Genomic DNA, 57,446 nt, shown 5'->3' on the forward strand with positions numbered 1-57,446 from the left:
AGTATTGCTGATTGAAGAAATTTCATTGAATAAAATATGGCTTAAAAAATTACTTTCGTCTTTTTTGATAATTACCTGTTGTTTTTACTGGCTTACGAAAATCATTAAAATAATGTTCTTTCACTCTTCGCAAGGCAAAACCATCATCAAATGCCTCAACAGTGTAGTCTCGCTTAAATTTAAAATCATCTAAACTCGCATAACCACCTTTCAGCGTGAGTGTAAAAATATTGTTATCGGCATCAAAAACCCATGAAGTTTCTTCTGTATCAATATCCAAAAAATCTACTCCTGCACAGAATTTCACTTTAGGGTCGCTTTCATAATCATATTCGATTGTTCCACTTTCTGATAAATTCAGAACTAAGTTGTTAATAGTCAACTTCGATTCGTGGTAAGGCGTAAGATAAATATCTCCCCTTTCGATTTTATTTCTGACCAAAATCCAACGTTTTGTTTTGTCGAACAAAGCCTTGTGTAACTCTAAATAATTGACTTTTACAGGCGATGCAATTACCGCTGGTTCGACTACTACTGAAACATTTTCTTTCTCAACACTTGCAATTATCTTGGCATCAGTTGTTGAAGTAGTTTTCACATCAGAATCTACTTTTAAAGCCTCAGTTACATTTGAAGTTGCAAGATTTTTTATAGTATCAGCCAAAACTTTCGGAGCTTCATTTATAACTTTATTTTCAGTTACAACTTTCGGAGTTGCTGCAATCCGCGAAGGTGTTGTTTTCTTGACTTGATTTATAACAACTGGCTTTTTTCTTAAATCTTCATAAAAAACCTGCTTGGTTTTCATCAAAATATAACCATCATGTACTTCATCTATCTTATATTCTCTATGGAACTTAAAATCATCGATTGTAATATAACCAGCTTGAATCGTCAAAGTAAGTATTTTTGTCAACGTATCATACGCCCATGAACTCTCTTTGGTATTGATGTCAAGATATTTGATATTTGGATTTTCGGCGTATTTTGAATTAGTTTCATAATCATAAACGATTTTCCCATTCTCAGCAAATGACAAAACCAAAGTATTCAACTTTACCTTTGCTTTTTTGTAAGAAGTCAAAAAAACTTCATTTTTTTCAATCTTATTGTTGACCAAAATCCAGCGATTAGAGGCATCCAAAAGTGGATCTTGTTGTGCAATAACTTGGAAAAAAGTCAATAAGAAAACAGCAGTGGTAATAAATTTCTTCATTTTGGGTTATTCAAAAATTCGGTTTTGGCGAATTATTCTCAATAGAAATTTTAATGATGGTGAATGTTGAATTATTAATGGTTAATTAAATATTCATCGCACGGGCGACCCCGCATCAAACATCAAACATTAAACATTCTTAATTCTTAGCAGCTCGCTTTGCAGGTAAATACGAAGCCAAAAGTGTAATTATGATAATTGAAACGGCGGTCAGCACAAAATCACTTAATTGCATTTTTACTGGATAAGCATCAATTATTGAGCTTTCCATACCCATTTTTATGATTCCGTAACGCTCTTGCATGAAACAAATTATTCCGCCCAATACAAGTCCAACAATTGCTCCGATAAACGACACTAATGCTCCCTCAGAGTAAAAAATACGTTTTACTAAACCTTCGTCAGCACCCATTGCAAAAAGCGTTTTCAAATCTTGTTGCTTGTCAATGACGAGCATCGTCAGCGAAAAGAAAATATTGAATGAGGCAATACCTATGATAAAAATCAAAGCAATGAAAATAAACAGTTTTTCGATTTTGATTGCTCTAAATAGTGAAGCATTTTGCTCGTCTTGATTTTGTACCAAGAAATTTTCGTCTAAAATACTTTTTACTGATGCTTGAATCTGAGAAATATCGGCATTAGGCTTCGCCTGAATTTCAATGGCACTTCTTTTATCGCCATATTCGGTCAATTGTTTGGCTATTTCAAGCGGAACATATACATAATCATCATGCAATTGTTCCAAAGAATAAACACCCGAAATATTTAGAATTTCACGATTAATATTATCATCAGGATTCAGCGAATACGATTTTCGATTACGTGGATACCAAATTTCAATTGGTTCTATGATATTTTGCAACGAAATATTCAAAGCAGCATAAACATTTCCACCAATAAAAGCATAATCGACACTATCTCTTGTCAACACAAAATTTCCCTCGACCAATGACTTTTTCAATGGACTAAACGCCTGAAAAGTTTCATCAACACCTTTAAGTGTAACAACCATTTGTGAGTTTTCGTACTTTACCAAAGCATTATCTTGAATAACCTCGGTTACGTACCAAACATCTTTGATGGCTTTTATCTTCGTGAGCTTTTCTTTATCTATCAAAAAGCTTTTACCGTTTTTGGGAGAAATCTTAATATCGGCATCGAAAGACTTAAAAATTTTCCTATTTAAATCTTCTAAGCCATTAAAAACCGACAATACAATCACCAAAGCCATTGTTCCGATGCCAATTCCGAGCATCGAAATAATAGAAATGAAATTGATAAAACTCTTTTTCTTCTTTGAATAAAAATATCTTTTGGCGATTAGAAACGAAAGATTCACAAGCTAAATCAATTAGTGGATGTTTATTTTATTCTTCACCTTCAACTGGTGCTGGTGGAATTACAATTCCTGCAAAAAGAGCATCCATTTTTTGTGCATACTCGGCCGTATCATCAATAAAAAATTGCAGATTTGGCACAATTCTTAGTTGATGTCGTACTCGTTCACCCAATAAGTTTCTGATAACTTTAGTGTTTTCTCTAACGATTTGTAAGACACCTTCTCTATCTTTTGCCAATAAAAAACTCAAATAAACCCTCGCAATGGCTAAGTCTGGTGTTGTTTTTACATCCGTAATCGTCACGAAAGCACCATTAAATAACTGTTTCAAGTCTTTTTGAAAAATCTCGCCTAAATCTTTTTGTATCTGTTTTGCTACCTGTCTTTGTCTTTTCGATTCCATCATTTTCTAATTTTGAAGCGATACGTCGCCCGTTCTGAATGTTAGAATGAGTGAATATACGAACCAACTTTGAGAAATTCATCCTATCATTCAATCATTGAGGCATTCAATCATTAATTTTATGCAAATATCCGCAAATTTTCGGGTTAAATAAAGTAAAGTTTCTCACATCCGTTAGTTTTTTCATAACTTTGTGTTGTAAACTAATCTTTCAAGGCCTTGTTAACATTTTTTAGGTTAAACTCACTGTTTCATATTTTTTCACTGCTTTTGCTGGTCGTGATAATCAAATTGCCTTTTCTTGGGCAGAAATTACCGATGCTCCTACCCGAACTTGAATGGATGTTAGTCGGTGAAAAAATCCATGATGGACAATTTTTATACAAAGAAGTTTGGACAAACGTTGGCCCTTTGGCATCATTCGTCTATTGGGCCATTGATGTATCGTTTGGGCGGTCGCAGTTTGTTTATGAGTTTATTGCTATACTTATAACTTATTTTCAGGCACTATATTTTACTTTTGTTTGTAATACTCGCCAAACTTATCTCGAAAAAAACTACGCTCCGGGCCTCATTTATGTGCTTTTGATGAGTCTTTCTTTCGATATGAGTAAACTTTCTCCGATATTACTCTCAACAACGTTTTTGCTTTTTGCATTCAATAAACTCGTCAAACAAATGGAACGCCGAGAAGGGGTTTCTGATGAAGTTTTTGAAGTTGGGCTTTACATTGGTATAGCTTCGCTGTTCCATCAGCCAACGATGGTTTTCATTTTTTGGAGCATCGCCAGCCTTGTATTCTTTACGAATGCCAACCTTCGCCAACACTTTTTGGCAATTTTAGGTTTTGGTTTACCTTTATTCTTGACAGGACTTTATTTTTACTTTTATGATTCTCTCGATGAATTCAAATACAATTGGTTCAATGGTATTTTCAAAATCAAACAATATAGCTTAGAAGATTTCAAAAGTGCTTTTATTGCTATTACAGTTCCTTCAGCACTTGCAGTTTTTGGTTTTCTTCGCCAAACACAAGTTAGTAGATATAACAGCTATCAGCAACGTACGCAGCAAATTATGCTCATTTGGGGAATTGCTTCATTATTAGCCTTGTTTCTTTCTCCCAATGTTGCACCGATGCAATTCATCATTTTTGTGCCGTTTTTTGCATATTTTATCACTGGTTTTTTCTTCCATTTAAAAGGAGCATTTTTGCCTGAATTACTCTTCACAATTCTGTTTCTTTTCATCGTATTCGTTCAATATCAAGGAGTTACACCATTTTTTGGCAAAGGATTTGAACAACTCGCCGATATGAGAGTAAAACCAAAAGAGATTCCAGAAAGGCTGAAAGGGCAAAAAATGTTGGTAATTGGCGAAAGAATTGACGAATATTCGTACGGAGAGTCAGCAACTTGTTATCTTAATTGGGACCTTTCAAAAATTGATTTAGAAAACCCTGATAACTACGAAAGTATCATCAACATATTTGATAATTTCAAGAAAGACCCGCCGACAATTATTATTGATAAACAAAACGTAATACCAAAAATATTTAAGAGAATTCCTGCATTATCATCTGACTATCAAGCAACTAAGATTAACGGAATCTATCAAAGAAAGTTTTAAGAAAATGTAGAGTTAAGAGTGTAGAATGTATAAACTCTACACTCTTAACTTTACACTTCTTAACAAGAAATTTTATCTGCTCGACGGGCGTGACGTCCGCCTTCAAATTCTGTTTTCAAAAATGTCTTCACACATTCAAGTGCTAATTCAACATCAATAAAACGAGCTGGTAAACAAATTACATTGGCATTGTTATGCTGGCGAATCAATTCGGCAACTTCCAAATTCCAAACCAAACCTGCTCTAATTCCTTGGTGGTGATTGGCCGTCATGCACACGCCATTTCCACTTCCACAAATCAAAACTCCAAATTCATACTGACCGCTCTCAACCGAACTTGCCAATTGGTGTGCTGTATCAGGATAATCGACTGCTTCGGGAGTATATGGGCCATAATCAGCCGTTTCATAATTTTGTTCTTGAAGCCAACGAAGGATGACTTTTTTGTACTCAAAACCAGCGTGGTCGCCTGCAATTGCTACTTTCATAGTATTTTATTCCCCTACTCTTGATTGAAAAAATTATTACCAGAATTTCTCTTTTGGGGGATGAATTAACCAAGAAAAATTCATTTTTGGTATTCTAAACTTTTTTTTGCAAATATACGTTTTCATAATCCAATTCTTTTCAAAATATTGAAGAAGAATTGGATTATTCGACTAAATATAAAGTTACCTTCAAAAACTATTTCGTACGACAAACAAAAATTTTTATGGCAGAAAAAGAAATAATATTAAATGAAGAAGAATTAATTCGTGAGGCATTTGTAGAAAAAGGATGGAATGAAATCCAAAGCCAAGATTCATGGCAGATATTAAAAACCGTTGCTGAATTTGTTGATGGTTTCGACCGTTTGGCTAAAATCGGCCCATGTGTAACTATTTATGGCTCTGCACGCACCAAACCCGAACACAAATACTATTTACTATCGGAAGAAATTGCAGCGAAATTAGTCTCAAGAGGCTACGGTGTAATCACTGGCGGTGGTCCAGGTGTAATGGAAGCAGGAAATAAAGGAGCTGCCGAGAATGGTGGAAAATCAGTAGGTTTAAATATCAAATTACCTTTTGAACAAGTACCAAATCGATTTGTTGACCCCGATAAAAGTATCAATTTCGACTACTTTTTTGCAAGAAAAGTATGTTTTATGAAATATTCACAAGGTTTTATTGTGATGCCTGGTGGTTTCGGTACGTTGGATGAATTATTTGAAGCCTTGACATTGATTCAGACTAAAAAAATTGCTCGTTTCCCAATCGTAATGGTAGGTAGCGAATACTGGAAAGGATTACTCGATTGGTTAAACCAAACCATGTGTGAAAGAGAGAAAAACATCAATCCAGAAGATATGAATTTGATTAAGCTGGTTGATACAGCCGAAGATGCAGTAAAAGTAATTGACGAATTCTACGGTAAATATTTATTGAAACCAAACTTCTAAGAATGAAAAGTGTAGAGTTGAGAGTGAAAAGTGAAAATGCAAATAATTCACTCTACACTTTTCACTCTACACTAAAATCAAGCTTCCTCGCCAACGATTTCTTCTAATGCCGCCGATAAGTGCATTGCAATCATCTCAGCTGAACGTCCTTCAATGTGGTGTCTCTCAATAAAGTGAGCTACTTCTCCATCCTTAAAAATCGCAATTGCTGGCGATGATGGAGGGAAAGGAATATAAGTACGCATTTGTTGAACTGCATCGGTATCAACACCAGCAAATACTGTTACAAGTGAATCTGGTTTTGCTTCCGAACGTTGCAAAGCAAGCTTCACACCTGGGCGGCAAGTACCAGCAGCACAACCACATACTGAGTTGATAACAACCAACGAAGTACCTTTTTGATTGGCAATAAAATTATCTACGTCTGACGCAGAAAGTAATTCTTGAAAGCCTGCATTTACTAAATCGGCTTTCATTGGTGCAACTAAATGAGGAGGATACATAAGCTAAACTGCTCCCCGCCCCTAAAGGAGAGCCTTTATTTGATAGTTATAAAATGTCATAGGGGACTATTGACATTTTTTTAATAATTATGATCTTTCAACGCCCTTCATAGCTTAGAACACACAAGTTACATAAATCCAAGTTCAAGTTTTGCTACTTCCGACATCATATCGGTTGCGTAAGGCGGATCGAAAGTCAATTCAACACTTACATCGCTTACTTCTGCTATCTCTCGAATTTTTTGTTCTATCTCCACTGGAATCGACTCTGCCGATGGGCATGATGGCGAAGTCAAAGTCATTAAAACATAAACATTATTTACTGGAAAAATCTTTATGTCATATATCAAACCCAGCTCATAGACATCGACTGGAATCTCGGGGTCATAAACCTGTTTGATGGCTTCAATTACTTTATCTTTTAATTCTTGCTCTGTCATTGTATTTATTTTATATAGAATTAATCATTAGCCTGATAGGCAATACCATAGGCCTTCATTTGTTTCACCATTGAAGCTAATCCATTTGAACGAGTTTGAGCTAAATGACTTGCTAAACCTACTTTATCAATAAAATATAAGTCAGCATTTGCGATTTCTTCGGGCGTATGATTAGTCATAACTTTTACAAGCATACTCACCAAACCTTTTACGATAATTGCCTCACTATCAGCCTCAAAATGAATTTTACCATCTTGTTTGTAGGCATGAAGCCAAACGATTGATTGACAACCTTTAATAATATTGTCTTCGGTTTTAAACTCGTCTGATAGTTTAGGTAGCTTTTTCCCTAAATCAATAATGTACTCGTATTTTCCTTCCCAATCATCAAAGAGTTCAAACTCTTCTATGATTTCATCTTGTATTTCGTTTATTGTCATATTTTTATATAAACTTCAAAAACTCAAAGACTTTGCACTATGCCGTATCCCTACAATAACAACAATAGACTTACTTACAACATATAAAACTCTATATTTACCAACAAATATTTCTCTAAAATTTCTCAAACTTCCAATTTCAGGTACTATCCGACTCATATTTGGAAAAGTTTCTAAAAGCTGAACTTTCTAAAAAAATTCATTTTCCCAAAAATCAGCGTAAGATGGGCTTTCATCATAAAGAGTCGAATAAATATCTAAAAAGTCTTCTTGTGCTTCTGCACTTATCTCGACCGTCGCCATGATTCAAACTCCTTTTTAAATTGGTCAATTGGCATAGTCTTTCTTTCATTAATCTGTTGAATACCTTTATTGTATTTGTCAATGATTAAAAGCCTTTCAATAACATCTTCCCTTTCAAACTCTTCAGGAAGGTCATCAATAGATTCCAACAATTGAGCTTTGGTAATCATAGTTTTTTATATTTAAAGTACCATTTTCTTCACTTTATGTATTCCAGCAACCAGTTTATCAATTTCGGCGGTTGTGTTATAAACAGCAAAAGAGGCTCTTGAAGTTCCGGGAAGTCCTAAACGATTCATTAATGGTTGTGTACAATGGTGTCCAGTACGAATCGCTACACCTTGTTGGTCAAGAATTACGCCTACATCTTGCGGGTGTACGCCATCTAAAACAAATGAAACTACCGAAACTTTCTCTTTTGCTTGACCAACAATTCGTAATCCGCCGATTTCGGATAATTGTTCGGTGGCATATTTTAGCAGTTCGTCTTCGTAAGCCGCAATGTTTTCTTTGCCTAAATCATTGATATAATCTATCGCAAATTTCACAGCCACAACATCAGCAATATTTGGTGTTCCTGCTTCAAATTTATAGGGTAATTCATTGTAAGTCGTTTTCTTGAAAGTCACTTCCTTAATCATTTCCCCACCTCCACGATAAGGCGGCATAGCATTCAAAATAGCTGATTTCCCATAAAGTACACCCATTCCAGTTGGTCCGAAAAGTTTATGAGCTGAAAAAGCGTAAAAATCCGCATCTAATGCTTGTACATCAAGAGTAATATGCGAAGATGCCTGAGCACCATCAATCAAAACCTTCGCTCCTACTTCGTGGGCTTTTTCAATAATGAATTTCACATCATTGATAGTTCCCAAAGCATTGGAAACGTGAACGACCGAAACAAATTTTGTCTTTTCTGAAAGCATTTTTTCGTATTCTTCCAAAATTAAATCGCCGTTATCGTCAATTGGTATTATTCTTAAAATGCAGCCTTTTTCTTCACAAAGCATTTGCCACGGCACAATATTCGAGTGATGCTCTAAGGTTGAAATAATGATTTCATCACCTTCATTCAAAAATTTACGTCCGTAAGTTTGAGCAACTAAATTGATTCCATCGGTTGTGCCGTAAGTAAAAATAATTTCTTCTTTATGTGCTGCATTCAAAAACTTTTGGATGGTTGTACGAGAATCTTCAAAAGCTGAAGTGGCTTTTTCAGCCAAAAAATGAATTCCTCTGTGAATATTTGCATTATAATGGCCATAATAATTGGCTAAAGCATCTAAAACAACCAAAGGTTTTTGAGTTGTAGCAGCATTATCGAAATACACTAAATCACGGCCATTTACTTTTTCGTCAAGGATCGGGAAGTCTTGACGTATTTTATTAATATCTAATACTGACATATTTTCTTTATTTTCAAAAACGAATTTTTCATCGTTTCATTTACACTTTTGTTTCTCATATCAGCGATTTTGGAGAGCGAGTATCGCCCAGTCGCCTCACTTTAAACAACAAGCAAGTAGAGTTTTTAGTTTGGAATAATTCTAAATTAAATCAAAATTTTAAAATGAAATGCTGCTTGGGCTGCTTCTTTCTAAAAAATACAATTCCAACCCAAAATAAATCAATACTAACACTTACTGATTCGTGATTTTGAATTGTCAGCCAAGCTTGTTTCATTTCCTCTGACCAATAGATATCATCAAAAATGAAACAACTTTCGTCATGAGCTTTCTCAAGGCATAGCTCAAAGTAACGAATTGTGGGTTCATAACGATGATTGGCATCAAAGAAAACAAAATCTAACTCTTCTGTTTTCTGTAATTTTTCGGGTAATGTTTCATCAATGTTTCCGACTACAATTTCAAAATTCTTTAAAGCCAGTTTGTTGAAGTTTTCTTGGGCAATTTTTGCAGTTTCTGCACAACCTTCAAAACTTTTCAGTGTAATTTCATTATTAGCTTTACCTAAATAGGCAGTTGTAAGCCCCAATGAAGTACCTAAATCTAAAATGCTTTTGTATTGATAAAACTTAATAATTCTGAAAAACAACTGAGCTAAACTTGGCTTTTTGAGTGACTTTTTGGCAATATCTTCAACCGTTCGTTGAATACTTTTATTTGTTTTTGCCCCAGCACCAAAATCTGTAATATTTACGATACGCTTATCACTTAGAAGCTGTTTTCTTAAAGTTTCAATTACATCATATTCGGTATAATATGATTTGTTCTTTAAAACTTTGGTATAAAACTCAAAAACAAACGGAGAATGTAACGAATGTTCGTCTTTGGCTTTTAGAAGGTATTTTATATAGTCAAGAATCATACTGCAAAAATAGCAAAAAAGCACGACAGAATGCCGTGCTTTTTTGTTGTTCACAAGATAAATCTTGAATTACTGATTATTTTCGATTGATTCTTCCTTTTTGGTTCTACCGAATGAAAGTGTTTCACCTTCACCGCTGTAATCTACAACAATCGTATCACCTTCTTGAACGTCACCTTTCAAAATTTCTTCAGCCAATGGATCTTCCACATACTTCTGAATCGCACGGTTCAATGGCCTTGCTCCGTATTGTTGATCATAGCCTTTCTCTGACAAGAAATCTTTTGCTTTTTCTGTCAAAGCAATCTTATAACCAATGTTTGTAATACGAGCAATCAAACGGCCGAGAGCGATGTCAATAATTTTATGAATATCTTCTCGACTCAATGAGTTGAACACAATTACATCATCCAGACGATTCAAGAACTCTGGCGAGAAAGTTTTTTTCAAAGCATTTTGAATTGTACTTTTCACCATTTCATCTTGATTATCAGTACGAGCTTTGGTAGCAAAACCAATTCCTGTACCGAAATCTTTCAAATCACGAACTCCAATGTTTGAAGTCATAATGATGATTGTGTTACGGAAATCAACTCTACGGCCAAGACTATCAGTCAAAATGCCATCGTCAAGTACTTGTAATAAGATATTATACACATCTGGGTGTGCTTTTTCGATCTCATCAAGCAACACTACTGAGTATGGTTTTCTACGAATTTTCTCCGTCAACTGACCGCCTTCTTCGTAACCAACGTAACCTGGAGGTGCTCCAACTAAACGAGAGATACTGAACTTCTCCATATACTCACTCATATCAATTCTCACTAAAGCATCTTCTTTATCAAAAAGATACGTTGCAAGCGTCTTCGCAAGTTCGGTTTTACCTACACCTGTTGGCCCTAAGAAAATAAACGAACCAATTGGTTTTTTAGGGTCTTTCAAGCCAACACGTGTACGCTGAATTGATTTTACGAGTTTCTCAACGGCTGGGTCTTGCCCAACGATTCTTCCACGAAGTGCATCACCCATGTTCAAGATTTTCTCCCCATCATTCATGTTTACACGCTTCACAGGAATACCTGTCATCATCGCTACAACATCACCTACATTATCTTCTGTTACAGTATATCGCTTCGTTTTAGCTTCTTCTTCCCAAGCCAATTTAGCTTTGTCGAGTTGTTCTAAAAGTTTTTTCTCACGGTCACGTAGTTGAGCAGCCTCTTCATAGCGTTGGCTCTTTACAACCTGATTTTTCTCTTTTTTAATTAATTCAACTTGTTCTTCCAAGAATAAAATATCTTGTGGAACAGAAATATTATTGATGTGTACTCTCGCACCAACTTCGTCAAGTACGTCTATGGCTTTGTCTGGTAAATAGCGGTCGGTAATGTACCTTTCCGATAATTTTACGGCAGCTTCCAAAGCACCTTGTGTGTAACTTACATGGTGGTGATCTTCGTACTTATCTTTAATATTATTCAAGATTTCGATGGTTTCGTCGATTGAAGTTGCTTCAACCATTACCATTTGGAAACGACGAGCCAAAGCCCCATCTTTCTCAATGTATTGACGATACTCATCAAGGGTCGTTGCACCAATACATTGAATGTCGCCACGAGCCAAAGCTGGCTTAAACATATTCGATGCATCGAGTGAGCCACTTGCACCACCGGCACCTACGATTGTATGAATCTCATCAATGAATAAAATCACGTCGGGCGATTTCTCTAATTCATTCATTACAGCTTTCATTCTTTCTTCAAATTGACCACGGTATTTAGTACCAGCCACGAGTGAAGCTAAATCAAGCGTTACGACACGTTTTCCGAATAAAATTCTCGAAACTTTCTTCTGCACAATTCTGAGTGCTAAACCTTCGGCTATGGCTGTTTTACCAACACCTGGTTCACCAATTAAAATTGGGTTGTTTTTCTTACGTCTCGAAAGAATCTGGGCTACACGCTCAATTTCTTTTTCACGTCCTACAATCGGGTCAAGTTTTCCAGCTTCGGCAAATTTGGTTAGATCACGACCGAAATTATCTAAAACAGGAGTCTTAGATTTTTCAGGATTTTTTTGTTCTCCTTTTTGCTGATACCCACCAGTGCCACCGCCGAAAATTCTTTCATCGTCATCGTCAGTTTCTGGACGCTCCATCACAGGTTTCTGACCAGTTAGTTGATACTCAAGCATTTCTTTTGTTTGTTCGTAGTTAAGGTGGAACTTTTGTAAAATCTGTCCACCGAGGTTATCGCCGTCACGCAAAATGGCTAACAGCAAATGCTCAGTACCTATTAATTGTGATTTGAAGATTTTTGCCTCAAGATGGGTAATTTTCAAAACTTTTTCAGACTGGCGAGTAAGCGGAATATTCGCCAAGTTTTTGATATTGTTGGTTGCAGTGCCTTTAGTTGCCTGCTCAATAGTGATGCGTAGTTCGTCAAGTTGTACGCCTGAATCTCTCAATAGATTTAGAGCAATCCCCTCACCATCTCTAATCATTCCCAAAATCAAGTGTTCGGTTCCGATATAATCATGCCCCAGACGTAGTGCTTCTTCACGAGCTAAGGTTATGATTTCTTTGACTTTCTGTGAAAATTTAGGCTCCATTTGTAATGAATGTAGAATGAAGAATGTAGAATGTAAAATTAATTTACAAACAACAATCAGAATATTTTTACAATTAAAACGAATCAAACGAGAATCATATAATGTAGACTTTGGTAAGTAGAATGTTTCAATTCTTAAAAAAACATTCTACATTCTTAATTCTACATTCTTAATTAACATTTACGTTTTGCAATATAACGGATTATTAATAAAGTGTGTTCAAATAGGCTTAGATTTTTTTAAAATTTCTGAGGCTTGATTTCCACGACAAAATAATAAATCAATTACAGAAAGATTAGGAACAAATTCATTGCCAAAATTTTGTTGATATGGACTTGGCTGATAAAATTGACTATGAATTGTTTCGTTTTTGGGATTTATTAGATTTCGAGCATCAAAAACAGTCGAATTGACTTCTTTTTCATAACTTTGGGTCTGACGAATTGTCTTATTTACTCGAAGTAATTTCAGACACATTGTCAGCATTTCAAAGTTCAAATCCCATAAAAAAGAGTATTTTTTGTGATAAATATCTTTGAAATAATCAGAATAAAACTCATAAAATGGAGCTTTTCCGTAAGCAGCACTCATGGTTCGCCAATGATTCACATCCCACCTTTGGCTGTAATCAATCCTAATGTCTTTAATCAATATCTTTTTATTGCCATCAATTACTGGCACAACCAACATCTCAGTTTTGTTTGAACCTAAAATATAACAACGATTTCGGTAAGATTGCTTTACATAGTTTTCATTTGCTTCTATAATTATTTCTGAGAATGATTGAAGGCAAGAAAAAAATTCAATGCTTGGCAAATACTGCAATTCAATCAAAACTGACTGTTTATCAAGTGTTTTCATTTAGCAAAAAAACATATTTTCAAAAAAATATACAATTCATTTCGGTAAAACCGTTAAAATGTATGGATTTTTTCTGAAATTTGTTGATCAAACGCATACACTTTCCCAAAAAGCATGACAAGAATTATTACTTACTTTTATTTATTGCTTGCCTCCATTAACTTACCGATATTGGAAAGCTCGATTTTTGCCAGCACAACAAATACAACAATTGCATTCAATGATATTCCTCTCAACTTATCGGCAAAAGACAAACGGAATAACATTCAGCTACAACCAAAATTCACAGTTGTTTCAGTTACCGATGGTAAAGTTATTCCACTAAAAGAAGTAGATGGACGGTTTACTGTAATGGTAAAGAGCGGTGAATCTTACAAAATAACTGCGATTTTAGACGGCTACCATACCAAAGAAAAAATTCAGAATATTGCCGCTGACCAAGACAAAGAAGGTTTCAATGTAGTACTCGATATGGAACCGCAGCCCTCAGCTTCTTTGATTCTTAAAGCCCTTGATGATGCCACCGGTGATAACGTAGATGCGACGTTTACGATTACCGCTGGAGACAAAACATATACAGGAAAAACTGGTAAAGGTATCCCGTATTTCAGAATTGTAATCACAAAAGCTGATTTATACACAGTTGAGGTAACTACCAATAGCCACAAACCCAAGAGAGAGAGTTTTGCTTTAGAAGTTGGCGATCCAGCCCGTTCTTACAACAAAGAAATTAGACTCGAAAAGCCTACAAGTGGGGTTAAAATTCTTATTATTGGTGATGACACAAAGAAAATTTTAAAAGGTGTGAGTCTGAAAATTACAAACACAACTGATAATCTGCTTTTCTTTGATAATATATTACCTGAAGGAGAGGCTGTTGTTGAGTTCGACCCAGCCAAAAAATATTCTGCTGCTATCGAACAATCTGGCTATACGCCTTTGAAGATAGATCTGAAAGCCACAAATCAGAAAGAATACACCATCACGATGCCCTCTGAAAGTTTCTTTTCATTTGGAGCTTATGATAAACTTTCTGGAAAGCGGCTTCCTGCAACTTTCAAAATTTCTTACAAAGAAAACACCCAAGAAATTAAAGGAACTGTTGATGCTGATATAAAATTCAAACCAACTGAAGGTGGAATTTATACAGTTGAAGTGAGCCACCCGAATTATACTACTAAAAAAGAGCCATTTAATTTAGAAAATCTTAGTGCAGGTAAACTGAGCCACAAAATAATGCTCGAAAGTACTGTTGATGAGTACGTTATTTTAGTGGTTGATGGTGAAGACAAGCAGATGATTCAGGGAGCTGATGTGAAAATTTTTGATGATATAAAACAACCAGTTCCTGTAAAATTGAATGCTAAAACAGGCGAATATAAGATAGTTTTAGAAAAAAACAAAGATTACTTCTTGCAAGTCGAAGCCAATGGCTACATGAAGCAAACAGGTACTCTTCAACGTAGTACAAGCAAATTGATTGGTATCAATTTGCAGAAGGTATTCCAAACTGTTTTCTATTCGGCTATTGATGGTATAACCAAAAAGCCAATCGAAGCAAAATATAAATTGATGCGTTCGGACCAAGACCCATTAATTGGAATGTCTGATGCGAGTAAGCAATATAAAATTGACCTCTTCCCTCAGAAAAACTATGTATTGGAAGTTTCAGCTGATGGTTACAAAACACTTACTGAAAACCCATCATTTACAGCAGGCAAAACAGAAAAAGATGGAACTAAGATTGTTGAGTTACAAAAAGATGCCTACACTTTTACATTTAAGGTTGTTGATGCACAAAAGAAACAAACTCTCAATAATGCCAAATTATCAATTTTAAATTTGAGTACAAGCCAACCCGTTGGCACATCTAACGATAAGAATGGTTTTACAGTAAATTTACCGATAACAGGAACTTATTCCGTAACGGTTGAGGCGGAGGGTTATGAAAAATCTTCTCAGAATATTGATGCTAAAGCTTTGGCATCAAATAGCCAATTTGAACAAGAAATTCCTCTCTTTAAAAATGCTCTTGACAAAATTAAGTTGATGGTTCAAGATGAAGACAAAGGTGGAAATGTAGCTAATGCTAATCTCAGGGTTTTCAATGCCAATAATGAACCAATATCAATTGTTGCAAATCCACTTTCTGCCGAATGGCTGGCAGAACTCAAAAATGAGGAATCTTACAGCGTAGAAATCAAGGCCGATGGTTATATACCTTATAAAGGTAGTTTACCAAAAAATCCTTCTAACAAAACGGTTAAATTAAAAATTAAGAAAGTACCGACCGAAGAAATTTCTTTCGCACCAATTGATGCCTTGACTAAAAAAGGAATCGTTTCTGAATTTAAAATTACAACTGGCGGCGAAGTAGTGAATGGTACTCTCGCACAAGGTGGAACGAGAATGAAAGTGACTTTGGCTCAAGATAAAAGCTATGAAATTGAAGTTTCGCCAAATGGCTACAAAACATATAAAGATGTAGTGAATTTTGCTTCAGCGGTGAATGGACTCATAACCATTTCCTTGAAAAAAGAAGCTTACGGCTTCAATTTCAAGGCCCTTGATTCAAAAAACAAGCAACCAATTCCAAATGTTAAACTGAAATTGACTGACGATGCCAATCAAACTGTTACAGCAAAATTTGCTATCGAAACACAGGATTTTCAGGCAAATTTACTTCCCGACAAAAAATATACTGTTGAAGTTGAAGCCCCAGGCTACGAAGTCTATGCTGAAACTGTCGATGTAACAACTTTGGCAACTACTTCTGACTTTAAGCGAGATATGTTTATGGTGAAGAAAGAAATCGAAAAGAAAGTTGAACCTAAGCCAGAACCTAAAAAAGAAGAGACTAAGGCTGTTGAGAAAAAGCCAGAGCCAGTTAAACCACCAGAAAAGAAAGTCGAGGTGGCTGTTACAACTCCCGAAAAACCAATAGAGAAAAAACCAGAACCTGCTCCAAAAAAAGCAGAAAAAGTTTATGTTGATAATGCAACAGTTATAACAGACGAAGACTTTAACGTAAAAGTTGAAATATTTGAGAATCTTGGTGTTGGTAAACGCTTTCGTTTGAGCAATTTGTACTTCGAGCAAAGTAGTTCCCAAATTAAAGCACAATCTTTCCCGCAGCTTGATAAATTAGTAAATACAATGAAGCTAAACCCCAAAGTAAAACTCGAGATTGTAGGTTATACAGATAATAACGGAGACCCACGTTTGAATCTTTCTTTATCGCATTTTAGAGCAACAGTTGTCTCTAATTATCTATTTAATAAAGGTGTGGCAGCCAATAGAATAAAAGCAATAGGAAAAGGACAAGAAGACCCAATTGCACCAAATGATACTGAGGATAATAGGACAAAAAATCGCAGAGTAGAATTTGTGATTACAGAAAACTAAGAAATAAAAATAGCATATAAACAACGACCCACGAAATCTATTCTTGGGTCGTTGCTCTTTTTATACGATCGTTGATAGCTCTCCCTAAACCTTTTTCGGGAAGTAATTCGGTATAAATTTTATCAAAACCACGAGCATCAAGCAAACGCATATACGCAAAAAGATTTTTGGCAGCTTCACTTAAATCTCCCGATGGGGAAAGTAAAAGTTGATTTTCAATAGGAATATTTGCATTAAATTTATCAAGCCCCAAATAACCCACGTCAGTCGAAGAATCAATTGATATCGGTACGCCGCCCGATTTATAATTAATAATTGATAATTGAGTCCGTGGTGCATAATGGCTTTTAAGCATTCCAGGGGCTTTCGGGTTTGAAGACGAATGTTCTTCAATTCTAACTTTTCCTACAACTGCTTCAATTTCTTCAATTGCCAGACCACCTTTGCGAAGAACTACGATTTCATCATCAAAAAAACCAATAATCGAAGATTCAATTCCGACCTTACATTCTCCGCCATCTAAAATATACTTTATTTTATCACCGAGCTGATTATCAACATGTTGTGCAGAAGTTGGAGAAATATAACCAAAAGGATTGGCACTCGGAGCGGCCAACGGAAAATCAAGTTTTTGTAATAAATCTAAGGCCAAAGGATGACTCGGAATTCTGACCGCAACCGTTTCAAGTCCAGACGTCACTAAATCAGAAATGACTTCTTTTTTTGGTAAAAGCAAAGTCAAAGGCCCTGGCATAAAGTGTTTAGCCAATAGTTGTGCTTGTTCGGGTATTTCTTTTACAAACTCACGAACTCGCTCAATACTTGATGTATGCACAATCAGTGGGTCGAAAGTTGGGCGATTTTTTACCGTAAAAATCTTAGTAATTGCTTCCGAATTATAGGCATTTCCTGCTAAACCATAAACCGTTTCGGTAGGTAAGCCAATCACCTCACCTCCCTTCAAAACTTCAATTGCTTGTTCTATATCTTTTCCTATAATTGCCATTAAACTAATGCTTTTTCAAAATAAACAATATCTGGTTCGGGATTAAAATTATAGGCTTGAGTTTCTCCAAAACCCAAAGAAGCATATAAATAATTGGCAGATTCTAAACGTCTTAAAGTGTCCAACTTCATTGTTAAATACCCTTTAGCTTTTGCTTCCTCCATCAATCTGTTTGCCAACATTTTCCCCAGCCCCAAACCTTGAAATTGAGTTTTTACAAATAAGCGTTTCATTTCACAAACACCATTTTCAAGTTTCCAAAGTGCAATACAACCTGCTGGCTGGCCATTTACTTTGGCTAAGAAAATTGAGCCTTCTGGCTCAGCATATTTTGCTGGTAACTTTGCCAATTCATTTTCAAAGTCTTGAAAATCAAGATTTATTTGCAAAAAATCAACGTATTCTCGGAATAGTTGCTTAACATCCTCTAAATCTTGTTTGCTACTTATTTTTTCTATTTCAATCTTTCTCATTTTTTAGAATTTATACCCAACCTCCACCAAAGTTAGACCTTCGGGCGGCACTGCTCTACCCGCATTATTTCTATTTTTGGAAATAATTATTTGCTCAAAAGCTACTAAACTTAATCTTTCAGCACCGATTTCAATCATTGTTCCAACAATTGCCCGTACCATTCCTCTCAAAAACCTATCAGCTTTTATATGAAACAATAATGTTTGACCTTGTTGTTCCCAGTAAGCAAATTCAATCTTACAATTAAAAGTTTGAACATCTGTCTTTACCTTGCTAAAGCACTGAAAATCAACATATTTCTGCATTAGTTCTCCTGCTTTATTCATCAAGTCAAGGTCGAGTTTAGACTTATAAAAATAAGAAGTTTCGTATCCGAAAGGGCTTTTTTCTTGCTGAATTCTGTAAATATATTTGCGATGAGTAGCATCAAATCGAGAATGAAATTCATCGGAAACCAATTTTATTTGATGAATAGCAATATCTTTTGTCAGAATTCCATTCAAACTATTTACAAGCTTTTCAGGTGCTTCAATCAATTTATCAAAGTCAAAATGTGCAAACTGCTGTGCGGCATGAACTCCTGCATCGGTTCGACTACTGCCTGTAATTTCAATTTTTTCTTTCAGCACCATTGAAAGGGCTTTTTCAATACATTCTTGCACGCTTGTGGCGTTGGGTTGAATCTGCCAACCATGAAAAGCTGTGCCTCTATATGAACATTCAATTATGTAACGCATGTTGCAAATTTACGATTTACGAATGACGATTTACGAATTTGAAAAGAAAAAATCATAGTGAAAACCATAAATTTTAATTTCAATAATTCAAAAATGCACAACTAACTGACTATCAAAAGGATAACTAAAAAGTATGTCATCTAAATCAACAATTATTCGTAAATCGTCATTCATAAATCGTAAATTCAAGTAAAATCTTATCCACATCGTGGAACATTTTACCCACAGCGTGGAACATTTAATTGTTTATTAACATTAAAAGTCTGATATTTGAGCCAGTAATTTTCTCTAACCACAAGAAATGGGAAAAATAATAGCAATTGCCAATCAAAAAGGTGGTGTAGGCAAAACCACAACCACAATTAACCTTGCAGCAAGTTTGGCTGCCCTCGAATTCCGTACGCTCATTATTGATGCAGACCCTCAGGCTAACGCCACTTCAGGATTGGGTTTTAATCCGAAGGAGGTTGAAAACAGTATTTATGAATGTATGGTTGATGATATTCGCCCACGTGATATTATCATCGAAACCGATTTTCCGAACCTCGATTTACTGCCATCACACATCGACTTGGTGGGTGCTGAAATTGAGATGATTAACCTTCCTAAACGTGAAGAGAAAATGAAAGAATCGCTCATGGATGTAAAAGACATGTACGATTTTATCATTATCGACTGCTCGCCATCGCTGGGTTTAATCGTTATCAACAGTCTGACGGCCGCCGATTCGGTTATAGTACCAGTGCAATGCGAATACTTTGCATTAGAAGGACTCGGTAAGTTGCTGAATACCATTAAGATTATTCAACAACGCCTCAACCCTGCTCTAACAATCGAAGGGATTTTGCTGACGATGTATGATTTAAGGGTACGTTTATCGAACCAAGTGGTGCATGAAGTAACAACTCACTTCAGAAATATGGTTTTCCAAACCCTTATTCCACGAAATATTCGACTTTCAGAATCACCAAGTTATGGTGTTCCAGCACTTGCTCAAGATGCCGATAGCAAAGGTGCAATTAGTTATCTGAATCTCGCTCGTGAAATTTTGGTTAAAAACGGAAAGCTTGGGGTGGATAACTAAACAAATTTCAATCAACAATTAGCAAATGAATAAAAACAGTGATGTTTCTTTATTCATCAATTAAGATATTATGGAGCCTAAGGTAGCAAACACAAAGAAGAGCATGACTGGACTCGGAAGGGGTCTTGGAGCATTGCTGTCTGATTCGGGTTCGGAAAAAGGGGCTGAAAAAAGTTTTGAAACCCCCGTACCACGCCGAATGGAAGCCATGAGTTCGATGCACGAAATCATGATTGAATCGGTAGAAACTAATCCATTTCAACCACGTACACACTTCGACCAAGAAGCATTGCAAGAATTGGCCGAGTCAATAAAAGTTTTGGGTATTATTCAACCCATTACGGTTAAAGAATCAAGCCCAGGAAAATATACACTTATTTCGGGAGAAAGACGTTTGCAGGCTTCGAAACTTGCAGGATTTAGCAAAATCCCTGCCTATATTCGTACTGCCAACGACCAACAAATGCTCGAAATGGCACTCATTGAAAACATTCAACGTGAAAACCTGAATGCCATCGAGATTGCCCTAAGTTATCACCGTTTGTTGAGCGAATTTCAACTAAAACAAGAAGAACTTGGTGATAGAGTCGGAAAAAACCGTACAACTGTAAATAATTATTTGAGGTTATTGAAACTGCCAGATGTTATTCAAGCAGCAGTCAGAGATAGTGAGATTTCGATGGGGCATGCACGTGCGTTGATAAATATCGATAATCACGAAACTCAGATTAAGCTTTTCAACAAGATTGTTCAGGAAAACTGGTCAGTAAGAAAAGTAGAAGATGAAGTTCGTAGATTAACTTTGATAATTCCAGAAGAAGGGAAAGCAACTCGTCAAGTAACGATTAAGCAAGAAATATCTTCATTACAATTTAGATTACAAGGATATTTCGGAACAAAAGTTTTGGTAAAAGCGGATGATAAACACAAAGGAGAAATTAAGATTCCGTTTACTTCAAAAGAAGAACTCGACAAAATCCTTAATGCAATTAAAGTTAACGATTGATTCGTTAAGGAATGTTAAATACTTGATTTTCTGATACTTACATCACCTTGTGAGCGTTAATAAAATCAAAAAATAAAACATAATGATACGGATTTTAATCGTCCTTTCTTTTATTTCGAGCACTACTCTTGCACAAAAACTTGATACAACTAAAGTATTGAGTACAACAAAAGCAGTGGTTGATAGTACTAAGAAATTGAGTTTTCTGAAAAGCGTACTCAAAACAGATTCTTCAAACAAGAGGAGTATTCCACGAACTGTGTTGTTACGCTCGTTGGTTCTCCCGGGTTGGGGACAAGCCACAAACAAGCAATATTGGGTAATTCCGATTGTATATGCAGCAGCAGCGGGCGGAGTTTATACCATTTGGTGGAATAACGATAAATATAAATTCTATAAAAGTTATTTATCTCAACTTGTTGTTGATAAAAAAACTGAGGTGTTTATTCCTGTCAATGGTGAGCTTCGAGGGCCGTTTGTTCAAACACAAATCGAACCAGCCGTAAAAGCCTACCGCCGTCAACGTGACCTTTCTTGGATAGGTCTTGCAGTAGGTTGGACTTTACAAGCCATCCAAGCCAATGTTTCGGCACACCTTAAAGGTTTCGATATGACTGAAGATATTTCGTTAAAACTTGAACCAGCTTTAGAATCTTCATCATTCGGAGCATCCGCTGGTGTAAAACTTAGATTAAACTTTTAATAAATCAAATAAATTACAAGCTGGAAGTATGCGAATTGCACTTTTAGGGTATGGAAAAATGGGTAAAGTAATCGAACAGATTGCTTTACAGCGTGGTCATGAAATTTCTGCAAAAATTGATGTGAGTAATCGTACTGAGATTTTAGCCCTTAGCCGTGAAAACACTGATGTTGTGATTGAATTTAGTTCGCCCGAATCGGCCTACGGAAATCTAAAATATTGCATGGAGTTCGGAATTCCGACTGTGTGCGGAACAACAGGTTGGCTTCAACACAAATCTGAAATCGAAAAGCTTTGCATCGAAAATAAAGCAGCATTTTTTTATGCTTCAAATTATAGTATTGGCGTAAACCTTTTCTTTGAGCTAAATAAAACTTTGGCTCGCTTGATGAACCCTCATAAAGAATTTAAAGTTTCAACCAATGAGATTCATCACACCGAAAAAAAAGATGCTCCAAGCGGAACAGCCATCACGCTGGCTGAAGGAATCATTGATAACCTTTCGGAGAAAAGCTCTTGGGTAAATAACCAAATTGCGGCAGAAAATGAAGTACCGATTTGGTCGTCGAGAGAGGGAAAAGTACCTGGAACGCATACTGTAAAATATATTTCTGACGTTGACCAGATAGAAATTACCCACATTGCTCATAGTCGCAATGGTTTTGCACTTGGTGCGGTCATTGCCGCCGAATGGCTCAACAATAAAGAAGGTGTTTTCGGAATGAAAGATTTGATGGGTTTTTGAGAAATTAAATAAAAATATACTTAATTTAAGAATAATCGCTAAAAACGGACCGCCCAAATGGCTAACCGCCAATAGCACAATTTAATAATCAATGGCAGAAATAGAAACTAACGGCACAAAACCAATAAAGAAAAAATCAGCCATCAGAGAATGGTGGGACTCGGTGTTATTTGCAGTAGTAGCAGCAACACTAATTAGATGGATGTTTTTAGAAGCATATACAATTCCAACGGCTTCGATGGAAAAAAGTTTATTAATCAACGATTTCTTATTCGTTAGTAAACTTCATTATGGTTCACGTACTCCGAAAACTATTTTACAAGTGCCACTTACGCACCAAAAAATTTGGTTTACTGATATTCCTTCCTATTCTACACTTATTCAACTTCCACAATTCCGTTTACCAGGTTTTACGAGTGTAAAAAACAATGATGTAGTAGTTTTTAATTACCCTGGTTGCCCAGAAAGACCTGATGAATTTGGTGGATTCGATAAATACCCTGTCGATTTACGTACCAACTATATCAAACGTTGTGTAGGAATTGCAGGCGATGTTTTGGAAGTACGTAATGGTCAGGTATTCATCAACGGAAAAATGTCGGACAATCCTGAAAAAATGCAGATGGAATATGCCATCGAAACCAATACGCAGGTAAACGAAAAGATTTTCAAGAAATACGAAATCACTGAGTTTGAGCAAGATATGCGAATGACTGATAAAACTATTTATTACGTCACGGCATCAGCAAAAGCAGTGAATGATATGAAAAACTTGGATTTTGTGAAAAGTGTAACACCGATGATTATGCCAAAAAGTGACTCGGCTGATATGCGTTTCCCCACTTTCCCACACAATCCAAAACTTTTCCCATTCAATAGAGATAATTTTGGCCCGATTACAATTCCTAAAAAAGGAATGACAGTTACACTTGATGAGAAAAACATTGCTCTTTATAAAGGAGTTATCACTACTTTTGATGGCAATGAAAACGCCAAGTATGCTGATGGAAAAATCACTCTCGATGGAAAAGTTATCACATCATATACTTTCAAACAAGACTATTTCTTTATGATGGGAGATAATCGTCACGGTTCGGACGATTCCCGTTTCTGGGGATTTGTACCTGAAGACCACATCGTAGGAAAAGCAGTATTCATTTGGATGTCAATCGACAGCGAAGGCAGTTTCTTAAACAAAATTCGTTGGAGCAGATTATTCTCAATTATTAGATGATAATGAATTGTTAATGGTGAATGTTTAATTATTGAAACTTAGATTTCTTTCCTTAAACATTCACCAAATAGCATTAATTATTAAAAACTCACCATTCAATCTCTGCCACTCCCCTACTTCTCAAATAATTATTAGTTTGGCTAAAGTGTTTGTTTCCAAACCAACCTCCAAAATTTGCCGACATTGGTGATGGGTGTTTAGATTTCAACACAAAATGCTTTTTTGTATCAATAATCTTACCTTTATCTTGGGCGTATTTTCCCCAAAGTAGAAATACTACACCTTCCTTTTCATCATTAATACACCTGATTACAGCGTCTGTAAATTGCTCCCATCCTTTGTTTTGGTGTGAACCAGCACTGGAAGCTTGCACTGTAAGTGTCGAATTAAGGAGTAGGACTCCCTGTTCAGCCCAACGTTCGAGGTTTCCACTTTTTGGAAATGGCACACCCAAATCTTCGTTAAGTTCTTTAAAAATATTGATCAACGATGGTGGAAAAGTTACCCCATCATTGACTGAAAAACTCAAGCCATTGGCTTGTCGTGGGCCATGATAAGGGTCTTGTCCCAAAATAACTACCCTTGTTTTATCAAACGGGCATTTATCAAAGGCATTAAAAATTAATCCACCAGGCGGATAACACACCGTTGAGCGGTAGGCATCCTTTACAAAATTTATCAGATTCTCAAAATAAGCTTTCTCAAACTCATTTTTTAATCTAATTTTCCAACTTTCTTCGATTTTTACATCCATACACTAAAAAAAATAAGTTGATTTAAATATTTTCAGTAATTTTACTTCGTTAAATTATTATAACTATCGCTTTTTGTATCCGTTCAGGAAGTTTTATGCAAATTAATATAATAAAAGTAGATAAAACCTTAAATTGCGGAACAAATCCCTCGATTATTAAAATAACCTATACCAATACACTATGACAACAACTGCTGTAACTGCTGGTGTTAGAGTAACCGTAAAAACTGAATATCAGCCTTCATATTCAAACCCACTTCAAGAACACTTTGTTTTTACTTATCGAATTTGCATCGAAAATAATAGTGAAAACACAGTCCAATTGCTACGCCGTCAATGGTTTATTTTTGACACAAACGCCACTGTCAGAGAAGTAGAAGGCGAAGGGGTAATTGGGATTCAACCTGTATTAGAACCAGGTGAAACGCACGAATATGTTTCGGGCTGTAATCTAAAAACTACTATTGGCAAAATGGTAGGCACTTACCTAATGGAACGTCTCATTGATGGTAAGCAATTTCATGTAGAAATACCTGAGTTTAATTTAATTGTACCTTACCGACTAAATTAATTAAAAAGATACATTTATCTTCCAAGCATGGCTTATGTCATGCTTTTTTTGTGTCAATTCGTAAAAAAAGTATAGTTTTTCAAAAGTATATTCAATTCTAAGTTATTTTTGCGGAAACGATTAATTTTCAAAACACTCTTATTTATAATTAACAACAAATCATGCAATACAGAATAGAAAAAGATACGATGGGCGAGGTACAAGTACCTGCTGATGTATATTGGGGAGCTCAAACTCAACGCTCAATCGAAAACTTTAAAATTGCTCAAGATATTAATAAGATGCCTAAAGAAATCATCAAGGCATTTGCATATTTGAAACACGGAGCGGCTCTGGCCAACCACGAATTAGGTGTTTTACCAAAAGAAAAAGCTGATTTGATTGGAACAGTTTGCAACGAAATTTTAGCAGGAAAACTGGATGACCAATTTCCTTTAGTTGTATGGCAGACAGGTTCAGGTACACAGTCAAACATGAATTGCAATGAAGTAATTGCCTACCGTGGCCACGTTTTACAAGGCGGAGATTTAGGCGACAAACAAAAGTTTCTCCACCCAAATGATGATGTAAATAAGTCGCAATCATCAAATGACACCTTCCCGACAGCTATGCATATTGCGGCATATAAAATGCTGATTGAAGTGACAATCCCAGGTATCGAAAAATTACGTGATACTTTGGCAGCAAAATCGGCTGAGTTTATGAATGTTGTGAAAATTGGTCGCACACATTTCATGGATGCAACACCTTTGACGGTTGGTCAAGAATTTTCGGGTTATGTTTCACAGCTAAATCATGGTTTAAAAGCCATCAAAAATACCTTAGAACACCTTTCTGAACTTGCACTTGGTGGAACAGCCGTGGGAACTGGAATAAATACACCCGCAGGTTACTCAGAATCAGTTGCCAAACACATTGCCGACCTGACAGGTCTTCCATTCATTACAGCTGAAAATAAATTTGAGGCACTGGCAGCTCACGATGCCATCGTTGAAGCTCACGGAGCATTGAAAACCGTAGCTGCAAGCTTGATGAAAATTGCCAACGATATTCGTATGCTTTCATCGGGCCCACGTGCTGGTATCGGCGAATTATTTATTCCAGATAATGAGCCAGGTTCTTCAATTATGCCAGGAAAAGTGAACCCAACGCAGTGTGAAGCCCTCACAATGATTGCCGCTCAGGTAATGGGAAATGACGTAGCTATCAACTTCGGTGGTGCCTTAGGTCATTTTGAGTTAAATGTATTCAAACCAGTAATGATTTTCAATTTCTTACATTCAGCACGTTTAATTGGCGAGGGTTGTGTGTCATTCAACGATAAATGTGCAGTTGGTTTAGCTCCAATTGAAGAAAATATCAAGAAGCACGTAAATAATTCTTTGATGCTTGTAACCGCCCTCAATACTAAAATCGGGTATTATAAAGCAGCAGAAATTGCTCAAACTGCCCATAAAAATGGTTCAACTTTGAAAGAAACAGCCATTAGTTTAGGTTATCTGACAGCCGAAGAATTTGATGCTTGGGTAAAACCAGAAGATATGGTTGGAAGTTTGAAATAATTTTATTGATGCTCGAGTTACGATGTTCTATGCTGGGTAAAACCTCAATTCTAACATCATAACTCGAACATCTAACATCAAAAAAATGAACGAAACTATCACTTGGCAAGATTTTGAGAAAGTAGAACTCCGTGCTGGAACAATCATCGAAGTCAATGATTTTCCAAAAGCACGAAAACCTGCTTATAAGCTATTGATAGATTTCGGAATTAAAATCGGAATCAAACGTTCTTCAGCTCAAATCACCAAACTTTACACAAAAGAACAATTACTTGGTAAACAAGTAATTTGTGTCACAAACTTTCCTCCACGCCAAATCGCTGATTTTATATCGGAAGTACTTACAACTGGCTTTATTTTAGAAGATGGTGAGGTAGTTTTATCCGAACCACAACAAAAAGTACCCAATGGAAGCCTTTTAGCATAAAATCTTGAACTTTTTCTTGCAAATTTTGTTTCTAAATTTATACATTTGTATGTAATTCAATCAAATCAATGAAAAAGGCTCTATTCCGCATATTTAATGTGTTGATGGCAGTAATTGTACTACTAAGTAGTACAGGCTTTGGCTTGGTTGAACATTCTTGCACCGTAAGAGGAAAACAAACTTCTTTACATAAAAGCAACGGAGTTTGCTGCAATAAAACTTCGCAAAAAGATACCTCTCCTCAAAAAACTACCGTAAAAAAATCTAAGTGCTGCACTGAAGAAGAAAAGTACGAAAATGTAGATTATTCTTCATCTGCCTCGCAAAACGTAGCCAAATTTGTTCAAAATGGTTTAGATTGGGTAAAAACAGCTGTTAATTCTTTTTTTAAATCAATCGTAGAAGAAATTTTAGATAATGTTTCTTCTAAAAATAATTCTTCTGCCCCTCCGTCAGATGGTCGAACCATCTTGATTTTCATTCAATCTTTCTTGATTTGATAAAGTATTCTTGACGAAACACCTAAGCTAATTTAGCTTCAATTTCTCATTGAATATTTTATATAATGAAACTACTCATCAAAAATATGGTGTGCAGCCGTTGTGTACGGGTTGTACGTGAAGACATCGAAAAAATTGGCATCAAGGTTGCCAAAACAGATTTGGGTTATGTCGAGTTGGTAGAAACAGTGACCCAGATTCAACTAAAAGCTATCGAAATCACCTTAAATAATTCAGGTTTTGAATTGATAACTGACGAACGCTTGGCTATCATTGAAGAAATAAAGCTCCTGATTATCAATGAGATACATTCAGATTTCTCATTAAAGGTTTCTTCTGAAAACTTTTCAGATTTTTTGGTAAAAAAACTCAACTACGATTATTCGTATTTAAGTAGTAGCTTCTCTACATTTGAAAAGACTACCATTGAAAAGTATATTATTTCTCAGAAGATTGAGCGAACAAAAGAGTTACTCTTCAATGGAAATTTGAATCTTTCGGAAATTGCATGGAAACTTGGTTATAGCAGTGTAGCTCATTTGTCGAACCAATTTAAGCAGATTGTGGGCATCACCCCTACCGAGTTTAAAAATAGCAAATTGAAAAAACGGAACTCGATTGATACACTACAAAATCATGTAAATCTTGTCTGAAATTTTGTAACATTTAACTCAGCCGACGCTTGTACCTTTGTCTTAGAAATCAAGAGTTAAATAAAATCAAGAAATAAAATGACACATACATTTCAAGTAACAGGCATGACTTGCGAAGCCTGCGAATATAAAATTCAACATCTATTTTCGGGAGTTGAGGGAGTAAAATCGGTAACTGTTGACAGAACAAACAATGCTGCAACGGTCGAAATGGACAAACATATTCCACTTAGTAATTTCCAAGAAGTTATTAAACCTTATTCAAAATATTCGGTAACTGAAAAGACAGTAACACCCACATTTATTGAAGAAGAAGCTCCAAAAACGTGGTTTGAGACTTATCGCCCACTTTTATTAATATTTTCGTTTATCACGGGGGTTTCAATCATAAAGGCTTTTCATAGCGATATTTTTGAAATCACACACTTCAGTTGGATGCACTTCATGAATAATTTTATGGCGGGCTTTTTCATAGTTTTTTCCTTTTTCAAGTTTTTAAATCTAAAAGCATTTGCTGAAAGTTATGCTATGTATGATTTATTAGCCATGAAAATACCGACTTATGGATTCATTTATCCATTCATTGAACTTGGTCTTGGCTTGGCTTATCTGACTTCATTTCAGCCGCAATTAACTAATTGGGCAACTGTAATAATTATGGGTTTTAGTTCTATTGGGGTTATTCAAAGTGTTGTCGATAAACGCAAAATCAGATGTGCTTGCTTGGGAACAGTATTTAACTTACCGATGAGTACAGTCACAATTATAGAAGATTTATTAATGGTCGGAATGGCAATTTTGATGCTTATTATTTAATGATATTCTCTTAAAACTCAGTTTTGTATCTCAAAAAATCATCAAAAAACTATAAAAACTTAGTCAAAGTGAAAAAAATATTTCTTTATACACTCGTTTTTTTATCAATGCTGGCTTGTTCAAGCGAGGATACACAACCATTGCTAAATATTACGTCTCCCTCTGCCTTCGTAATCAATGGCGAAAGTTCAACAATCTCGGTAGTTGACTTAGCGAGCGATGCTACCAATACAATAAAATTGAACAAGACATCAAATGGGCATTCATCGCATAGCACAAATGATGAAATTCACTTTCCGCATCACATTTATCTTTCGCCCGATGGCACAAAATTAAGTATTGGTGTGCCTGGGGTTGATTTGACCGAAGGCCACACAGGAACACATGAAACCAAAGGAAAAATTTTGATTGTGGATGCTATAACTGGGCAGGTTATTTCAAATACAGAATTAAATAAACCCAATCATAATTCAATTTTTTCACCCGATGGCAAAGAATTATGGACCACTTCGATGGAGCATGATGGAAAAGCATTAGTTTTTGATGCTCAAACCATGATTCTTAAAAATTCGATTGCGGTTGGAAGCGAACCAGCAGAGGTAACTTTTTCAGCCAATGGAAAATATGCTTTCACCGCAAATGGAGAAAGTAACGATGTTTCGGTGATTGATATTCAAACAAAAAAAGTTTTAAAAACAATTACCGTTGGTGCAGAACCCGTTGGTGCATGGACTGGGGTTGATGGAAATATGTATGTCGATAATGAAATGGGGCAAAGTGTAAGCATCATTAATGTTGATAAACTTGAAGTGACAGAAACCATAAACTTAGGTTTTACACCAGGCTATGTGGCTTATAATCAGGCATTAAACGAAATGTGGGTAAGCAATGCAGGACAAAGTTTTGTTTATTATTTTGTCAGAGAAAATAACATCTGGAAAAAACATGGTAGTATTCAGACAGGTTTAGACGCTCATGCAATTGCCTTTTCGAAAGATTGGAAAACAGCTTATGTGACGAATCAAAAAAATCTGACGGTATCAATTGTAGATGTTGTCAATCACAAAAAAATCAAAGACATTTCGGTTGGACAAAAACCCAATGGCATTGTCTTAAAATATTGAAAACATGAATTATTTTCTCAAATATAATTTTATCATTATCATACTCTTCCTGAGTATCGTTAATAGCTCTGCTCAAAATGTGAGTGGTATAGTACTGGATAAAAATAATGGAAAAGAAGAGCCAATTATTGGAGCAACCGTCAACTGGCTCGGTACAAAAATAGCAACCTCGACCGATGTTGAAGGAAAATTTACGATTGCTCGTTCAAAAGCTAAAAAACTGATAATCAGCTTCGTAGGATATAAACCTGATACACTCGACATTAGCAACGAAACCGATTTAAGGGTTTATTTACAATCTGAGAATCAATTACAAGAAGTGGTTGTACGAAGCAGCTCTACCTCGATGGATAGACTCTCGCCGATTCATACAGAAATCCTAACGTCAAAAGCCTTAGCTAAAGCCGCTTGTTGTAATCTTTCTGAAAGTTTCGAGACAAACGCCTCGGTTTCAGTCAGTTATGCAGATGCCGTAACAGGTGCAAAACAAATTCAACTTTTGGGTTTGGCAGGTACCTATGTTCAAACGAATGTTGAAAATATTCCTTCACTCAGAGGTTTAGCAACAACATTCGGCCTAAATTATATTCCAGGTACTTGGATTCAGTCGATTGATATTGGTAAAGGTGCAGGTTCGGTCGTAAATGGTTATGAATCAATGACTGGACAAATAAATGTAGAATTACAAAAGCCCGATTTGGCCGAGAAGGTTTACTTAAATACTTATGTCAATAGTTTAGGTCGTGGCGAAATCAATCTAAATTTAGCTCATATTTTTAAACCTAAAGCAGAAAATAAGCCAAAATGGTCGGTAGCATTACTGACACACGGCTCAACGATGCAAACTAAGATTGATAAAAACAATGATAATTTTTATGATTTGCCCAAATATACGCAAGCTAATTTTATTAATCGTTGGAAATATGAATCAGATAAAATCGTGGCTCAGTTTGGCGTAAAATACTTGCATGATACTCGTTTGGGTGGACAAATCACTAAAAATCCGTTGTCTCTGGACAATTTGATTTACCGATTTTCAAATACAACTAACCGAGCAGAATTCTTTTCAAAAACGGCAAAGCTCTATCAATCAAAACCCTATCGAGGTTTAGGATTGATTTTAAATGGAATTGTACATGATTCAAAATCTCAATTTGGGTTTCGACCATACAACGGAAAACAACAAACCCTCTACGGAAATCTGATTTATCAAGATATTTTTGGCAACACCAATCATTCTTACAAAACAGGTTTGAGCTTTTTGTATGATAATTATGACGAAAAATTTGCCGATTTACCATATAAAAGAGAAGAAATTGTAAAAGGTGGCTTTTTTGAATACACCTACAAAAACCTTGATAAATTAACAGCCGTTGCTGGTACTCGACTCGACTTTCACAATTTATACGGTACAATTTTTACTCCTCGCTTACATTTTCTTTATAATGCAACTGAAAATACAGCACTAAGACTCTCGGCTGGAAAAGGTTTTCGTACTGCCAATCCATTTGCTGAATATTTTGGTAATTTAGTTAGTTCTCGAACCATTCGTATTCTTGAAAACATTCAACCAGAGGTTTCGTGGAATTATGGTGTAAGTTTGACAAAAACTTTTGGTAAGTCAAACCTGATTATTGATTTATTTCATACCAATTTCCAAAATCAGTTAATTGGCGACACCGAACATCCAAATTTCTTGTATTTCTATAACTCGCAAGGCAAAAACTTTGCAAATTCAGCACAAATCGAGCTAAATCTCGTGCCGGCTCCTCGTCTTGAATTTAAAGTTGCTTACCGTTATTCGGATGTTTGGCAGACTTTGGGAAAAGCATTTGAGCAGAAAATTACGGTTCAGAAAATGTTTATTCCAAGAGATAGAATATTGTTTAATATTGGCTATGCCCTCCCTTACGATAAATGGAAATTTGATGCAACTTTACAGTATAATGGCAAACGACGAATTCCTAATTTATCGACCGAGTACCTACATACAAGTTATGAAACCATGCCAATTCAGTTTGCACCAGCGTTCATAAATCTGAATGCACAAGTAAGTCGTTCGTTCAGAAGATGGGATGTATATGTTGGTGGTGAAAACTTAACTAATTTTACTCAAAAATCACCAATCATTACACCCGAAAATCCATTCGGTAGCAGATTTGATGCTGGAAGTGCATGGGGGCCAGTTGTTGGTCGTATAATCTATTTTGGCACCCGTTATAAATTAGGTGGTCGAATTTAGTTTTTAGTAAAATACTTTTAAAATATACATTTAAACTCGGTAAATTCGTTTTATATATAAGAAAAAATATAATATAATGCAATTAAAAAAACGAATTTACACATTTAAAATACTGATTATCAATGGTTTATTTTTCATTCTATTTTTATCATCATGTAAAGAGAAGAAAGGAATAGAAACCGAACCAATAGTTACAGATTATCCAAAGGGGTATGTTGTAAACGGAGCAAGCAACAATGTTTCAATCATTGATTTGAATGAATTAAGTGTAAAAAATATCATTCAAATGACCGAACTTGGGCGTTTTCCACACCATATAAATCTTTCGACCGATGGGAAAAAATTGGCAGTTGCTTTACCCGAATTTGACTTTTTACTTGGCCATGCAGCATTGCATAATGCAACTGATAAAAAAGGTGGTGTGGCCGTTCTTGATGCTCAAAATGGAAATACTTTGTTGAAAATAGCAGTTCCAAGTGTCAATTTCAATGCAGTTTTTAGTCCTGATGGGAGTGAAATCTGGACAGCAAGCTCGACACATACAGGCGAAATGTTTGTTTATGATGCCAATAATGGAATGCTAAAAAGTCAAGTTACGCTTGGTGCTGATCCCTCAGAAGTCGTTTTTTCAAAAGATGGGCAGTATGTTTTTGTGGCATTGGGTGAAAGCAGTTTTGTTTATGTTTTGAATGCTAAAACAAGATTAATTACCAAAACAATAAAAGTTGACGCTTTTCCGACCAATGTTTGGGCTGGAAGTGATGACAAAATTTATGTAGAAAACAAAGTTGCCCATACCATAAATATCATAGATGCCAAAACTTTAACTGTCGTTGATTATTTAGATGTTGCTTTTACACCTGGACAAATCGCTTATAATCAAAGCCTTAACGAACTTTGGATTTGTCAAGCAGGTGAAAATAAAGTAGCATATTTTGAAAGAAAAAATAATCTTTGGAGTTTGAAAGGGAGCATCGTAACTGGTAATGATGCTCACGCCATAACTTTTACAAAAGATATGAAACGAGCATTTGTGGTCAATCAAAAAGGAAATACTGTTTCGGTGATTGATGCTGTAAATCATACGAAAACAAAGGATATTTCAGTAGGTAGCCAACCTAACGGAATCGTATTAAAAGAATAATTTAATCAATAATAAAACGTAATCAAACAATGAAAAAACTCATTTCAATTTTAACTATTTTACTGACTATCAGTACATTAACTTTTGCAATAGAGCCACCAAAAACTGCTGAAGTAAAAATCAAAACATCAGCAAAATGTGGTATGTGCAAAAAGCGTATCGAGCGTGACTTGGGCGTTTCAAAAGGAATTGTTAATTCTAACTTAAACTTAGATGATAAAGTTGTAACGATTACTTACAATACAAAAAAGACAAATCCAGAAAAAATCAAGCAAGTAATTTCAAAAATTGGTTACGATGCCGACGAAATCATTGCCGACCAAAAATCGCATGATGCTTTACCAAGTTGTTGCCAGAAAACAGCTGCTGCTCACAAAGATTGATTGCAACAAAAAAGGTGTTATTCTGAGAATAACACCTTTTTTATATACTTCAAACGAAAGATTAATTTTCGTTCAATACTTTCTCAACTAATTCGGCTGCTTCTTTCAACACAATTGCTGAATATACTTTCAAACCTGACTCGTTGATGATGGCAGCACCTTCAGCAGCGTTTGTTCCTTGCAAACGAACGATAATTGGCACTGGAATTTCGCCGATAGCTTTGTAAGCCTCAACAACACCAGTAGCAACACGGTCGCAACGAACGATACCACCAAAAATATTAATCAAAATCGCCTTAACGTTCGGGTCTTTCAAGATAATTCTGAAACCAGCTTCAACAGTTTTAGCATTTGCTCCACCGCCTACGTCAAGGAAGTTTGCAGGCTCACCACCAGCGAGCTTGATGATGTCCATAGTAGCCATTGCTAAACCAGCACCATTTACCATACAACCAACGTTACCATCAAGTTTTACGTAATTTAGGTCATTGTTTGATGCTTCAACTTCTAATGGATCCTCTTCTTCTACATCACGCATTGCTGCTAAATCTGGGTGACGGTAAAGAGCATTATCATCTATATTTACTTTAGCATCAACGGCCAAAATTTTATTATCAGATGTTTTCAACACAGGGTTGATTTCAAACATTGAAGAATCAGATTCAACATAAGCCTGATACAAAGAAGTTACAAACTTCACCATTTCTTTGTTTGCAGTACCTGTAAGACCTAATTTATCAGCAATTTTACGAGCTTGGAAAGCCTGTAAACCAACACGTGGGTCAATCCACTCTTTGAAAATTTTCTCAGGTGTATGCTCAGCCACCTCTTCGATATCCATACCACCTTCAGTCGAAGCCATGATTACATTGCAGCCTTTTGCTCTATCAAGCAAAATACCCATATAATATTCTTTCGGCTCGCTTTCGCCTGGATAATAAGCATCTTCAGCAACCAAAACTTTGTTTACTTTCTTGCCTTCTGCTCCAGTTTGGATTGTTACTAATACATTTCCAAGCAAATTTGTTGAGATTCTTGTTACATCATCAGCAGATTTTGCTAATTGAACACCTCTTTGCTCAATGCCTACGATACTTCCTTTTCCACGTCCGCCCGCATGTATTTGTGATTTCACAACGGCAAACTTAGAGTTAGTCATTTCGGCAATTTGCTGATAGGCAGCTACGGCCTGCTCAGGTGTTTCGGCTACGATACCACGCTGGATTCGTACACCATAACGGCTTAGTATTTCTTTACCTTGATACTCGTGAACGTTCATGTAAAGTAGGATTTTTTTTAGTTTTAAATTTTTTGCTAAATTAGTGAACAATTATGAATTATCAATTATCAATTATCAATTTATTGCTAATTTGGTGTAAGATTAAAAATTATCATAAATTATCAGCAAAAAAGGCTTATTTTTAGTCATTATTTTATTATTAAAGTTTTATAACAAATTTAATAAGAGTGATTCTGGAGAATCACCCCAATGAAAAATGCTAACAGCTAAAAGTATAAAAAAAAACTACGGAAACTTACAGGTTTTAAAAGGAATCGACTTAGAAATAAATCAAGGTGAAATTATTTCGATAGTTGGAGCATCAGGAGCAGGAAAAACTACACTTCTTCAAATTCTCGGCACGCTCGATAAAGCCGATTCTGGCGAAGTCTTACTCAACGGAGTTGATTATAGTTTATTGAAAGACAAGGAGTTAGCAAAATTTAGGAATGAAAAAATTAGTTTTATTTTTCAATTTCATAACCTTATGCCCGAATTTACGGCCATAGAAAATGTGTGTTTACCAGCTTGGATTGGTGGAAAAGATAAGACAGAAACCACTAAAAGGGCGGAAGAATTACTCCAACTTTTGGGTTTGAAAGAACGAGCAAAGCATTTTCCTTCGGAACTTTCGGGTGGAGAACAGCAACGAGTAGCCGTTGCGAGGGCATTGATTAATTCTCCAGCGGTAGTTTTTGCCGATGAACCAAGTGGAAATCTCGACTCAAAAAATGCAGAAGAATTACATCAATTGTTTTTTGAGTTGAGGAAACAATTCAATCAAACATTTGTTATTATTACTCATAACGTACATTTGGCAAATATGGCCGACCGAAAATTGGTTATGCAAGATGGCGTGATAATTAGTGACTTGTAACTGGTTACTGGAAATTGGTATAGATTCTCAGTAACAAAAAACCAATATCTAAACTAAAAATGTCTGACTCAATAAGAACTAAAAAACAAACACTTTATCTTGTTTTGTGCGGGATTTTCTTGACCAATGCCGTTGTAGCTGAAGTAATTGGGGCAAAGATTTTTTCGGTTGAAGCTACTCTCGGAATTGACCCATTACAAATTCCGTTATTTGGGCAGAAGTTCAATTTTAATATGTCGGCTGGGGTTCTAAACTGGCCATTTGTCTTCATTACCTCAGATATTATCAATGAATATTTTGGTAAATCTGGCGTAAAGAAAATTTCTTACCTAACCGCCATTTTGATTGCTTATGCTTTTATCATTATTTATATTTCGACGATAGTTTCGCCCGCTGATTTTTGGGTAAATCACAATAATAAAGATAAAGCTGGAAATTTTCTAAATATTGATGATGCTTACGGAATCATCTTCCGCCAAGGCCTTGGTATCATTTTGGGGTCAATTACAGCCTTTTTAGTTGGACAAATCTTGGATGCAACGGTTTTTCATTGGCTCAGAAAATATACCAATAATAAAATGATTTGGTTGCGTGCCACAGGTTCAACGCTTATTTCTCAGTTGATTGATAGCTTTGTAGTGGTTTTTATTGCCTTTTATGTTTTTGGAAACTGGACGATTACGGAAGTTCTTACTACTGGAACGAATAATTACATTTATAAGTTTGTAGTCGCAATTTTGCTAACTCCAATAATTTATTTGGCTCATAATATTATTGATAAATATTTGGGAAAAGAACATGCCCATCAGATTATTGATGAAGCAACATTTACACCTATGTAAAGCCCCTCCCTGCCCTCCCCAATAGGGAGGGTATATTTTTAATCTTTTGTAGGAATCTCAATCTTGCTGACTTGACAGTTTCCTGCACAACTGGCACAGCCCGAAGACTTTGAGGAAAATTGTTTACGTACGGTATTAACTAAATAAGCTACTGCACCAGCGAAAATGAGTCCGATAATAATGTTTTCTATCATTTTAGTGCTTGAATAATGTGTTGGTAATGATGCTCCGAATGCCAAGCATACAAGGCGATAACTTCCTGCATATCAAACGATTTCTTGTACCCTCCATGGTAATAAGTTTTATTTAATCCTTTCTTATCAAGGCTTTTGAAAAGTACCACCATACGCTTGTGTAAACCTTCGATAATTTGTAAAGATGGCTTAATTGGCAAAGAGTGATCAGGTAATAATGCCCAAGCAGCTTCGTCATAACCTTTGATTGGTGGATTTTCTTCGGTCAATGCAAAACGTACACGAGTAAACATATTGATATGGCTGTCAGCAATATGATGCACGACTTGACGAATCGTCCATCCTTCAGGACGGTAAGGTGTATCTAATTGAGCATCAGATAGTTTTGATGTCAAAGCCTTTAATCGTTGAGGTAATTTCTCTAAAACCTTTATATGTGAACGAGTATCTGATTTGGTGTATTTTTTACCATATTCAAAATCTCCGATTGGATATTTTAGCGATATTTCGCTTGATGCTTCAATATTCATTATCTAAGGAAAATTTTTATAAATTTCTTTACGAGCTAAGAAACGGCTAAGGATTACTGTCTCATTTTCAAAATAGAACCCCAATTCGATAATCTTTGATGCCTTTTGTACGAATCCGATAAACATTTTTAAAGCCTACCATTTTCTTTACACCTGTAATTTCATTTACACTACTGGCTCTTTTAATATCTTCAATAATATCTAATATGGCAGGTTTTAATAAATCGGGGACTTTTTTTAACATCACGTTCAAAACTTGCTTTATATGCATACTTCATTGACGCAACCAGTTTTCAAAGTCTAATTTTTCTTCCCTGTTTAATATAGGACTTTCTTTTTCATCTTCCATCAACTTAAACAAAGCCAAGTCTTCTTTTTGCTGAGTTGTATAAGTTTTGGCTGGAATATTTACCAATTTCAAGAAACTCGAAATCGCTTTCAACTGGTCTTTATTCTCTGGTGTGATTACAAAAGTGGTCATTTAATTATAAAGAAATAATATTTGAAAGTGAAACAACTATATTGCCCAATAACGTTGAATTTCGGCCAGTAGTTCCGTATGAACTGCCGAACCTACCACTACATCTCCACCAAAAAGATGATTATCTCCACCCGAAAAATCGGTGGCAAAACCTCCAGCTTCTGTTACAAGTAAAATTCCTGCTGCCATATCCCACGAGTTGAGATTATACTCATAAAAACCATCAAAATATCCGCACGCGGTGTAAGCCAAATCAATTGCTGCCGAACCCATACGGCGTAAACCGTGCGTTTTCTGCATCAAAGATTCCAAAATAAGCAAGTATTTATCTTGATTTTCAAATTTATAATAAGGAAATCCAGTTGCGAGTAGGCTTTCTCCTAAATGTTTAATTGGCGAGACTTGAATTTTTTCGCCGTTTCTAAAAGCACCACCACCTTTAGTCGCTGAAAAGACTTCTTTTGTGCAGACATTATACACTACTCCTACTAAAACATCTTTTCCACGAGCAAGAGCCAAACTTACTGAGTAATTTGGCAAACCATGAATAAAATTGGCTGTTCCATCGAGCGGGTCGATAATCCAATTTAAACCTTCGAGGTCAGATGAATCGGCTGTACCTTCTTCTGTGATAAATCCTGCCTCAGGGAGAATCTCACGCAGACGACTAACGATTATTTTTTCGGTTTCTTTATCAACATACGAAACTACGTTGTTTACGTCTTTATACTCGACCGAATTTCTATTAAACTTAGCTGATTCTTGAGCAATAAACGCTCCTGCTTCTTTGGCTACTTCTACTGTTTGTTGGCAAATTTCTTGTAAATTCATATTTTAAGATTGGAGATTCGAGATTGTAGATTCGAGATTAGAATTAGCATAAATATGTTTTCTCAAATCCCATATCTCCAATCTCGTGTCTATTTCAAAGTCCTTGAATATTTTTTCCTTTTGGATATTTTACGTTGTATTTCAGTAAAATCTCTTTGTTTTCGAGTGGTTGGAGAATCAATTTCCAAGTGAGTTTTCCAGTTTCACGGTTGAAATCAGCACCGATGGCATCTTCCAATTCAACTTCGATTCTGCTATCTTGTGAAATTGGCACTTGGTCTTCCATCACGATTGAAATTGGTTCATTTTTCGTGTTTCTAAGCGTAATTCGATAGCCAAATGTTTCACGGATATTTGAACCTACATTTTTTCTTGATTTAAACTCCTCAATTGTCTCACGCTTAGAGATAATCTTTTTGTCTCTTCCCATCGAAATTAACAAAGAATCTTTGGCTTCTCCACCTGCAATATCAGTTGTGCCTACGAAAGTTCCTTCAAAATACACATTGGCTGTTCCTGGCAGTAAATTATACTTTTCCCAATCAGTAATAATCGCCGTTAAGAAAGCATCTTTATCGAATTTAGGAACTGTATAATATTTGTAAGTAGAGCGTAATGAATGATTTTGAATATCAACCATTTCTGCATTTCCGCCAGAGTTGATGTTGTAAGGAATTGAAATATCAAAGTTTACCGCTAAGGTTGATTGAACTGTGTTGACAAATGAAGCGGTAGTTGAAACATCTGCCATTGCTACTGGTGCAGCAGCCATTTCCATCGCTTGGGGAGCTTCTCCTTTCATCATGCGTGCATTTTTTGTCTGAATTACGACTGGCTCATAAATATTCACATATTGAGCATATAATTCGGGTTTAGTGCCACCTTCAGCTGGATTTGCTGTTGAAAGTGTTAGTTTCACATTTTTCCAGTCGATACCTGTACTTTGGTAAACATTTGCACGATAAGCCAAATCAATATTGCTTTTTACGTCTTTTGCACGAATGTCATACACTGGCGACCAACCTGCATTATTTGCAATGTAAGTAAGATTCAACTCAACTGCTGAATATGCTTTTGTTTGCAATGTCAATTCAATTTCGCCCGCTGGTTGATTTACGTTTGTGCCTTGCGAAGTAAGTTGTTGCTGAAAACGATTGATTTTATCTTGTAAATCTCTCGACTGACGAACTAATTGCATTTGACGAGTGCCGATTTCTGTGAGTTTAGTTCTGAAAAAATCCATCATTTCTTTCAAATCTTCGGGGGTTGCTCCGTCTTTCTCATTTTTAATGTTTGAGTTCGCCATAAGCATATTTCGCTCATTATCAGCCACTTTCACTAAAACATCGACAACTTCTAACTCACTTTTGGCCATTTTCAATGAGTCTTCCAGCACACTACGTTTTTTATTACCGAGATAATTTTGTTTGAATTTCACACCCATAATCACCACATCACCTTTGCCGCCAATCTGAATACTATTTGGGTCGGCAGTTGTGGCTACATTGCCGATTATCATTTTGGTTGTGCCAGCCTGTACAGTAGTTTTTACACGAGCATCAATTTGAGCACGATTTAAGAAAACTGTGATGTGTTGATTCTCGGCATCAACTTTTATTTGACCTTGTGAGAAAATCGGAAAATGAAAACCAAATAGTAATGCTCCAAGCCCCAGTGTGGAATTTAGAATGGATGTTTTTGAAAAAAATAAGGTTAGTAATGATTTCAAATAGATTTTCATAATAAGAGTATGTTTGTTTCTGTAAAAACGTCAAGGTATCTGTTTATTGTGTGAACAGTTTGTTAATCTATCAAACCGAAAGGCAATTTTAAGAAAAATTCTTTGCTTTAGCTGTAAAACCTTTATTATTTTGCTTGAAATTATTGTAGAGCAACTTTTCAAGTAGCTTTATATACACCATTTTTATACTACTATTTATTTGGCGAACTGGAAGCGGCTGATGCTCGGTTCGCACCACATTTATATGATTAAAGAAAAAAATCTTAGACGTTTTACAGAAAATATCTTTTTGAGTATTGGTTGCCCAAAAAAAGATGCGAAACTCGCAGCTGATGTTTTGATTTCAGCCGATTTACGTGGTGTTGATTCGCACGGAACCGCTCGCTTGGTTGGCTATGTTCGTTTGTATGATAATGGACGATTAAACCCAAATCCTGAAATTAAAATCGTTCACGAAACGCCTTCTACGGCCGTAATTGATGGTGATAAGGGTTTAGGATTAGTTGTTGCCCCTTATGCTATGAAAGTAGCTATAAAAAAAGCAAAACGCTACGGTTCGGGCTGGATTTCGGTGCAAAACTCCAATCATTTTGGTATAGCGGGGTATCACTCAATGTTGGCTTTGCCACACGATATGATTGGTTGGGCAATGACCAACGCAGCACCTTTGGTAGTTCCGACTTTTGCTGTTGAAAAAATGCTTGGTACAAATCCGATTGCGGTTTCTGTTCCTGCTGGAAATCAACCACCTTTTGTTGCCGATTTTGCTTCTACGGCAGTTGCTTATGGAAAAATGGAAATTTTACAACGAAAAGGTTTATCGGCTCCAATCGGTTGGGTACAAGATGCCAACGGAAATCCGACTGATGATGCCAATGCCGTAAAAAATGGCGGAGGCCTGCTCCCACTTGGTGGTGACCGTGAACATGGTAGCCATAAAGGTTATGGACTGGGGGCAATTGTCGATATTTTTTCGGGAGTTTTGTCGGGAGCAAATTTTGGGCCGTGGGTTCCTCCTTTTGCAACTGCGGGATTTCATGGAGTTGCGGCCGAACAAGTTGGCAAAGGAACGGGGCATTTCTTAGGTGCGATGCGAATTGATGGTTTCCGACCAAAAGAAGAGTTTAAGGCCAGTATGGATACTTGGATTGAGCGTTTCAGAAATGCAAAACATATTGAAAATCAACCAGTTTTGATTCCTGGAGACCCAGAACGTGAACTTGAAAAAGAACGCCGAGCAAACGGAATTCCGCTCAATGATAAAGTGATTGAAGATTTACAAGAACTTGGAAATAGATTTGGGGTTAAGTTTTAACCCTTAGGGACGTCCAAATTGGACGTCCCTACGAAATATCAACTTCTACAAATTTTATTTTCTGACCGTAGGTCACATATTGTTACTTTCTCAAAATTCATATTAGCTAATCTCACCATTTCTCATACCCCTCCACTGGCTTGAATTTCGATTTTGGCTCGTAATAATTCCAAAGCAAAGCACTTACTTTTCGTAATAATTCATAACCTTCATTATCTCTCGTCCACGATTCATCTTTCTGTTTTTTTGTAATGATACAATAAACGTATTCGGCGTGTGGTGCGTGAACTAAAACTACTTCCGAACGTGAACGATTGACCGCTCCATTTTTCGTACCAACTTTTACATTTTCGGGTAATTGTGAAAGTCCTTCTCCATCCCAAAACTGACGCCCAAGATTTCGATACATTCTGTCGGAGGCGTCGGCAGTAAAAACTTTTCTCTGACGAAGCATTGTTATCAACTCGGCCATTTCTCGTGGTGTGGTTTGACCCCAACCATATTCTGGTCGATACGCCTCACGCCCAGCGGTTCGTGAATTCACTCGGGTATTTTTTAAGCCCAATGAGTCCATTATTGCATTTATTCGTGTTCCTCCTGCCATTGCTTGAAGCCATAAACTCCCAGTATTATCGCTTACTGTACACATTAGCATCATTACTTTATTGAGTTCTATTTTAGCTCCATCTTTTAGTGACCCAACAATTCCATCATCATAATGAAGCGAATCTTTGTAAATAAGCTCTTGGTCATATTTCAATTCTCCTTTTAGAATTTTATCGAAAGTACCGACCATAATAGGTATTTTGACCATGCTCGCCGTTGGAAAGATAGTATCGGCATTGATGGCTGCAAACTTGTTGGTTTTCAAGTTTTTTACATAAACTCCCACAACGCCATTAAAACCTGCGAGCGTTTCTTGCAGTTTATTTTGCAACACCTTATCTTCTTTAGGGCTTTGAGCAAATATTGATAAATTTAGACTCAGTAAAACAAAGAAAGTTAGTTTCTTTTTCACGGTTTGAATGGTTTAATGATGAAGTAATAGCAAAAATATAATTTTATCCTTCAAAAGCAAAAAGCCATGCAATGAGCATGGCTTTTGAGTACTATAAATCTATTGTTGAAGTATAATTTTGCTAAAATTATCTTGGACGACCACCACCACCAGCTGGTTGTTGAGTAGTTACACCATCTCCTTCACCAGCTTTTGCATCATCATTACTTACTTTCTTCTTACTACGGAACATATTTCCTCCGCTGAAATCCATTTTACCAAACATATAATTGATTGAGAAACGAATACCACGATTGTAAACATTACGTATGTTAGTCGTTTTGAAAGTAGGGTCGCTTGACTCGCTCGAAATTTTAAGTGCTTTCGTAAACGGATTGTCCAGACCAATATTGAAACTTCCTTTTTTGTTTTTGAAGTCTTTTTTCACACCTAAATTATAGAAACGGAATGCCCCTTGATAACCTTGTAATTGAATCTGACGACTACCCATGAAACCAAATGCTTGAGCTCCCCAACCTTTAGTAAAAGTATATGAAGCATTGAAGTTAACATTAGCATTCCAACCCTCATTTGAAATTTCTACAACTGTATTTTTATAAGTATTTGTTGCAGCATCCAGAATTGGAATTAATATCGAACCATTCAATAAGTTATTGGTAATGTTTGTACCACCACCCAAACGGAGATTCTTAGTTGGTTGTAAATTCACGAAAATACTACCACCATAGAAATTAGTTTTTCCGATATTATCAAAAGTTGAGGTTACGATACCTTGTTCATTTACCGACCTTACACTTGTGATATTATTGTCGGTAAATCTTCTAAATAATGAAACATTGATTGAATTTGCTTTGAAATAAGTACTATAATTCAATTCAAAACTATGGCTTAATTCAGGTTTTAATAATGGGTTACCATACGAAATATTCAGAGGGTCAGCGTAGTTTACGAATGGATTCAAGAATTCAAGTGATGGACGTTGAATACGCTGTGTATAACTTGCTCTTACTTTATGATTTTTTGGAAAATCTTTAGAAACCGACAAACTTGGAATAACATTCTCGTAAGCAGGAATCGTAATTTTGCTATCTGAAGTCTGGAATTTAGCAGTAATCTGCGTATTTTCATAACGAACCCCAGCTTTAATACCCCATTTTTTAGGTAAAGCAATCGTAAAAGTCGAATAAGCTGCTGCTACATCTTGGTCATAACTAAAATTATTGGTTCTATTAGCTTGAATGATGTAAGCACTCGTTGAAGCATCCCAGTTAAAGAAATCAAACTCACTCGTTACATCACGGATGATGTATTTCGCTCCAACTTCAAAGATATTTTTCTTAAATGGATAGGTGTAATCCATTTGAAAAGTTGTCTCGCCATTGATACCATCATTATTACTTTTGTTGAATGGTACACTATTACGGGAGTTTATAAATTCTGTTACTCTCACATTACGGCCATGTTGAGCTAAAAAAGCCAACTCGTGTCCTTGCTCTTTGAAAGTCTTCGTGTAGTTAAAGTCAACATCAATGCTTTGATTGTTACGAATATTTTTCGATTCTTGAGCAAATTGTTGCAAAATTGTACCCGATACAGTATTTAACAAACTTGTTTGTAAACCAGTTGTATTAAAACCTCCACTACCATATCTTGCACTCAAACTCATTGAATTTTTAGCATTGATATCATAATCAAGCGTGAGTTGAGAATTGGCAAACAAACGTCTCACATCATTTTCATCACTTTGTTTGAAAACAGTTTCAACACCTCTGACCGACGAAACACGATTGGTAGAACCATCACTTGGTGTGTTGTATGAGCTGTTTCCACCAAAATTCAATGCTACACCAACCTTCTTTTTGCGTAAGTTTACATTACCAAAAGCATTCGCTCCACGCCAGCCAGCACCAGCATTCACAAAACCTGTCAAACCTTGAAGGTTGTTTTTCTTTGTAATGATATTGATGATACCAGCCGTACCTTCAGCATCATATTTGGCTGATGGTGAAGTAATTACCTCAACTTGTTTAATCATATCAGCAGGAATTTGCTTGATTGCATCGGCCACATTAGTAGCTAAAATACTCGAAGGCTTGTTATTAATCAACACCTTGATATTACCACTTCCACGCATTTGCACGTTTCCGTCCATATCAACCGTAAGCATTGGAACTTTACGTAAAACGTCTTCGGCAGTTCCACCTTTACTCGTGATATCTTTGTCTGCATTATAAACCAAACGGTCAACTTTATCTTCAATTAAAGATGCCTGACCTGTAACCGTTACCTCAGCCAAAACTTTTGTATCGGTTGACATCAACATATTTCCAACATTGACTTCTTCTTTGTTTGCCTTGATTTCAACTTTAGCTAAAACCGCATTTTTGTAGCCAATAAATGAACCCACAACTTTATAAGTCCCTTTTGCTAAGTTTTTGACAGTAAATGCACCATTCATATCGGTCATTGCACCATCAACTACTTTATTGTTTTTGTCATAAACAGCTACCGATGCAAACTCTACGGCCTTATTAGTTGTAGAATCAATCAATTTACCAGAGATTTTAGCAGAACCTCTTGGAATTTCTTCTTGTGGAATTTGTGGTTGCTGCTGATTCATTCCAGGAAAACCGCCTCCACCCATACGCATACCACCACCTCCGCCACCACCTGGAAATTGGGCAAAAGTAACACAAGCACTTCCAATAATTAATAATAAAAGTAAATTCAGTTTTTTCATTAGTTGATTTTTTAAAATAGTATTTATAACAGCACAATTTAAAATTCTTCAAATCTTGAATAAGTACAAAATTAATGCTTATTTACCCTTGAAAAACTAAATTTAGTACCAAATGATTTAGATAATTTACAATCGGTTGAAAAGAGTAGACGAATGGCTCTTAATAATAGACATGAAAAATGCAAAATTGTGATGAGTGGCAGTGAGAAGTGAAAAAAATACAAAAAATGAGAAAAATGAAAATAAGCTACTTTTCAATTTGGTATTTTCTTCGAGTGGAATTAATTAAGAATTTCTTTTGTGAAGTAAAACTTTCAGCGTGCATTTGAGCAAATAAATATTTCCATTCATCAAATCTTTGAGCTTCAGATTTTTTGAATTTTTCGGCATCAATTTTTTTGGTAATCAAATATTCTTCAAAAGTCATTCTTTTTCGATTAAGGAAAAGTTTATTTGCAAAACTATCGACTATTTCTCAATTTTATAACAAATATTCAACTTTTTTCAATTTCTCGACCTGTAAAAATGCTCAAAAAATATTTCCTTTATTATATTATCCTCCTTGGAAGTTTTGGCTGTCAAAACAAAGCCGTAGTTTTTGAGGAGTCAAAACTAAAAGGCGTTTGCTTCGTTGCACCGCCGAGAGAAATCGAAGCCACTGAATTTGAAAATGTAAAAAATGTTCATGCCGAATGGGTGGCTCTTACGCCTTATGGCTTTACTCGTGATGGTAGTCCAGAATTTAGATATAACAAATCTTCAGACGGACATTGGTGGGGCGAGTCTCCGAAAGGTGTGAGTGAATGTGTGCGAATGGCCCACGAAAAAGGCTTAAAAGTGATGCTAAAACCCCACGCTTGGATACAAAGTAATTCGGGAAGTACTTTTACTGGCGATTTAGATTTCAAAACTGAGGCCGAATGGCAGACTTTTGAAAGATCTTTTGGCGAATACCTACTGGATTTTGCCAAAGTTGCCGATTCGACCAAAGTAGAAATCTATTGCATTGCTACCGAATTTAAGAATTTTGTTGAAAAACGACCTGATTTTTGGCATAAAATCATCAAGGACATTCGAGGTGTTTATAAAGGAAAACTGACCTACGCCGAAAACTGGGATTGCTACGATAAAGTACCTTTTTGGACAGAACTCGATTTTGTGGGTGTAGATGGTTATTTCCCATTGGCAGACGAAAAATCTCCTTCATTGGAAAATATCAAAAAAGGTTGGGACAAACACCGCACAGACCTCGAAAAATTCAGTAGAAAAATCCAAAAACCTATACTTTTCACAGAAATTGGCTATCAAAGTACCGATTTTACTACACAAAGACCGTGGGAGTCATACTCAAAACACCCCGATAATGATGCACTCCAAGCCGATGCTTATAAGGCTTTTTTTGAAGAAGTGTGGAAGGAAAGTTGGTTAGCAGGATGTTTTATATGGAAATGGTTTCCTGATATGAAACGAGAAAATGAAGAGGGTAAAAAACATAAATTCAGAGATAAATATACCCCACAAGGTAAGGTTGGCGAAATCGTTTTGAAAGAATATTTTAAGAATAATTAGTTGAAAATCACCCATTTATGAATTATATGAAACCCATTATTTATGCCTCATTGATTGCAATTTTAAGTGCATGTCAATCAAAAAAAGAAACAAACGAAACTCAAGTTAAAGCAAATGCAGATACTGTTGCAACGGCTTCTGCTCAAACTCAAAAAACTACTGATGAAATTCTAACCTTTGGATTTAGTAATGAAAATGGGACAAAGATTTTAGCATTTGAAGAAGATATTATTGGAAAAAACATCAATAAAAGCATTGATTATCAAGGAAATGTAAGCGATGTAACTTTCGAAGCAAGCCAAAAAGGCAATGAAAGTGGCGTCAATCTTGTTCCAACAAATTTTAAGAATTGTGCTGGACAGGTGATGTCTTTAACAAATAATAACAAAGTAAGCACAGACCTAAGTGTTGTGCTTTTCAATGACGCTTTTTTAAATACTCATCAACCTATTCTTGTTAAATCTCTACCTACCCCAAAAGCAATCGATGCTGCAAATAAAGTAAAAATAGAAGCTGAGCGTAAGCGAAAAATAAAAGAAGCTTGGAAAATTGCTGATGTAGGTGCAGAAAGTGCATTTATTGTTATTTTTGAGAAAAAGCAAGATAGTGTGCTGGCCAGTTTAGTAATTGGAGGTAAATCTTATATTTTTAAAGATTATCCAGCCAAATATGATGAAGGCTCAACTTGGCGAGTAGATGATGGCGGAGAATTTCCGAACGATGCTATTAAAATTTTGGCGGTATTCCGTAATAAATCAGGTGAATTAGAAATCATAACAGAATGGGCTGGTGCAGAAGGAGCAAACATTGAATATGCAAAAGCTAACAAAAATACATTTGAAACCATAAGAGAAGCCTCAAGATATTGGGGGGCATTATAAAACCATGAAAAAAATAAGCGTCATTTTTAGTTTTTTACTTAGTTTCAGTAGTTTTTCACAACAAATAGCAACCAAAAGTATTGAACCATCTATTCTCCGAAAAATTGTATCAGACGAGGCAATCGTAGATAAAGCACTACAATTTGAAGATAAAAATGGTAAAAATTATTTAGTAGCCACCACTCTACAAAACAGGTCAGACGAATGGGAAACAAAGGCAATTCTGGTGCAGCATTACATCGAAAAAAGTAACAAAGAGCTTGTTTTGCTTAGACAAATTACCGACAAGGAAGACCATTGTGAATTTGATAATGATTTGCAATTTCTGACTGAATCTCTTAGAATTACTGATTTAGACAAGAATAAATATGCGGAAATTACTTTCATGTATAAACTTGGCTGTCGAAGCGATGTTAGCCCTATCACATTAAAATTAATGGTCATTGAAAATGGCAACAAAGCTGCCATCAGAGGTAACACAATTCCGAGAGGCATGGGCACTTTACACGAAAAATATCCCGATGGCTCATTTAATAAACTCTCCAAACCCATTCAAGACCAAGCCAATAAACTATGGGACAAATTTGCTCCTGAGTTTTGATTCAAATATGAAAAGTCAGCGAGTATAAAACGTCGGCAAGCAGTTCCACTGCGGGTTTAAACATTGCCGACGTTTTTTCATTTTTTTTGACTAATTTTGCACTCGTTTTAAAAATTAAGATTCAAAAATGTCATTTACTGAAGAGTTACACAAACGCCGTACATTCGCCATCATTGCCCACCCCGATGCAGGAAAAACCACTTTGACCGAAAAACTACTACTTTTTGGTGGTGCAATTCAGACTGCGGGTGCTGTAAAATCAAATAAAATCAAGAAGTCAACGACCTCTGACTTTATGGAAATCGAAAAGCAACGTGGTATTTCGGTGGCAACCTCGGTAATGACTTTTGAATACCGAGCCTTAAAAATCAATATCCTTGATACACCTGGTCACAAAGATTTTGCGGAAGATACTTACCGCACGCTTACGGCTGTGGATAGCGTAATTTTGGTAATTGACTGCGTAAAAGGTGTAGAAGAGCAAACCGAAAGGTTAATGGAGGTTTGCCGAATGCGTAAAACTCCTGTTATCATTTTCGTAAATAAAATGGACCGTGAAGGACAAAATCCATTTGATTTATTAGATGAACTGGAGCAGAAATTGAGTTTACGAGTTCGTCCAATCACTTGGCCAGTAAATGGTGGTTCAAATTTCAAAGGAGTATATCATTTGCTCGAAAAGAAAATGAATCACTTCGCCATCAATAAAACCCGCTTAGAAGATGATATTGATGTAATTGAGTTAGAATCTGAGGTTTTAGACCAAAAAGTTGGAGCAAAAGATGCCGCTCAATTGCGTGAAGATGTTGAATTGATTGATGGAATCTACGATACTTTCGATAAAGAAGCCTATCTCAATGGCGATTTAGCACCAGTATTTTTCGGAAGTGCCGTAAGTAATTTCGGTGTTATGGAATTATTGAATACATTCTGTGATGTTTCGCCATTGCCAGTGCATCGCATGACCGATAAACGCATGGTCGAGCCAGATGAAAATAAATTTAGTGGTTTTGTATTCAAAATACACGCAAATATCGACCCACGCCACCGTGATAGAATTGCTTTTTTAAGAATTTGTAGCGGAGAATTTAACCGAGGAAAATTCTACAAACACGTAAGATTGAACAAAGAGATGCGTTTTGCAAGTCCATTTGCATTTTTGGCTGATAGAAAAGATGTTGTAGAAGATGCCTACCCTGGCGATGTAATCGGTTTATACGATACTGGAACTTTTAAAATCGGAGATACCTTGACTGAAGGTGAAGAATTACAATTTACTGGAATTCCGAGTTTTTCGCCAGAGATTTTCAAAGAGGTTATCAACAAAGACCCTATGAAATCGAAGCAATTGGAGAAAGGTGTACAACAATTAACCGATGAAGGTGTGGCTCAATTATTTACGATTCAACCTGGTAACAGAAAAATTATCGGAACAGTTGGAGAACTTCAATTTGAGGTAATTCAGCACCGTTTATTGAATGAATATTCGGCAAGTTGTGTGTTTGAACATCGCCCCTACTCAAAAGCTTGTTGGATAACCTGTGAAGATAAAGTCAAATTAGCAGAATTTATTCGTCTGAAAAGCAATTTTATTGCCTACGATAAAGACCAAAACCCTGTATTTTTGGCAGAAACTGATTGGATTCTTCGCATGAACATTCAAAATAATCCCGATATTCAGTTTCATACTACTTCGGAATTTAAAACTGCATTGCAGTATTAATGCCTTTATTTCTACCTTAAAATTAATGAGTCACACCTATTTTGATTAGCTGTGACTCATTTGTTTTTAACCGATTAAAATCGCCGGCAAAAGGAACAAAGGAAATTATATCTATAAAACCCGATTAAAATCGGGTTTCGTTGTATTAATACTTCACTTTTATTCCGTGATAAATTTCTTGTTCTTGATAATCTTTTCGGAGTGGATGCCCTTCCCAATCGGCTGGCAATAAAATTCTTCTCAAATCGGGATGTCCGATAAAATCAATTCCTACTAAATCAAATGCTTCCCTTTCGTGCCAATCGGCAGTTTTCCAAATTGGCGTGAGTGAGTAAACTTTTGGTAAGGGTTCACCCTCCTGATTCCGAGGTACTTCAACTTTCAGCACAAAATTATGCTCATAGGGAATTGAAGTTAAATGATAAACAACTTCAACAGTTCCTATCGTCGGGCCATTATCGATTCCTGTAATACAAGCCAAAAAATCAAAATAAAGTTTGGGCTGAACGTGCAGAAACTGACACACTTCGAGTAAGCGTTCGTTGGGTATTGTTATACTATGCTGAAGTGAAATTATATCTTCTTTCAAAATAACTTCATCACCAAACATATTGATTATCAATTCTTTAATCTCACTAAAGCTCATTTCGATTTCTTAAAAAATGTTAATTTAAACAAAAATAGCAGTTTTTGTTCAGAGTATGCTTAAACTATTGTCTTATTATTCACTCTAATCTGCATAAGTGTTCATTATTAAAACAAATTTATTACAATGAAAAAAGGAATTTTGGTAACGCTATTAATCGCAGGAATTGGTTTCTCTACAATTGCACAAGATGCAAAACCAGCTCATAAAGAAAGACCTCAACATGAAAAGAGAGGACAAAGACAAGGCGGAAGATTCACTGCCGAAGAGCGTGCAGAAGTCTATGCAAAACGTATGCAGAAAAATCTAAACCTTTCGGATGAACAATACAAAAAGGTTTTAGCGATCAATATTGAGCAAGCAAAAAAACAAGAAGAGTTACGTGCCGCACACAAAGCTGAAATGCAGGCTACTCGTGAAAAAATGAAAGCAAATCACCAAGATTTGAACAAAAAATACGAGTCGGTGCTTACACCTGAGCAATTAAAGAAATTTAAAGAAGAGCAAGAAAAACGCAAAGCCGAAATGCAAGAAGGAAGAAAAGAAAGAAGAGGTAGAAGATAATTTTCAATTTTTTCCGTAGGAACGTCCAAATTGGACGTTCCTACAAAATGACATATCAATTTTGTTGAGCCAATAAATAAAGTACGGCCATTCTTACTGCAACACCGTTTTCTACTTGGTCGAGAATGATTGAATGATGCGAATCGGCGGCATCAGATGTTAGTTCAACACCTCTATTGATTGGGCCAGGGTGCATCAATACAATTTCTTTATTCAAACCATCAAGCATCTTTTTGTTGATACCAAAATACAAAGAATATTCTCTTAACGAAGGAAAATACTTGATTTGCTGGCGTTCGAGCTGGATACGAAGCACATTTGCCACATCGCACCATTGAAGGGCATTCTGAACATTATGCTCAACTTTTACGCCAATTTCTCTGATATATTTTGGCAGAAGTGTATTTGGTCCACAAACCATTACTTCTGCACCGAGTTTCTGTAAACAAAAAATATTAGATAAAGCTACTCGTGAGTGAAGAATATCGCCAATGATTGCAATTTTCTTTCCTGCCAAATCTCCGATTTTTTCTTGCATCGAAAATGCATCGAGTAAAGCTTGAGTTGGGTGTTCGTGCGTACCGTCTCCAGCATTTACTATATTGGCTTTGATGTGTTTCGATAAATAATGTGGAGCTCCTGGGCTGCTGTGTCGCATCACGACCATATCCACTTTCATGGCCAAAATATTATTGACTGTATCAAGTAGAGTCTCTCCTTTTTTCACCGAACTACCTGATGCTGAGAAGTTTACAACATCAGCCGAGAGGCGTTTTTCGGCTAATTCAAAGGAAAGTCGGGTACGAGTAGAATTTTCAAAAAAAACATTGGCAATCGTTACATCACGCAGAGAAGGAACTTTTTTAATCGGTCGGTTGATAACGTCTTTAAATTCTTTAGCTGTTTCTAAAATCAGATTAATGTCGTTGGCCGTAAGGTCTTTTATTCCGAGTAGATGCTTTGTACTAATTGATTGCATTGTGTATTTGAAAAAGATTTTACAAAGGTAAAAAGAGTTCTGAGTTCTGAGTTCTGAATTATGAGTTTTTTTCAATTTTTAGCTTACTCATATATCAACTCTAAATTCAATGTTCTACACTTAACACTTTTTTTATGTCCGTCCAAAAACTTGGGTAAGATTTCACTACTACGTTTGGTTCTTCGATTGTCACATCTGTCAGCATTGCCAACGGTGCAAACGCCATCGCCATACGGTGGTCATCGTAAGTTGCGATGGTTAATGGTAAATTATTAATGGTTAATGGAAGCGTACTTTTTACACTATAAATAGTATTTTTTTCAACTTCAATCAAATCTCCACCAAATTTCTTTAGTTCGTTTTGAAGAGCCAAAACTCGGTCAGTTTCTTTAATTTTCAGACTTTCGATACCCGTAAATGTGGCTTCAATTCCCTTAGCAGCACAAGTGACGGCCACTGTTTGAGCAAGGTCAGGGCAGTTTGTAAAATCCCAATTTAAGGTCTTTTCAGCAGGAATTTTGGTCAATAAAACACCATCGGCTGTAAATGTACTTTTTACACCCAAATGGCTCATAATATTCACAATATCACTATCTCCTTGTAATGAATTTTCTTTCAAACCAAGCAATTCTACTTGCGTATTTTCAAACTCAGAAAGTGCTACAATACTATACCAATAACTCGCTCCTGACCAATCAGATTCAACTTTATAAGTAGTTGACTGATAAGAACTTGGCAATACTTTAAGCGTTTTTGCCTCCCAATTTGCTTCATAATTTACACCAAAAGCTTTCATTTGCTCAAGTGTCATTTTGATATATGGAATTGAGCCTAAATCGCCAGTCAGATTAATAGTTAATCCTTGCGGTAACGTTGGAGCAATCATTAACAAAGCTGAAATATATTGGCTACTCACATCGCCACGAATAGTTACTTCGCTCGATTTTTGTTTGGCAAAACCTTTAATCTGCAATGGCGGATACCCTTCTTTATTCAGATACTCAATTTCTGCTCCAAGCGTACGAAGTGCATCAACCAAAATGCCGATTGGACGCTCACACATACGTGGCGTGCCAGTCATTATTTTATTTTGATTAGTTGCTGTAAAATATGCTGTCAAGAATCGCATCGTTGTTCCTGCATCAATTACATCAGCCGTTTGGTCAGTTGATTTCAACAAACGAATCATTGTTTGAGTATCTCGTGCCGTAGAAAGATTCAATAAATTTTCGCTATTATCTTTTGCCAAGGCATTGATGATTAACGCTCGATTGCTTTCTGATTTTGAAGAAGCTAAGGCTATTTTTACGTCGAATGGGTTGGTGCTTTTACGGAGGAGTATCTTATCCATTAATTTACTTTGGTTCTGTATTCGGTCGCAAAGATAAAAATAAACTCTTAAAATGTAGGGCAAAAAAATGGTTTTAAATTAAAACCCACTTTTTAAAATAGTAAATTTTATTTTTTATCTTTACTATCAGAAATTTTAAAGTAGTGTATTCCGTAAAACTAACTTTATAGAACTTCAACATGAAAACATTAATTTTAATTCTTCTCTCTGCCTGTGCTTTCGCTCAAATTGGCTCAAAAGTGCAAAGTTCCAAACCACAATTAACTGGTAAATGGAGCAATAATGAATTTGGTTTTACAATGGTCTTAGAACTCAACACCGATGGTAGCGGTAATTTCGACGGTGAAAAGATTACTTACACGAGTTCTGCATCCACTCTATCTGTTAAGCAAGATGGCGAAACTACTGTTTATAAATATCTACTCCAAAACAATAAACTCATACTCTCAGGCGGTGATTTAGACGCACCGATAACATTTTCAAAAGGAACAAGTTCAACAACCTTAACTCCTTCAAATCCAACAAATTCTAATGCAAACACCACACAAACAAATGGAAATACTCCAGCTAATTTGTTAGGTGTATGGTCAGTAAATGGAGAAACTGTCACTTTCAAAAACGATAAAACTGGAATTTATAACGGAAACCCATTTCGGTATTCGGTTTCGGGAAATACCCTTACAACATCAGATAATACAGGCACAACGATTTTCAATTTTTCAGTCAATGGTAATTATCTGACACTTATTGGCGGAGGAGTGAATGTAGTTATGCAGCGAGGCAGTACAACTAACTCTCAATCAAGCACTTATGGTACTAACACAGGTGGAGGAATCGACCAAAGTATTGTGGGTAAATGGTGTTGGGTAAATGCTTCATCAACCTATTCGAGTAGTAGTAGCAGTAGTAGATGTATCGTTATTAATGGTAATGGAAGCTACGAATATTATGCCGAAGGCTCAATAAGTGGCTACGGTGGCGGTGGTTATGGTGGTTCGTCGAGCCAAAGTGCAGACCGAGGAACTTGGCGTTTAGAGGGTAATCGAATTCACGTACAGTCGCAGGCGGAAGGTTATAAAGTCTATTCGTTTGAAAAACGGAATCATCCTAAAAACGGTGACCCAATGATTGTGATTGATGGTGATACTTATGTTTCATATTATCAAAAAGCACCATGGAGATGAGCCTACCAGCCTACACAAAGAAACCAAAAACATTTTGGGAGAAGAATTTTGCCAATGTCTTTTTAATGGTTGGTTTGACATTTATTGGCATTACTTTGTTCATCTTCATCAGCCAATCGCTATTTTTTGCAAAAAGTAAAGAAACAACAGGAAAAGTAATAAGGTTTGAAACTTCAAATTACAGAAGTTTAGCATATCCAACCATTGAATATTTCACTCCTGATAATGTCAGGCACGAATATCAGCACACAGAAGGAACAAAACCATCAATTTATCGCCGAGGAGAAGTGATAAAAATATATTATAATCCAGCTAATCCAACAGATGTCAGCTTAGGTTATAGTTTTATCGCAATGGGGATTTTATTATTTTTTGGTGTAATATTCCTGACTCTTGGCTTAGGATTTAAAAGCAAAACAAAAGCCTTATGAAAAATAACGACCCAGTCAAATATGTAGTAATTGTATTTCTCTCAATAGGAATCCTATTTAGTGCATTAGCTCTATTTTTTTACAAAAAACAAAGCGATTTTGTAGAAACCGCCATAAAAACTACAGGTAAAGTAGTAGATTTACAAATAAGCAGGAAAGGCAGTAAAGCACCAATTGTTGAATATTTTGACAAGAATCAACAGCAACATTTTTACTACCATAATGTCTATTCAAGGCCTTCGAGCTATTCGGTCGGCGATGAAGTTGAAATTTATTATTCTCCGATAAATGCTGAAGATGCACGTCTGAGTCAAGACTATTTCTTGATACTCATTTTTGGATTTTTAGGTGTAATTTTCATTGTCGTTTCGTTGGTTTGCATCAAAGTATTTTGGTGGCCATCAAAATGACTGAAAAACTCGCAGTCGATAGTTTTCAGTAATTCTTCTACTCCGAAACTGGTTAGAAACAACTGTAAATAGCGGTTGGGCGACTGTCAATGCTGCCGCTATTGGCCATTTATTATTTTGCAATGGAGAAACACCCCAGGCAACCCATTCAAAAACTAAATAGCCGAAAGGCGAAAATGATTGCCAACCAAAACCAACTTTTCGTTTGGGTCTCTTATAAATTCGAGTTACTTCATTCAGTTTTATTTCTACGTATTCGTAGCGACTGGTAGTTTCGTTGAGTGCCGTAACCACAAACGACGAATCTTTTACTTCGTAAATATCATCGGCAAATACAAAACCGTCTTTGGTTTTGAAACTCAGTAAATCGCCCACAAAATAGCGATTTCGCTGGTTTGTTCGTAGATTTTCAACCACCAAAAATTTTTCTTTATTGAACAACGCAAGAGCTTTATTTCGGTCTTTTTTATAAAGTAATTCCTCTACCGATTCGGCTTGTCGATGGTGAAAGTCTTGGGCAAAAATTGTTGAACAAACAACTAAAAATAGAACCAGCGTGCAGTATTTTTGTAGCATATTTATCTTTATTCTTTAACCGATACACCACCCGAAACAATCAATTTCATTACTTCGGCACTTGGCATATCAAGCATTTGTACATTTTCTTTTGGTACGAGCATCAATTCTCCCGAAAAAGCATAGCTATGCGGAAAATAGACCGCTACCATATTACTAACGCCCAAATTCGATAAATCATTTTGTGTGATGAAACCTATTTTATGCACACCCGCTTCTTTGTTAATCAAAACGATGGCTGCTTGTGTAAATTTTCGTTTGTCGCCCACAAAAGCCGAAATCAGATCTTTGAAAGCAAAGTAAAAAATACGCACCAAAGGTAAATGACCGATAGCATTTTCGATGAGATTTTGAATTGTTTGTGGCAAAAGCACCGAAAAAGTGAAACCCGTTATCATCGTTCCAAGTATAACAATCAGCGAACCAAGACCAGGAATAATGAGGTCACGGTTGGGATCTTCAGTTGGGATACGAATCCTGATGATATTATCGACAAAATCGAATGCACCTAAAAGGATAAAAATTGTAAAACCAATTGGTGCAACAAATAGTAGTCCTCTTACAAAGTATGAAAGTAATCGACTAAGTATAGTTCTT

Annotated in this window: 61 protein-coding genes and 1 pseudogene (2 of these 62 running past the window's edge); 29 read left to right on the forward strand and 33 right to left on the reverse strand. The window is 36.0% G+C overall.

Annotation, left to right across the window (positions count from 1 at the left end; all coding sequences use genetic code 11):
- The 4 genes from ABR854_RS17860 to rbfA all read right to left on the reverse strand — a co-directional run.
- A protein-coding gene (locus ABR854_RS17860) for a M1 family aminopeptidase (RefSeq protein ID WP_350267085.1) crosses the window boundary here: on the reverse strand, positions 1-26 show its start. 2,473 nt of this gene lie to the left of the window's left edge; the window shows 26 of its 2,499 coding nt (coding positions 1-26); the start codon lies at positions 24-26; its stop codon lies beyond the left edge, outside the window.
- Positions 27-49: 23 nt separating this feature from the next.
- On the reverse strand, positions 50-1,216 hold the full coding sequence (locus tag ABR854_RS17865) for a hypothetical protein (protein ID WP_350267087.1): 1,167 nt from the start codon (positions 1,214-1,216) through the stop codon (positions 50-52).
- Positions 1,217-1,355: 139 nt separating this feature from the next.
- A complete protein-coding gene (locus ABR854_RS17870; RefSeq protein ID WP_350267089.1) occupies positions 1,356-2,558 on the reverse strand; it encodes an ABC transporter permease in 1,203 nt (400 codons plus the stop codon).
- Between the two features lie 28 nt (positions 2,559-2,586).
- Positions 2,587-2,961 (reverse strand): 30S ribosome-binding factor RbfA, encoded by a 375-nt coding sequence (gene rbfA, locus ABR854_RS17875; RefSeq protein WP_305952575.1) that lies wholly within the window; start codon positions 2,959-2,961, stop codon positions 2,587-2,589.
- A gap of 279 nt (positions 2,962-3,240) precedes the next feature.
- Here rbfA and ABR854_RS17880 point away from each other — a divergent pair, with 279 nt between their 5' ends.
- On the forward strand, positions 3,241-4,590 hold the full coding sequence (locus ABR854_RS17880) for a hypothetical protein (protein WP_350267091.1): 1,350 nt from the start codon (positions 3,241-3,243) through the stop codon (positions 4,588-4,590).
- Positions 4,591-4,649: 59 nt separating this feature from the next.
- Here ABR854_RS17880 and rpiB read toward each other — a convergent pair whose 3' ends face one another.
- Positions 4,650-5,078 carry a ribose 5-phosphate isomerase B gene (gene rpiB, locus ABR854_RS17885; RefSeq protein ID WP_305952532.1) on the reverse strand — a complete coding sequence of 143 codons (429 nt, stop codon included), beginning with the start codon at positions 5,076-5,078 and terminating at the stop codon, positions 4,650-4,652.
- Positions 5,079-5,302: 224 nt separating this feature from the next.
- On the opposite strand from rpiB, the gene ABR854_RS17890 reads away from it, so the two are divergent.
- Positions 5,303-6,031, forward strand: a complete 729-nt coding sequence (locus ABR854_RS17890; protein ID WP_305952533.1) for an LOG family protein — start codon at positions 5,303-5,305, stop codon at positions 6,029-6,031.
- Between the two features lie 77 nt (positions 6,032-6,108).
- Here ABR854_RS17890 and ABR854_RS17895 read toward each other — a convergent pair whose 3' ends face one another.
- The 9 genes and pseudogenes from ABR854_RS17895 to ABR854_RS17935 form a co-directional block, all read right to left on the reverse strand.
- Positions 6,109-6,534: a BrxA/BrxB family bacilliredoxin gene (locus ABR854_RS17895; RefSeq protein WP_305952534.1), complete on the reverse strand. Its 426-nt coding sequence runs from the start codon at positions 6,532-6,534 to the stop codon at positions 6,109-6,111.
- A gap of 128 nt (positions 6,535-6,662) precedes the next feature.
- Complete coding sequence (locus ABR854_RS17900; protein WP_305952535.1) at positions 6,663-6,974, reverse strand: iron-sulfur cluster assembly protein; 312 nt, start codon at positions 6,972-6,974, stop codon at positions 6,663-6,665.
- 20 nt (positions 6,975-6,994) lie between these two features.
- Positions 6,995-7,414 carry a SufE family protein gene (locus ABR854_RS17905; RefSeq protein ID WP_350267095.1) on the reverse strand — a complete coding sequence of 140 codons (420 nt, stop codon included), beginning with the start codon at positions 7,412-7,414 and terminating at the stop codon, positions 6,995-6,997.
- A gap of 15 nt (positions 7,415-7,429) precedes the next feature.
- Positions 7,430-7,588, reverse strand: a pseudogene (locus tag ABR854_RS17910) (type II toxin-antitoxin system RelE/ParE family toxin); the annotation flags it as partial.
- 110 nt (positions 7,589-7,698) lie between these two features.
- Positions 7,699-7,887, reverse strand: coding sequence for a hypothetical protein (locus ABR854_RS17915; RefSeq protein ID WP_350267097.1), 189 nt, complete (start codon positions 7,885-7,887; stop codon positions 7,699-7,701).
- Between the two features lie 12 nt (positions 7,888-7,899).
- Positions 7,900-9,123 (reverse strand): SufS family cysteine desulfurase, encoded by a 1,224-nt coding sequence (locus tag ABR854_RS17920; protein ID WP_350267099.1) that lies wholly within the window; start codon positions 9,121-9,123, stop codon positions 7,900-7,902.
- Positions 9,124-9,274: 151 nt separating this feature from the next.
- On the reverse strand, positions 9,275-10,045 hold the full coding sequence (locus ABR854_RS17925; protein WP_350267101.1) for an O-methyltransferase: 771 nt from the start codon (positions 10,043-10,045) through the stop codon (positions 9,275-9,277).
- Between the two features lie 69 nt (positions 10,046-10,114).
- Positions 10,115-12,655 carry an ATP-dependent Clp protease ATP-binding subunit gene (locus ABR854_RS17930; RefSeq protein WP_350267103.1) on the reverse strand — a complete coding sequence of 847 codons (2,541 nt, stop codon included), beginning with the start codon at positions 12,653-12,655 and terminating at the stop codon, positions 10,115-10,117.
- 219 nt (positions 12,656-12,874) lie between these two features.
- Positions 12,875-13,516: a WbqC family protein gene (locus tag ABR854_RS17935; RefSeq protein ID WP_350267105.1), complete on the reverse strand. Its 642-nt coding sequence runs from the start codon at positions 13,514-13,516 to the stop codon at positions 12,875-12,877.
- Positions 13,517-13,630: 114 nt separating this feature from the next.
- Here ABR854_RS17935 and ABR854_RS17940 point away from each other — a divergent pair, with 114 nt between their 5' ends.
- On the forward strand, positions 13,631-16,921 hold the full coding sequence (locus ABR854_RS17940; RefSeq protein WP_350267107.1) for an OmpA family protein: 3,291 nt from the start codon (positions 13,631-13,633) through the stop codon (positions 16,919-16,921).
- Positions 16,922-16,958: 37 nt separating this feature from the next.
- Here the strand turns inward: ABR854_RS17940 and ABR854_RS17945 are convergent, their stop codons facing one another.
- The 3 genes from ABR854_RS17945 to truA are packed head-to-tail and all read right to left on the reverse strand — an operon-like array spanning position 16,959 to position 19,138.
- Entirely contained in the window at positions 16,959-17,927 is a 969-nt protein-coding gene (locus tag ABR854_RS17945; protein ID WP_350267110.1) for an L-threonylcarbamoyladenylate synthase, read from the reverse strand.
- Positions 17,927-18,400 carry a GNAT family N-acetyltransferase gene (locus ABR854_RS17950; protein WP_350267112.1) on the reverse strand — a complete coding sequence of 158 codons (474 nt, stop codon included), beginning with the start codon at positions 18,398-18,400 and terminating at the stop codon, positions 17,927-17,929. The genes ABR854_RS17945 and ABR854_RS17950 overlap by 1 nt, the downstream gene beginning before the upstream one ends.
- A gap of 3 nt (positions 18,401-18,403) precedes the next feature.
- Positions 18,404-19,138 carry a tRNA pseudouridine(38-40) synthase TruA gene (gene truA, locus ABR854_RS17955; RefSeq protein WP_350267114.1) on the reverse strand — a complete coding sequence of 245 codons (735 nt, stop codon included), beginning with the start codon at positions 19,136-19,138 and terminating at the stop codon, positions 18,404-18,406.
- Between the two features lie 301 nt (positions 19,139-19,439).
- Here truA and ABR854_RS17960 point away from each other — a divergent pair, with 301 nt between their 5' ends.
- The 5 genes from ABR854_RS17960 (at position 19,440) to lepB (ending at position 23,910) form a co-directional block, all read left to right on the forward strand.
- Complete coding sequence (locus ABR854_RS17960) at positions 19,440-20,222, forward strand: ParA family protein (protein ID WP_305952547.1); 783 nt, start codon at positions 19,440-19,442, stop codon at positions 20,220-20,222.
- 70 nt (positions 20,223-20,292) lie between these two features.
- Positions 20,293-21,228: a ParB/RepB/Spo0J family partition protein gene (locus ABR854_RS17965; RefSeq protein ID WP_305952548.1), complete on the forward strand. Its 936-nt coding sequence runs from the start codon at positions 20,293-20,295 to the stop codon at positions 21,226-21,228.
- A gap of 82 nt (positions 21,229-21,310) precedes the next feature.
- On the forward strand, positions 21,311-21,931 hold the full coding sequence (locus ABR854_RS17970; RefSeq protein ID WP_350267117.1) for a DUF5683 domain-containing protein: 621 nt from the start codon (positions 21,311-21,313) through the stop codon (positions 21,929-21,931).
- A 28-nt stretch (positions 21,932-21,959) separates the two neighbouring features.
- Entirely contained in the window at positions 21,960-22,676 is a 717-nt protein-coding gene (gene dapB, locus ABR854_RS17975) for a 4-hydroxy-tetrahydrodipicolinate reductase (protein WP_305952550.1), read from the forward strand.
- Positions 22,677-22,767: 91 nt separating this feature from the next.
- Entirely contained in the window at positions 22,768-23,910 is a 1,143-nt protein-coding gene (gene lepB / locus ABR854_RS17980; protein WP_305952551.1) for a signal peptidase I, read from the forward strand.
- An 88-nt stretch (positions 23,911-23,998) separates the two neighbouring features.
- On the opposite strand, the gene ung is transcribed toward lepB, so the two are convergent.
- Positions 23,999-24,664, reverse strand: a complete 666-nt coding sequence (gene ung / locus ABR854_RS17985; protein ID WP_350267120.1) for a uracil-DNA glycosylase — start codon at positions 24,662-24,664, stop codon at positions 23,999-24,001.
- A gap of 181 nt (positions 24,665-24,845) precedes the next feature.
- Here ung and apaG point away from each other — a divergent pair, with 181 nt between their 5' ends.
- From apaG to ABR854_RS18035, 10 genes are all read left to right on the forward strand, one after another.
- Positions 24,846-25,235, forward strand: coding sequence for a Co2+/Mg2+ efflux facilitator ApaG/CorD (gene apaG / locus ABR854_RS17990; protein WP_350267122.1), 390 nt, complete (start codon positions 24,846-24,848; stop codon positions 25,233-25,235).
- Positions 25,236-25,396: 161 nt separating this feature from the next.
- Positions 25,397-26,797: a class II fumarate hydratase gene (fumC, locus tag ABR854_RS17995; RefSeq protein WP_350267124.1), complete on the forward strand. Its 1,401-nt coding sequence runs from the start codon at positions 25,397-25,399 to the stop codon at positions 26,795-26,797.
- A gap of 85 nt (positions 26,798-26,882) precedes the next feature.
- A complete protein-coding gene (locus ABR854_RS18000; RefSeq protein WP_350267126.1) occupies positions 26,883-27,224 on the forward strand; it encodes a tRNA-binding protein in 342 nt (113 codons plus the stop codon).
- A 68-nt stretch (positions 27,225-27,292) separates the two neighbouring features.
- Positions 27,293-27,724 carry an HYC_CC_PP family protein gene (locus tag ABR854_RS18005; protein WP_350267128.1) on the forward strand — a complete coding sequence of 144 codons (432 nt, stop codon included), beginning with the start codon at positions 27,293-27,295 and terminating at the stop codon, positions 27,722-27,724.
- Between the two features lie 65 nt (positions 27,725-27,789).
- Complete coding sequence (locus tag ABR854_RS18010; protein WP_350267130.1) at positions 27,790-28,377, forward strand: helix-turn-helix domain-containing protein; 588 nt, start codon at positions 27,790-27,792, stop codon at positions 28,375-28,377.
- Between the two features lie 78 nt (positions 28,378-28,455).
- The gene (locus tag ABR854_RS18015; RefSeq protein WP_350267131.1) at positions 28,456-29,193 is read left to right on the forward strand and encodes a heavy-metal-associated domain-containing protein; all 738 of its coding nucleotides are present in this window, start codon (positions 28,456-28,458) and stop codon (positions 29,191-29,193) included.
- A 68-nt stretch (positions 29,194-29,261) separates the two neighbouring features.
- Positions 29,262-30,317: a YncE family protein gene (locus ABR854_RS18020; protein WP_350267133.1), complete on the forward strand. Its 1,056-nt coding sequence runs from the start codon at positions 29,262-29,264 to the stop codon at positions 30,315-30,317.
- A 4-nt stretch (positions 30,318-30,321) separates the two neighbouring features.
- The gene (locus tag ABR854_RS18025; RefSeq protein WP_350267135.1) at positions 30,322-32,559 is read left to right on the forward strand and encodes a TonB-dependent receptor; all 2,238 of its coding nucleotides are present in this window, start codon (positions 30,322-30,324) and stop codon (positions 32,557-32,559) included.
- A gap of 76 nt (positions 32,560-32,635) precedes the next feature.
- Positions 32,636-33,703, forward strand: a complete 1,068-nt coding sequence (locus tag ABR854_RS18030) for a YncE family protein (protein WP_350267137.1) — start codon at positions 32,636-32,638, stop codon at positions 33,701-33,703.
- 29 nt (positions 33,704-33,732) lie between these two features.
- Complete coding sequence (locus ABR854_RS18035; RefSeq protein WP_350267139.1) at positions 33,733-34,086, forward strand: heavy-metal-associated domain-containing protein; 354 nt, start codon at positions 33,733-33,735, stop codon at positions 34,084-34,086.
- Between the two features lie 61 nt (positions 34,087-34,147).
- Here ABR854_RS18035 and sucC read toward each other — a convergent pair whose 3' ends face one another.
- On the reverse strand, positions 34,148-35,365 hold the full coding sequence (gene sucC / locus ABR854_RS18040) for an ADP-forming succinate--CoA ligase subunit beta (RefSeq protein WP_305952565.1): 1,218 nt from the start codon (positions 35,363-35,365) through the stop codon (positions 34,148-34,150).
- A gap of 217 nt (positions 35,366-35,582) precedes the next feature.
- Here sucC and ABR854_RS18045 point away from each other — a divergent pair, with 217 nt between their 5' ends.
- Together ABR854_RS18045 and ABR854_RS18050 are read left to right on the forward strand one after the other, a co-directional pair.
- Complete coding sequence (locus ABR854_RS18045) at positions 35,583-36,242, forward strand: ABC transporter ATP-binding protein (RefSeq protein ID WP_350267141.1); 660 nt, start codon at positions 35,583-35,585, stop codon at positions 36,240-36,242.
- Positions 36,243-36,301: 59 nt separating this feature from the next.
- A complete protein-coding gene (locus tag ABR854_RS18050) occupies positions 36,302-37,084 on the forward strand; it encodes a queuosine precursor transporter (RefSeq protein WP_350267143.1) in 783 nt (260 codons plus the stop codon).
- Between the two features lie 38 nt (positions 37,085-37,122).
- Here the strand turns inward: ABR854_RS18050 and ABR854_RS18055 are convergent, their stop codons facing one another.
- From ABR854_RS18055 to ABR854_RS18080, 6 genes are all read right to left on the reverse strand, one after another.
- Complete coding sequence (locus tag ABR854_RS18055) at positions 37,123-37,278, reverse strand: FeoB-associated Cys-rich membrane protein (RefSeq protein ID WP_350267145.1); 156 nt, start codon at positions 37,276-37,278, stop codon at positions 37,123-37,125.
- Positions 37,275-37,808 carry a YfiT family bacillithiol transferase gene (locus ABR854_RS18060; RefSeq protein WP_350267147.1) on the reverse strand — a complete coding sequence of 178 codons (534 nt, stop codon included), beginning with the start codon at positions 37,806-37,808 and terminating at the stop codon, positions 37,275-37,277. The genes ABR854_RS18055 and ABR854_RS18060 overlap by 4 nt, the downstream gene beginning before the upstream one ends.
- A 67-nt stretch (positions 37,809-37,875) precedes the next feature.
- Positions 37,876-38,052, reverse strand: a complete 177-nt coding sequence (locus ABR854_RS18065) for a hypothetical protein (protein ID WP_350267149.1) — start codon at positions 38,050-38,052, stop codon at positions 37,876-37,878.
- A 30-nt stretch (positions 38,053-38,082) separates the two neighbouring features.
- Positions 38,083-38,289, reverse strand: coding sequence for a DUF2683 family protein (locus ABR854_RS18070; protein ID WP_350267151.1), 207 nt, complete (start codon positions 38,287-38,289; stop codon positions 38,083-38,085).
- Between the two features lie 36 nt (positions 38,290-38,325).
- Complete coding sequence (locus tag ABR854_RS18075; RefSeq protein WP_350267153.1) at positions 38,326-39,120, reverse strand: inositol monophosphatase family protein; 795 nt, start codon at positions 39,118-39,120, stop codon at positions 38,326-38,328.
- A 94-nt stretch (positions 39,121-39,214) separates the two neighbouring features.
- Complete coding sequence (locus ABR854_RS18080; RefSeq protein WP_350267155.1) at positions 39,215-40,861, reverse strand: DUF4139 domain-containing protein; 1,647 nt, start codon at positions 40,859-40,861, stop codon at positions 39,215-39,217.
- Positions 40,862-41,105: 244 nt separating this feature from the next.
- Between ABR854_RS18080 and ABR854_RS18085 the strand changes: the two genes are divergently transcribed.
- A complete protein-coding gene (locus ABR854_RS18085; RefSeq protein WP_350267156.1) occupies positions 41,106-42,176 on the forward strand; it encodes an Ldh family oxidoreductase in 1,071 nt (356 codons plus the stop codon).
- Between the two features lie 112 nt (positions 42,177-42,288).
- On the opposite strand, the gene ABR854_RS18090 is transcribed toward ABR854_RS18085, so the two are convergent.
- The 3 genes from ABR854_RS18090 to ABR854_RS18100 all read right to left on the reverse strand — a co-directional run bounded on the left by ABR854_RS18090 (position 42,289) and on the right by ABR854_RS18100 (position 46,361).
- Positions 42,289-43,194: a serine hydrolase gene (locus tag ABR854_RS18090; RefSeq protein ID WP_350267158.1), complete on the reverse strand. Its 906-nt coding sequence runs from the start codon at positions 43,192-43,194 to the stop codon at positions 42,289-42,291.
- 127 nt (positions 43,195-43,321) lie between these two features.
- Entirely contained in the window at positions 43,322-45,934 is a 2,613-nt protein-coding gene (locus ABR854_RS18095; RefSeq protein WP_350267160.1) for a TonB-dependent receptor, read from the reverse strand.
- Between the two features lie 247 nt (positions 45,935-46,181).
- Entirely contained in the window at positions 46,182-46,361 is a 180-nt protein-coding gene (locus ABR854_RS18100; protein ID WP_350267162.1) for a hypothetical protein, read from the reverse strand.
- A 98-nt stretch (positions 46,362-46,459) separates the two neighbouring features.
- Between ABR854_RS18100 and ABR854_RS18105 the strand changes: the two genes are divergently transcribed.
- The 4 genes from ABR854_RS18105 to ABR854_RS18120 all read left to right on the forward strand — a co-directional run bounded on the left by ABR854_RS18105 (position 46,460) and on the right by ABR854_RS18120 (position 50,708).
- Complete coding sequence (locus tag ABR854_RS18105; protein WP_350267164.1) at positions 46,460-47,503, forward strand: glycoside hydrolase family 113; 1,044 nt, start codon at positions 46,460-46,462, stop codon at positions 47,501-47,503.
- A 26-nt stretch (positions 47,504-47,529) separates the two neighbouring features.
- Entirely contained in the window at positions 47,530-48,384 is an 855-nt protein-coding gene (locus ABR854_RS18110; RefSeq protein WP_350267166.1) for a hypothetical protein, read from the forward strand.
- Positions 48,385-48,388: 4 nt separating this feature from the next.
- Positions 48,389-48,985 carry a M949_RS01915 family surface polysaccharide biosynthesis protein gene (locus ABR854_RS18115; protein ID WP_350267168.1) on the forward strand — a complete coding sequence of 199 codons (597 nt, stop codon included), beginning with the start codon at positions 48,389-48,391 and terminating at the stop codon, positions 48,983-48,985.
- A 127-nt stretch (positions 48,986-49,112) separates the two neighbouring features.
- Positions 49,113-50,708, forward strand: a complete 1,596-nt coding sequence (locus tag ABR854_RS18120) for a peptide chain release factor 3 (protein ID WP_350267169.1) — start codon at positions 49,113-49,115, stop codon at positions 50,706-50,708.
- Between the two features lie 145 nt (positions 50,709-50,853).
- Here the strand turns inward: ABR854_RS18120 and ABR854_RS18125 are convergent, their stop codons facing one another.
- Entirely contained in the window at positions 50,854-51,354 is a 501-nt protein-coding gene (locus ABR854_RS18125) for an NADH-quinone oxidoreductase subunit C (protein ID WP_350267171.1), read from the reverse strand.
- Positions 51,355-51,480: 126 nt separating this feature from the next.
- Between ABR854_RS18125 and ABR854_RS18130 the strand changes: the two genes are divergently transcribed.
- Positions 51,481-51,918 (forward strand): DUF4890 domain-containing protein, encoded by a 438-nt coding sequence (locus ABR854_RS18130; protein ID WP_350267173.1) that lies wholly within the window; start codon positions 51,481-51,483, stop codon positions 51,916-51,918.
- A gap of 55 nt (positions 51,919-51,973) precedes the next feature.
- On the opposite strand, the gene ABR854_RS18135 is transcribed toward ABR854_RS18130, so the two are convergent.
- Both ABR854_RS18135 and ABR854_RS18140 read right to left on the reverse strand, forming a co-directional pair.
- Positions 51,974-52,897, reverse strand: a complete 924-nt coding sequence (locus ABR854_RS18135) for an aspartate carbamoyltransferase catalytic subunit (protein ID WP_350267175.1) — start codon at positions 52,895-52,897, stop codon at positions 51,974-51,976.
- Between the two features lie 106 nt (positions 52,898-53,003).
- The gene (locus tag ABR854_RS18140; protein WP_350267177.1) at positions 53,004-54,248 is read right to left on the reverse strand and encodes a 3-phosphoshikimate 1-carboxyvinyltransferase; all 1,245 of its coding nucleotides are present in this window, start codon (positions 54,246-54,248) and stop codon (positions 53,004-53,006) included.
- A gap of 179 nt (positions 54,249-54,427) precedes the next feature.
- Here ABR854_RS18140 and ABR854_RS18145 point away from each other — a divergent pair, with 179 nt between their 5' ends.
- Genes ABR854_RS18145 through ABR854_RS18155 form a run of 3 tightly spaced genes read left to right on the forward strand, consistent with a single transcriptional unit; the run spans position 54,428 to position 56,273 of the window.
- Complete coding sequence (locus ABR854_RS18145; RefSeq protein ID WP_350267179.1) at positions 54,428-55,432, forward strand: hypothetical protein; 1,005 nt, start codon at positions 54,428-54,430, stop codon at positions 55,430-55,432.
- The gene (locus ABR854_RS18150; RefSeq protein WP_350267181.1) at positions 55,423-55,863 is read left to right on the forward strand and encodes a DUF3592 domain-containing protein; all 441 of its coding nucleotides are present in this window, start codon (positions 55,423-55,425) and stop codon (positions 55,861-55,863) included. The genes ABR854_RS18145 and ABR854_RS18150 overlap by 10 nt, the downstream gene beginning before the upstream one ends.
- A complete protein-coding gene (locus tag ABR854_RS18155; protein WP_350267183.1) occupies positions 55,860-56,273 on the forward strand; it encodes a DUF3592 domain-containing protein in 414 nt (137 codons plus the stop codon). Before ABR854_RS18150 ends, ABR854_RS18155 begins: the two co-directional genes overlap by 4 nt.
- Here ABR854_RS18155 and ABR854_RS18160 read toward each other — a convergent pair.
- Together ABR854_RS18160 and ABR854_RS18165 are read right to left on the reverse strand one after the other, a co-directional pair.
- Entirely contained in the window at positions 56,265-56,849 is a 585-nt protein-coding gene (locus ABR854_RS18160) for a hypothetical protein (RefSeq protein WP_350267185.1), read from the reverse strand. The genes ABR854_RS18155 and ABR854_RS18160 overlap by 9 nt on opposite strands.
- 8 nt (positions 56,850-56,857) lie before the next feature.
- Positions 56,858-57,446 carry the 3' portion of a DUF502 domain-containing protein gene (locus tag ABR854_RS18165; RefSeq protein WP_350267188.1) on the reverse strand. 8 nt of this gene lie beyond the right edge of the window, so 589 of the gene's 597 nt are visible here — the last part of the coding sequence; the start codon falls outside the window, past its right edge; its stop codon occupies positions 56,858-56,860.

Source organism: Emticicia sp. W12TSBA100-4, assembly GCF_040253585.1.
In the GTDB taxonomy this organism is placed as follows: domain Bacteria; phylum Bacteroidota; class Bacteroidia; order Cytophagales; family Spirosomataceae; genus Emticicia.

Excerpts from the sequence above, each read along its gene's own strand:
- ABR854_RS17865 (WP_350267087.1), bottom strand. The coding sequence starts at position 1,216 with ATGAAGAAATTTATTACCACTGCTGTTTTCTTATTGACTTTTTTCCAA.
- rbfA (WP_305952575.1), bottom strand. The coding sequence starts at position 2,961 with ATGGAATCGAAAAGACAAAGACAGGTAGCAAAACAGATACAAAAAGAT.
- rpiB (WP_305952532.1), bottom strand. The coding sequence starts at position 5,078 with ATGAAAGTAGCAATTGCAGGCGACCACGCTGGTTTTGAGTACAAAAAA.
- ABR854_RS17890 (WP_305952533.1), top strand. The coding sequence starts at position 5,303 with ATGGCAGAAAAAGAAATAATATTAAATGAAGAAGAATTAATTCGTGAG.
- ABR854_RS17895 (WP_305952534.1), bottom strand. The coding sequence starts at position 6,534 with ATGTATCCTCCTCATTTAGTTGCACCAATGAAAGCCGATTTAGTAAAT.
- ABR854_RS17900 (WP_305952535.1), bottom strand. The coding sequence starts at position 6,974 with ATGACAGAGCAAGAATTAAAAGATAAAGTAATTGAAGCCATCAAACAG.
- ABR854_RS17905 (WP_350267095.1), bottom strand. The coding sequence starts at position 7,414 with ATGACAATAAACGAAATACAAGATGAAATCATAGAAGAGTTTGAACTC.
- ABR854_RS17915 (WP_350267097.1), bottom strand. The coding sequence starts at position 7,887 with ATGATTACCAAAGCTCAATTGTTGGAATCTATTGATGACCTTCCTGAA.
- ABR854_RS17920 (WP_350267099.1), bottom strand. The coding sequence starts at position 9,123 with ATGTCAGTATTAGATATTAATAAAATACGTCAAGACTTCCCGATCCTT.
- ABR854_RS17925 (WP_350267101.1), bottom strand. The coding sequence starts at position 10,045 with ATGATTCTTGACTATATAAAATACCTTCTAAAAGCCAAAGACGAACAT.
- ABR854_RS17930 (WP_350267103.1), bottom strand. The coding sequence starts at position 12,655 with ATGGAGCCTAAATTTTCACAGAAAGTCAAAGAAATCATAACCTTAGCT.
- ABR854_RS17935 (WP_350267105.1), bottom strand. The coding sequence starts at position 13,516 with ATGAAAACACTTGATAAACAGTCAGTTTTGATTGAATTGCAGTATTTG.
- ABR854_RS17940 (WP_350267107.1), top strand. The coding sequence starts at position 13,631 with ATGACAAGAATTATTACTTACTTTTATTTATTGCTTGCCTCCATTAAC.
- ABR854_RS17945 (WP_350267110.1), bottom strand. The coding sequence starts at position 17,927 with ATGGCAATTATAGGAAAAGATATAGAACAAGCAATTGAAGTTTTGAAG.
- ABR854_RS17950 (WP_350267112.1), bottom strand. The coding sequence starts at position 18,400 with ATGAGAAAGATTGAAATAGAAAAAATAAGTAGCAAACAAGATTTAGAG.
- truA (WP_350267114.1), bottom strand. The coding sequence starts at position 19,138 with ATGCGTTACATAATTGAATGTTCATATAGAGGCACAGCTTTTCATGGT.
- ABR854_RS17960 (WP_305952547.1), top strand. The coding sequence starts at position 19,440 with ATGGGAAAAATAATAGCAATTGCCAATCAAAAAGGTGGTGTAGGCAAA.
- ABR854_RS17965 (WP_305952548.1), top strand. The coding sequence starts at position 20,293 with ATGGAGCCTAAGGTAGCAAACACAAAGAAGAGCATGACTGGACTCGGA.
- ABR854_RS17970 (WP_350267117.1), top strand. The coding sequence starts at position 21,311 with ATGATACGGATTTTAATCGTCCTTTCTTTTATTTCGAGCACTACTCTT.
- dapB (WP_305952550.1), top strand. The coding sequence starts at position 21,960 with ATGCGAATTGCACTTTTAGGGTATGGAAAAATGGGTAAAGTAATCGAA.
- lepB (WP_305952551.1), top strand. The coding sequence starts at position 22,768 with ATGGCAGAAATAGAAACTAACGGCACAAAACCAATAAAGAAAAAATCA.
- ung (WP_350267120.1), bottom strand. The coding sequence starts at position 24,664 with ATGGATGTAAAAATCGAAGAAAGTTGGAAAATTAGATTAAAAAATGAG.
- apaG (WP_350267122.1), top strand. The coding sequence starts at position 24,846 with ATGACAACAACTGCTGTAACTGCTGGTGTTAGAGTAACCGTAAAAACT.
- fumC (WP_350267124.1), top strand. The coding sequence starts at position 25,397 with ATGCAATACAGAATAGAAAAAGATACGATGGGCGAGGTACAAGTACCT.
- ABR854_RS18000 (WP_350267126.1), top strand. The coding sequence starts at position 26,883 with ATGAACGAAACTATCACTTGGCAAGATTTTGAGAAAGTAGAACTCCGT.
- ABR854_RS18005 (WP_350267128.1), top strand. The coding sequence starts at position 27,293 with ATGAAAAAGGCTCTATTCCGCATATTTAATGTGTTGATGGCAGTAATT.
- ABR854_RS18010 (WP_350267130.1), top strand. The coding sequence starts at position 27,790 with ATGAAACTACTCATCAAAAATATGGTGTGCAGCCGTTGTGTACGGGTT.
- ABR854_RS18015 (WP_350267131.1), top strand. The coding sequence starts at position 28,456 with ATGACACATACATTTCAAGTAACAGGCATGACTTGCGAAGCCTGCGAA.
- ABR854_RS18025 (WP_350267135.1), top strand. The coding sequence starts at position 30,322 with ATGAATTATTTTCTCAAATATAATTTTATCATTATCATACTCTTCCTG.
- ABR854_RS18030 (WP_350267137.1), top strand. The coding sequence starts at position 32,636 with ATGCAATTAAAAAAACGAATTTACACATTTAAAATACTGATTATCAAT.
- ABR854_RS18035 (WP_350267139.1), top strand. The coding sequence starts at position 33,733 with ATGAAAAAACTCATTTCAATTTTAACTATTTTACTGACTATCAGTACA.
- sucC (WP_305952565.1), bottom strand. The coding sequence starts at position 35,365 with ATGAACGTTCACGAGTATCAAGGTAAAGAAATACTAAGCCGTTATGGT.
- ABR854_RS18045 (WP_350267141.1), top strand. The coding sequence starts at position 35,583 with ATGCTAACAGCTAAAAGTATAAAAAAAAACTACGGAAACTTACAGGTT.
- ABR854_RS18050 (WP_350267143.1), top strand. The coding sequence starts at position 36,302 with ATGTCTGACTCAATAAGAACTAAAAAACAAACACTTTATCTTGTTTTG.
- ABR854_RS18055 (WP_350267145.1), bottom strand. The coding sequence starts at position 37,278 with ATGATAGAAAACATTATTATCGGACTCATTTTCGCTGGTGCAGTAGCT.
- ABR854_RS18060 (WP_350267147.1), bottom strand. The coding sequence starts at position 37,808 with ATGAATATTGAAGCATCAAGCGAAATATCGCTAAAATATCCAATCGGA.
- ABR854_RS18065 (WP_350267149.1), bottom strand. The coding sequence starts at position 38,052 with ATGTTAAAAAAAGTCCCCGATTTATTAAAACCTGCCATATTAGATATT.
- ABR854_RS18070 (WP_350267151.1), bottom strand. The coding sequence starts at position 38,289 with ATGACCACTTTTGTAATCACACCAGAGAATAAAGACCAGTTGAAAGCG.
- ABR854_RS18075 (WP_350267153.1), bottom strand. The coding sequence starts at position 39,120 with ATGAATTTACAAGAAATTTGCCAACAAACAGTAGAAGTAGCCAAAGAA.
- ABR854_RS18080 (WP_350267155.1), bottom strand. The coding sequence starts at position 40,861 with ATGAAAATCTATTTGAAATCATTACTAACCTTATTTTTTTCAAAAACA.
- ABR854_RS18085 (WP_350267156.1), top strand. The coding sequence starts at position 41,106 with ATGATTAAAGAAAAAAATCTTAGACGTTTTACAGAAAATATCTTTTTG.
- ABR854_RS18095 (WP_350267160.1), bottom strand. The coding sequence starts at position 45,934 with ATGAAAAAACTGAATTTACTTTTATTATTAATTATTGGAAGTGCTTGT.
- ABR854_RS18100 (WP_350267162.1), bottom strand. The coding sequence starts at position 46,361 with ATGACTTTTGAAGAATATTTGATTACCAAAAAAATTGATGCCGAAAAA.
- ABR854_RS18105 (WP_350267164.1), top strand. The coding sequence starts at position 46,460 with ATGCTCAAAAAATATTTCCTTTATTATATTATCCTCCTTGGAAGTTTT.
- ABR854_RS18110 (WP_350267166.1), top strand. The coding sequence starts at position 47,530 with ATGAAACCCATTATTTATGCCTCATTGATTGCAATTTTAAGTGCATGT.
- ABR854_RS18115 (WP_350267168.1), top strand. The coding sequence starts at position 48,389 with ATGAAAAAAATAAGCGTCATTTTTAGTTTTTTACTTAGTTTCAGTAGT.
- ABR854_RS18120 (WP_350267169.1), top strand. The coding sequence starts at position 49,113 with ATGTCATTTACTGAAGAGTTACACAAACGCCGTACATTCGCCATCATT.
- ABR854_RS18125 (WP_350267171.1), bottom strand. The coding sequence starts at position 51,354 with ATGAGCTTTAGTGAGATTAAAGAATTGATAATCAATATGTTTGGTGAT.
- ABR854_RS18130 (WP_350267173.1), top strand. The coding sequence starts at position 51,481 with ATGAAAAAAGGAATTTTGGTAACGCTATTAATCGCAGGAATTGGTTTC.
- ABR854_RS18135 (WP_350267175.1), bottom strand. The coding sequence starts at position 52,897 with ATGCAATCAATTAGTACAAAGCATCTACTCGGAATAAAAGACCTTACG.
- ABR854_RS18140 (WP_350267177.1), bottom strand. The coding sequence starts at position 54,248 with ATGGATAAGATACTCCTCCGTAAAAGCACCAACCCATTCGACGTAAAA.
- ABR854_RS18145 (WP_350267179.1), top strand. The coding sequence starts at position 54,428 with ATGAAAACATTAATTTTAATTCTTCTCTCTGCCTGTGCTTTCGCTCAA.
- ABR854_RS18150 (WP_350267181.1), top strand. The coding sequence starts at position 55,423 with ATGGAGATGAGCCTACCAGCCTACACAAAGAAACCAAAAACATTTTGG.
- ABR854_RS18155 (WP_350267183.1), top strand. The coding sequence starts at position 55,860 with ATGAAAAATAACGACCCAGTCAAATATGTAGTAATTGTATTTCTCTCA.
- ABR854_RS18160 (WP_350267185.1), bottom strand. The coding sequence starts at position 56,849 with ATGCTACAAAAATACTGCACGCTGGTTCTATTTTTAGTTGTTTGTTCA.